The sequence below is a fragment of the Streptomyces sp. NPDC055749 genome, assembly GCF_053617235.1.
In genome coordinates this window covers 57,330-115,000 of the sequence record NZ_JBSHFH010000017.1, presented here as the reverse complement: position 1 = coordinate 115,000, position 57,671 = coordinate 57,330, and the positions used below count along the sequence as shown (strand labels likewise).

50 protein-coding genes and 6 pseudogenes (2 of these 56 cut by a window edge) are annotated in these 57,671 nt (G+C 66.0%); 30 read left to right on the top strand and 26 right to left on the bottom strand.

What is annotated here, in order from left to right:
- The 6 genes from ACWGO0_RS15780 to ACWGO0_RS15755 form a co-directional block, all read right to left on the bottom strand.
- Positions 1-273, bottom strand: the 5' portion of a protein-coding gene (locus ACWGO0_RS15780; RefSeq protein ID WP_453534019.1) for a DUF6238 family protein. It extends 180 nt beyond the left edge of the window; the window shows 273 of its 453 coding nt (coding positions 1-273); the start codon lies at positions 271-273; its stop codon lies beyond the left edge, outside the window.
- A 25-nt stretch (positions 274-298) separates the two neighbouring features.
- A complete protein-coding gene (locus tag ACWGO0_RS15775) occupies positions 299-1,765 on the bottom strand; it encodes an SCO6880 family protein (RefSeq protein ID WP_453534016.1) in 1,467 nt (488 codons plus the stop codon).
- Between the two features lie 132 nt (positions 1,766-1,897).
- Positions 1,898-3,307, bottom strand: a complete 1,410-nt coding sequence (locus ACWGO0_RS15770) for an SCO6881 family protein (RefSeq protein ID WP_453534013.1) — start codon at positions 3,305-3,307, stop codon at positions 1,898-1,900.
- Positions 3,308-3,335: 28 nt separating this feature from the next.
- Entirely contained in the window at positions 3,336-4,016 is a 681-nt protein-coding gene (locus tag ACWGO0_RS15765; protein ID WP_453534010.1) for a hypothetical protein, read from the bottom strand.
- Complete coding sequence (locus tag ACWGO0_RS15760) at positions 4,016-4,324, bottom strand: DUF6112 family protein (RefSeq protein WP_023421641.1); 309 nt, start codon at positions 4,322-4,324, stop codon at positions 4,016-4,018. Before ACWGO0_RS15760 ends, ACWGO0_RS15765 begins: the two co-directional genes overlap by 1 nt.
- An 89-nt stretch (positions 4,325-4,413) precedes the next feature.
- Complete coding sequence (locus ACWGO0_RS15755; RefSeq protein WP_453534006.1) at positions 4,414-5,559, bottom strand: C40 family peptidase; 1,146 nt, start codon at positions 5,557-5,559, stop codon at positions 4,414-4,416.
- A gap of 576 nt (positions 5,560-6,135) precedes the next feature.
- On the opposite strand from ACWGO0_RS15755, the gene ACWGO0_RS15750 reads away from it, so the two are divergent.
- The 7 genes from ACWGO0_RS15750 (at position 6,136) to ACWGO0_RS15720 (ending at position 11,754) form a co-directional block, all read left to right on the top strand.
- The gene (locus ACWGO0_RS15750) at positions 6,136-6,897 is read left to right on the top strand and encodes a DNA-methyltransferase (RefSeq protein WP_453534003.1); all 762 of its coding nucleotides are present in this window, start codon (positions 6,136-6,138) and stop codon (positions 6,895-6,897) included.
- A 101-nt stretch (positions 6,898-6,998) separates the two neighbouring features.
- Positions 6,999-7,364: a hypothetical protein gene (locus ACWGO0_RS15745; RefSeq protein ID WP_453534000.1), complete on the top strand. Its 366-nt coding sequence runs from the start codon at positions 6,999-7,001 to the stop codon at positions 7,362-7,364.
- 794 nt (positions 7,365-8,158) lie between these two features.
- Entirely contained in the window at positions 8,159-8,749 is a 591-nt protein-coding gene (locus ACWGO0_RS15740; protein ID WP_453533997.1) for a TetR/AcrR family transcriptional regulator, read from the top strand.
- The gene (locus ACWGO0_RS15735; RefSeq protein ID WP_453533994.1) at positions 8,746-9,582 is read left to right on the top strand and encodes an oxidoreductase; all 837 of its coding nucleotides are present in this window, start codon (positions 8,746-8,748) and stop codon (positions 9,580-9,582) included. The genes ACWGO0_RS15740 and ACWGO0_RS15735 overlap by 4 nt, the downstream gene beginning before the upstream one ends.
- A gap of 411 nt (positions 9,583-9,993) precedes the next feature.
- Positions 9,994-10,386, top strand: a complete 393-nt coding sequence (locus ACWGO0_RS15730) for an IS110 family transposase (protein WP_453534111.1) — start codon at positions 9,994-9,996, stop codon at positions 10,384-10,386.
- 309 nt (positions 10,387-10,695) lie between these two features.
- Positions 10,696-11,274: a transposase gene (locus ACWGO0_RS15725; protein WP_453533991.1), complete on the top strand. Its 579-nt coding sequence runs from the start codon at positions 10,696-10,698 to the stop codon at positions 11,272-11,274.
- Positions 11,275-11,625: 351 nt separating this feature from the next.
- Positions 11,626-11,754 carry a hypothetical protein gene (locus ACWGO0_RS15720; protein WP_453533988.1) on the top strand — a complete coding sequence of 43 codons (129 nt, stop codon included), beginning with the start codon at positions 11,626-11,628 and terminating at the stop codon, positions 11,752-11,754.
- Between the two features lie 57 nt (positions 11,755-11,811).
- Here the strand turns inward: ACWGO0_RS15720 and ACWGO0_RS15715 are convergent, their stop codons facing one another.
- The 4 genes from ACWGO0_RS15715 to ACWGO0_RS15700 all read right to left on the bottom strand — a co-directional run bounded on the left by ACWGO0_RS15715 (position 11,812) and on the right by ACWGO0_RS15700 (position 16,663).
- Positions 11,812-12,729: a carbohydrate ABC transporter permease gene (locus ACWGO0_RS15715; protein WP_453533985.1), complete on the bottom strand. Its 918-nt coding sequence runs from the start codon at positions 12,727-12,729 to the stop codon at positions 11,812-11,814.
- A 25-nt stretch (positions 12,730-12,754) separates the two neighbouring features.
- A complete protein-coding gene (locus ACWGO0_RS15710; protein WP_453533982.1) occupies positions 12,755-13,699 on the bottom strand; it encodes a carbohydrate ABC transporter permease in 945 nt (314 codons plus the stop codon).
- Positions 13,700-13,905: 206 nt separating this feature from the next.
- A complete protein-coding gene (ngcE, locus tag ACWGO0_RS15705) occupies positions 13,906-15,336 on the bottom strand; it encodes an N-acetylglucosamine/diacetylchitobiose ABC transporter substrate-binding protein (protein ID WP_453533979.1) in 1,431 nt (476 codons plus the stop codon).
- A gap of 58 nt (positions 15,337-15,394) precedes the next feature.
- Entirely contained in the window at positions 15,395-16,663 is a 1,269-nt protein-coding gene (locus tag ACWGO0_RS15700) for a Gfo/Idh/MocA family protein (RefSeq protein ID WP_453533976.1), read from the bottom strand.
- A gap of 267 nt (positions 16,664-16,930) precedes the next feature.
- On the opposite strand from ACWGO0_RS15700, the gene ACWGO0_RS15695 reads away from it, so the two are divergent.
- Both ACWGO0_RS15695 and ACWGO0_RS15690 read left to right on the top strand, forming a co-directional pair.
- Positions 16,931-17,992 carry an ROK family protein gene (locus tag ACWGO0_RS15695; protein ID WP_453533973.1) on the top strand — a complete coding sequence of 354 codons (1,062 nt, stop codon included), beginning with the start codon at positions 16,931-16,933 and terminating at the stop codon, positions 17,990-17,992.
- Between the two features lie 239 nt (positions 17,993-18,231).
- On the top strand, positions 18,232-20,454 hold the full coding sequence (locus ACWGO0_RS15690; protein ID WP_453533970.1) for a galactose-binding domain-containing protein: 2,223 nt from the start codon (positions 18,232-18,234) through the stop codon (positions 20,452-20,454).
- Between the two features lie 286 nt (positions 20,455-20,740).
- On the opposite strand, the gene ACWGO0_RS15685 is transcribed toward ACWGO0_RS15690, so the two are convergent.
- Positions 20,741-21,298 (bottom strand): GNAT family N-acetyltransferase, encoded by a 558-nt coding sequence (locus tag ACWGO0_RS15685; RefSeq protein WP_453533967.1) that lies wholly within the window; start codon positions 21,296-21,298, stop codon positions 20,741-20,743.
- Between the two features lie 525 nt (positions 21,299-21,823).
- Entirely contained in the window at positions 21,824-22,957 is a 1,134-nt protein-coding gene (locus ACWGO0_RS15680; protein WP_453533964.1) for a PP2C family protein-serine/threonine phosphatase, read from the bottom strand.
- Positions 22,958-23,127: 170 nt separating this feature from the next.
- Here ACWGO0_RS15680 and ACWGO0_RS15675 point away from each other — a divergent pair.
- Positions 23,128-23,540, top strand: a pseudogene (locus ACWGO0_RS15675) (DNA-binding protein); the annotation flags it as partial.
- On the opposite strand, the pseudogene ACWGO0_RS15670 reads toward ACWGO0_RS15675, so the two are convergent.
- The 5 genes and pseudogenes from ACWGO0_RS15670 to ACWGO0_RS15650 all read right to left on the bottom strand — a co-directional run.
- Positions 23,539-23,754 (bottom strand): annotated as a pseudogene (locus ACWGO0_RS15670) (transposase); the annotation flags it as partial. The pseudogenes ACWGO0_RS15675 and ACWGO0_RS15670 sit on opposite strands and share 2 nt — an antisense overlap.
- 210 nt (positions 23,755-23,964) lie before the next feature.
- Positions 23,965-24,781: pseudogene (locus ACWGO0_RS15665) on the bottom strand (IS5 family transposase).
- A 7-nt stretch (positions 24,782-24,788) separates the two neighbouring features.
- Positions 24,789-24,971, bottom strand: a complete 183-nt coding sequence (locus tag ACWGO0_RS15660) for a transposase (protein WP_453534108.1) — start codon at positions 24,969-24,971, stop codon at positions 24,789-24,791.
- Between the two features lie 66 nt (positions 24,972-25,037).
- A complete protein-coding gene (locus ACWGO0_RS15655; RefSeq protein ID WP_453533961.1) occupies positions 25,038-25,412 on the bottom strand; it encodes a hypothetical protein in 375 nt (124 codons plus the stop codon).
- Entirely contained in the window at positions 25,387-25,926 is a 540-nt protein-coding gene (locus ACWGO0_RS15650) for a transposase (RefSeq protein WP_453534105.1), read from the bottom strand. Before ACWGO0_RS15650 ends, ACWGO0_RS15655 begins: the two co-directional genes overlap by 26 nt.
- A 770-nt stretch (positions 25,927-26,696) precedes the next feature.
- On the opposite strand from ACWGO0_RS15650, the gene ACWGO0_RS15645 reads away from it, so the two are divergent.
- Both ACWGO0_RS15645 and ACWGO0_RS15640 read left to right on the top strand, forming a co-directional pair.
- Positions 26,697-29,999, top strand: a complete 3,303-nt coding sequence (locus ACWGO0_RS15645; RefSeq protein WP_453533958.1) for a discoidin domain-containing protein — start codon at positions 26,697-26,699, stop codon at positions 29,997-29,999.
- 381 nt (positions 30,000-30,380) lie between these two features.
- A pseudogene (locus ACWGO0_RS15640) lies at positions 30,381-30,529 on the top strand (alkene reductase); the annotation flags it as partial.
- 163 nt (positions 30,530-30,692) lie between these two features.
- On the opposite strand, the pseudogene ACWGO0_RS15635 reads toward ACWGO0_RS15640, so the two are convergent.
- A pseudogene (locus ACWGO0_RS15635) lies at positions 30,693-30,917 on the bottom strand (GNAT family N-acetyltransferase); the annotation flags it as partial.
- A 441-nt stretch (positions 30,918-31,358) separates the two neighbouring features.
- On the opposite strand from ACWGO0_RS15635, the gene ACWGO0_RS15630 reads away from it, so the two are divergent.
- On the top strand, positions 31,359-31,499 hold the full coding sequence (locus tag ACWGO0_RS15630) for a hypothetical protein (RefSeq protein WP_453533955.1): 141 nt from the start codon (positions 31,359-31,361) through the stop codon (positions 31,497-31,499).
- A gap of 1,467 nt (positions 31,500-32,966) precedes the next feature.
- Here the strand turns inward: ACWGO0_RS15630 and ACWGO0_RS15625 are convergent.
- Positions 32,967-34,916, bottom strand: a complete 1,950-nt coding sequence (locus ACWGO0_RS15625) for a hypothetical protein (protein WP_453533952.1) — start codon at positions 34,914-34,916, stop codon at positions 32,967-32,969.
- An 854-nt stretch (positions 34,917-35,770) separates the two neighbouring features.
- On the opposite strand from ACWGO0_RS15625, the gene ACWGO0_RS15620 reads away from it, so the two are divergent.
- From ACWGO0_RS15620 to ACWGO0_RS15605, 4 genes are all read left to right on the top strand, one after another.
- Complete coding sequence (locus ACWGO0_RS15620; protein ID WP_453533949.1) at positions 35,771-37,213, top strand: Gfo/Idh/MocA family protein; 1,443 nt, start codon at positions 35,771-35,773, stop codon at positions 37,211-37,213.
- 84 nt (positions 37,214-37,297) lie between these two features.
- Positions 37,298-38,239, top strand: a complete 942-nt coding sequence (locus ACWGO0_RS15615) for an NEW3 domain-containing protein (RefSeq protein WP_453533946.1) — start codon at positions 37,298-37,300, stop codon at positions 38,237-38,239.
- Positions 38,240-38,493: 254 nt separating this feature from the next.
- Complete coding sequence (locus tag ACWGO0_RS15610; RefSeq protein ID WP_453533943.1) at positions 38,494-39,819, top strand: tetratricopeptide repeat protein; 1,326 nt, start codon at positions 38,494-38,496, stop codon at positions 39,817-39,819.
- 50 nt (positions 39,820-39,869) lie between these two features.
- Entirely contained in the window at positions 39,870-41,009 is a 1,140-nt protein-coding gene (locus tag ACWGO0_RS15605; protein ID WP_453533940.1) for an IS630 family transposase, read from the top strand.
- Between the two features lie 104 nt (positions 41,010-41,113).
- On the opposite strand, the gene ACWGO0_RS15600 is transcribed toward ACWGO0_RS15605, so the two are convergent.
- On the bottom strand, positions 41,114-41,914 hold the full coding sequence (locus ACWGO0_RS15600) for a DeoR/GlpR family DNA-binding transcription regulator (RefSeq protein ID WP_453533937.1): 801 nt from the start codon (positions 41,912-41,914) through the stop codon (positions 41,114-41,116).
- Between the two features lie 554 nt (positions 41,915-42,468).
- Positions 42,469-43,253, bottom strand: a pseudogene (locus tag ACWGO0_RS15595) (transposase); the annotation flags it as partial.
- Positions 43,254-43,536: 283 nt separating this feature from the next.
- On the opposite strand from ACWGO0_RS15595, the gene ACWGO0_RS15590 reads away from it, so the two are divergent.
- The 7 genes from ACWGO0_RS15590 to ACWGO0_RS15560 all read left to right on the top strand — a co-directional run bounded on the left by ACWGO0_RS15590 (position 43,537) and on the right by ACWGO0_RS15560 (position 46,732).
- Positions 43,537-44,376: an arylamine N-acetyltransferase family protein gene (locus ACWGO0_RS15590; RefSeq protein ID WP_453533934.1), complete on the top strand. Its 840-nt coding sequence runs from the start codon at positions 43,537-43,539 to the stop codon at positions 44,374-44,376.
- 24 nt (positions 44,377-44,400) lie between these two features.
- Positions 44,401-44,628, top strand: coding sequence for a helix-turn-helix domain-containing protein (locus ACWGO0_RS15585; protein WP_453533931.1), 228 nt, complete (start codon positions 44,401-44,403; stop codon positions 44,626-44,628).
- On the top strand, positions 44,573-44,881 hold the full coding sequence (locus ACWGO0_RS15580; protein WP_453533928.1) for a helix-turn-helix domain-containing protein: 309 nt from the start codon (positions 44,573-44,575) through the stop codon (positions 44,879-44,881). The genes ACWGO0_RS15585 and ACWGO0_RS15580 overlap by 56 nt, the downstream gene beginning before the upstream one ends.
- An 80-nt stretch (positions 44,882-44,961) precedes the next feature.
- Positions 44,962-45,102 carry an AAA family ATPase gene (locus ACWGO0_RS15575; RefSeq protein ID WP_453533925.1) on the top strand — a complete coding sequence of 47 codons (141 nt, stop codon included), beginning with the start codon at positions 44,962-44,964 and terminating at the stop codon, positions 45,100-45,102.
- Complete coding sequence (locus ACWGO0_RS15570; RefSeq protein WP_453533922.1) at positions 45,068-45,211, top strand: hypothetical protein; 144 nt, start codon at positions 45,068-45,070, stop codon at positions 45,209-45,211. The genes ACWGO0_RS15575 and ACWGO0_RS15570 overlap by 35 nt, the downstream gene beginning before the upstream one ends.
- A gap of 16 nt (positions 45,212-45,227) precedes the next feature.
- Positions 45,228-45,509, top strand: a complete 282-nt coding sequence (locus tag ACWGO0_RS15565) for a hypothetical protein (RefSeq protein WP_453533919.1) — start codon at positions 45,228-45,230, stop codon at positions 45,507-45,509.
- A gap of 356 nt (positions 45,510-45,865) precedes the next feature.
- Positions 45,866-46,732: an IS5 family transposase gene (locus ACWGO0_RS15560; RefSeq protein ID WP_453533916.1), complete on the top strand. Its 867-nt coding sequence runs from the start codon at positions 45,866-45,868 to the stop codon at positions 46,730-46,732.
- A gap of 102 nt (positions 46,733-46,834) precedes the next feature.
- Here the strand turns inward: ACWGO0_RS15560 and ACWGO0_RS15555 are convergent, their stop codons facing one another.
- Both ACWGO0_RS15555 and ACWGO0_RS15550 read right to left on the bottom strand, forming a co-directional pair.
- Positions 46,835-47,284, bottom strand: a complete 450-nt coding sequence (locus ACWGO0_RS15555) for a hypothetical protein (RefSeq protein ID WP_453533913.1) — start codon at positions 47,282-47,284, stop codon at positions 46,835-46,837.
- 157 nt (positions 47,285-47,441) lie between these two features.
- Positions 47,442-47,681, bottom strand: a complete 240-nt coding sequence (locus ACWGO0_RS15550) for a hypothetical protein (protein WP_453533910.1) — start codon at positions 47,679-47,681, stop codon at positions 47,442-47,444.
- A gap of 81 nt (positions 47,682-47,762) precedes the next feature.
- On the opposite strand from ACWGO0_RS15550, the gene ACWGO0_RS15545 reads away from it, so the two are divergent.
- Together ACWGO0_RS15545 and ACWGO0_RS15540 are read left to right on the top strand one after the other, a co-directional pair.
- The gene (locus ACWGO0_RS15545) at positions 47,763-48,167 is read left to right on the top strand and encodes a hypothetical protein (RefSeq protein ID WP_453533907.1); all 405 of its coding nucleotides are present in this window, start codon (positions 47,763-47,765) and stop codon (positions 48,165-48,167) included.
- A gap of 167 nt (positions 48,168-48,334) precedes the next feature.
- Complete coding sequence (locus ACWGO0_RS15540) at positions 48,335-49,510, top strand: ROK family protein (RefSeq protein ID WP_453533904.1); 1,176 nt, start codon at positions 48,335-48,337, stop codon at positions 49,508-49,510.
- 216 nt (positions 49,511-49,726) lie between these two features.
- On the opposite strand, the gene ACWGO0_RS15535 is transcribed toward ACWGO0_RS15540, so the two are convergent.
- The 3 genes from ACWGO0_RS15535 to ACWGO0_RS15525 form a co-directional block, all read right to left on the bottom strand.
- Positions 49,727-52,354, bottom strand: coding sequence for an alpha-N-acetylglucosaminidase (locus ACWGO0_RS15535; RefSeq protein ID WP_453533901.1), 2,628 nt, complete (start codon positions 52,352-52,354; stop codon positions 49,727-49,729).
- A gap of 789 nt (positions 52,355-53,143) precedes the next feature.
- Complete coding sequence (locus tag ACWGO0_RS15530; RefSeq protein ID WP_453533899.1) at positions 53,144-53,353, bottom strand: hypothetical protein; 210 nt, start codon at positions 53,351-53,353, stop codon at positions 53,144-53,146.
- 52 nt (positions 53,354-53,405) lie between these two features.
- Complete coding sequence (locus ACWGO0_RS15525) at positions 53,406-53,534, bottom strand: DeoR family transcriptional regulator (RefSeq protein ID WP_453533896.1); 129 nt, start codon at positions 53,532-53,534, stop codon at positions 53,406-53,408.
- Positions 53,535-53,671: 137 nt separating this feature from the next.
- Here ACWGO0_RS15525 and ACWGO0_RS15520 point away from each other — a divergent pair, with 137 nt between their 5' ends.
- The 4 genes from ACWGO0_RS15520 to ACWGO0_RS15505 all read left to right on the top strand — a co-directional run.
- The gene (locus ACWGO0_RS15520; RefSeq protein ID WP_453533893.1) at positions 53,672-54,937 is read left to right on the top strand and encodes an extracellular solute-binding protein; all 1,266 of its coding nucleotides are present in this window, start codon (positions 53,672-53,674) and stop codon (positions 54,935-54,937) included.
- A gap of 76 nt (positions 54,938-55,013) precedes the next feature.
- The gene (locus ACWGO0_RS15515; protein ID WP_453533890.1) at positions 55,014-55,901 is read left to right on the top strand and encodes a carbohydrate ABC transporter permease; all 888 of its coding nucleotides are present in this window, start codon (positions 55,014-55,016) and stop codon (positions 55,899-55,901) included.
- Complete coding sequence (locus ACWGO0_RS15510) at positions 55,901-56,803, top strand: carbohydrate ABC transporter permease (protein ID WP_453533887.1); 903 nt, start codon at positions 55,901-55,903, stop codon at positions 56,801-56,803. The genes ACWGO0_RS15515 and ACWGO0_RS15510 overlap by 1 nt, the downstream gene beginning before the upstream one ends.
- Before the next feature lie 52 nt (positions 56,804-56,855).
- Positions 56,856-57,671, top strand: the 5' portion of a protein-coding gene (locus ACWGO0_RS15505) for an SIS domain-containing protein (protein WP_453533884.1). The gene runs 135 nt beyond the window's last position; only the first 816 of its 951 coding nucleotides appear in the window; its start codon is at positions 56,856-56,858; the stop codon falls past the right edge of the window.

Genomic DNA, 57,671 nt, shown 5'->3' with positions numbered 1-57,671 from the left:
GTGGTAGGCGGCGTGGAGGTGCTCGGCGGCCTGCCAGATGCGGGTGCGGGCGGTACGGAGCTGGTCGCCCTCGACCGCGACGAGCTGCCCGGTGCGACCGGCGTGGGCGTCGAGCAGCCCGTACAGCGAGACGAGGTGGGCGTGCAGGGCGTCCAGCTCGGCCCGGGTGGTGACCAGCGGGCCGCCCGGGATGTTGAGTGCCCGGTGGAAGTCGAGCGCGGCGGTGGCGAAGGGCACGAAGTCCTGCGCGGTCGGGCTGGCGGTGCGGGACATGAGGGTGCTCTTTCGAAGGGAAGGGTCAGGCAGCAAGCGCGAGGGGCAGGGCGGCGGCGGTGAACGCCTCGGCCTGCTGCCAGGTCAGCGGCCGGAGGTCGAGCTGGGCGCCGACAGCGGCGGTCTCCACGACGGCGCAGGCGGTGCGCAGCTCGTCCTCGGTGTCCGCCGAGACGGTCAGCAGACCGGTCAGGGCGACGTCGGCGTGCCCGGCGATGAGCTGGCGTTCGCGGGACTTGATGTCCTGGTACTCGATCGAGTCGGCCTCGGAGTCGACCTGGCCGCGCCGGGCCCGCTCGGCGGCGTCGGCGATCACGCTGGACTTCTTGCGCTGCACGTCGCGCAGGGCGGCGTCGAGGTTCTTCGCCTCGTAGGAGAGCGACAGCGTGCGCCGGACGCCGCCGGTGAACAGGAGCTGGTGCAGGAAGCCGGCGCTGGTCTCGGTGCGCGGCCAGTTCTCCACCCAGTAGGTGGCGTGCACGGCGGAGTCGGTGGCGATGTGGTCCGCCTTCTCGACGACCACGACGGGGCCGGCGGCGGCGGGCTCGGCCTCGGGGCGACCGACAGCGGACCAGCGGTCGAGTGTCGCCAGCGCCTTCGGGTCGTAGGAGGTGCGCACCACGGCGGCGATCTCGCGTGCGGTGAGCCAGCCCGTCGGGGTGAGACCGGCTGTCCGCGCCGCCTGGTCGAACGTGGAGGTGAGCTGGGCGAGGACGCTGAAGGCACCGGTAAGGCCGCCGCCAGCCTGGTTGATCAGCCGACGGGCCGCCTTGGTGTCCAAGGACACCGCAACGTACGCCTCGTGAGGGGCTGCTGCGGGACCGGCGCTCTGGATCAGCTCGTTGTAGATCGCGCCGGCCATCGGGGTGTCGGGGCGGCCGTGCTCTTCCCAGTAGCGGCGCAGCGCGTCGCCGGAGTCGGGGATGGTGCGCTCGATCACCTGGATGCGGGCGATCTGTCCGGTACGGGCGAGGGCCGCCAGCGCGCGTCCCCAGCCGCCGACGTTGGCCTGCTGCGTGCCCGGGTCGAGCAGGGCATAGGCGCGGGAGGAGACCTTGACCACAGCGGTCAGCGTCCCGTTGCGCGGGTTGTGGACGGCGCCGTACTTGCCATCGGGAGCAGTGGTCACGCGCAGGCTGGCAGCGGTGCCGGGAAGGTGGAGCAGTCCCTCGCGGGTCGGCCGGCGGGAGGGCCGGGTGAGCCAGACGAGCTGGCCTCGCATCCGGCGCCGCGCGTATCGGACGACGATCGGGGCCCAGTCCGCCAGAGCACGGCCTCGGTGGCGGACGAAGACGAGTAGCGCGATGACCGCCCACAGCGGTATGAGCTGGAGGGCGCCGACCACACCGCGGGCGAGGATCACGGCGAGAAGGAGAAGGCCGGTGAGTCCGGCGACGGCCAACTGCGGGAGGCTCAGGCCGAGCAGGACGCCGCGCCTGCTGCGGTGGGGAAACTTCACGGTGGGCGTGGAGGACTGGTGCTTGCCGGACATGGTGGTTCCAGACGGTGGGAGCGGGCGGAGGACGGGGCGCGCGGCGCTCTTCTGGACGTCATGGCGAAACCTTCCTGCTGGTGGGGAGGCGGGGGCGGGCCGTGGAGTGCGGCCCGCCCCCGGGGATGTGGGTCAGGAACCCGACGGCGGCTGGGTGGGATACACCCAGTTCGTCGGCGTCGCGGAGCCGGTGGCCGACGGACCGGACGCGGACGCCGGAGTGCCCGAGGCCGAAGGTCCGGGGTCGGCTGGCGGCATGGAGGTCATGTCGCCGCCCGGAGCCGATGCGCCTGTGAGGTGACCGGAGCCGCCCGCAACGCCTTGGGCAGCCGCTTCGGGCCCTTCCGGTTCATCCTCGCCAGGACGTGTGATCAGCGGCGGGATCCCGGGGCGCTGGATCAGAGACCGGCCCTTGTCGCCGCTCGCGTTCGGGTCTTCGCCGTACCGGAAGCGCGTCTGCTGCTTGGGCGGACCAGCGTCGATGCCCTCCTTGCTGAGGTTGCCGCCGGAGGGAATGATGCCGGAGGCGACACCATCGGTCCCCGCGCCCGGGACCTGGTTCGGACCCTGCGGAGCGGGAGCGCCGGTACCGGCCCGCAGCGCGAGGCTGCCTGCGGTCTTCGCTGCTCCGGCTGCCACAGCCATGCCGGCGACACCGGTGCGGTGCATGTCGTCGTGGCCGCCGCCGTCACTGGCCCAGTGGACGAACTTGTACGTCGCGTACGGGCAGAGCAGCACCAACACCATCACGACGATGCCGGCCATCGCGTCGGACAGGGCTGACATACCGTCGCTGGCATCGCTCTTGCCCATGGCGGAGACGCCGATGAGGAAGACGACGGTCATCAGCAGCTTGGAGACGATCAGGGTGCCGGTGGCTTCGATCCAGCCGCGCCGCCACCGCTTGGCGACCTCCCAGCCACCGCCGGCCCCGGCGAACACCGCGAGCGCGACCATGATCAGGACGCCAACCTTGCGGGCGACCATCACGCCCCAGTAGAGGAAGGCGCCGATCGCGCACCCGAAGGCGACCAGGGAAGGGACGCCCCAGCCGAGGCCGTACATGGCCCCCATCTGATCAACCTTGATCACACGACGGATCGCGTCGTCGATCGAGGTGTTGGCGGCCTTGAAGAGGCCGTCGGACAACGCGTCGACCACGGTGATGGCGACGGTGGTGAAGGCGATGGCGGAGAAACTGAACAGGACTCCGGTCATGGTGCCGAACGTCGCCTTGGCGAGGGCACGTTCGTCGCGGCGCCAGGCCGCGGTCATGAGCTGGATACAGAAGATGCCGACGGTCAGGGCGAGGCCGATGGGCAGCAGCAACTCGTAGTTGTCCCGGAACCACCCGGCGTTGAGATCGATGGCCGTCGTCTTGTTGACGGCCTTGGCGGCCAGGTCGGCCGCGCTGGACGCCAGCTCGCCCGCCGACTTCGCGATCCACGCGCCGAGACCGTCGGTGACGGTGCCGGCGGGGTTGGTGGCGAAGTCGACGGCGCCGCACACCTTGTCCATCAGCGGGAAGTCGCAGACTCCCATGGGTCATACCTCCGTTCTGAGGCGAGGGTCAGGGCGCGACGGACGGCATGACACCGACCAAGGCGCAGGGGTGGTCGGGTCGGCATTGGACCGCGAGGGTGGTGGAACGGCTCTCCGCGCCGCCAGCGGATGAGCCCTGCCAGCGAATCGACTGCTTGCCGGAGACCGTGACGGCGTAGACGTACGCCTGGGTGATCGCCCCGGGGTCGTCCTGGAGGGCCTGGGTGAAGGCGTGGGGGAAGTGCCCCTCGTTGATCTTGGCGGTGGCGACCTGCTTGTTGGCGGCCATCTCCCTCCACAGGGTGGCCGAGGGGACCACCTGGTCGACGGAGGCCGGATCGGCGTACTTCGACTCCGTGGTCAGCCAGCCGCGCAGCGCCTTGCGCAGTTCGGGCTGCGAGTACGCGCGGGTGTCGTACGACCACAGCGCTGCTGCGGCGGCCTTCCCGTACGTGATCGGGTCGTGGGTTTTCGGCGGAACGGGGAGAGCGCGGGGCCGGGTGTGCGACCCGGACGGTGCCGCCGTCGACGAGGACGCCGTGGGCGAACTCGGCGGTGGGGCCGCAGTATCGGAGGGGCTTCGGCCCTCGCGGGTGAGGTATGCGGCCAGGCCAGCGAGGGCGACGAGCACCGCCAGGATGGCAGTGCCGAGCAGCGCCCGGCGGCGCACGCGAGATGCGCCGCCGGGGTGGGTGGAGTGCTGAGCCATCAGTGGACCTGCGTCCCGAGCGTCGAGAAGAACGCCACCACACCGTTGGCCGCACCGAGAAGAAGGGCCGCGCCCGCGCTTACCAGCACGCCCTTCTTCCCGTTCGCCTCGGCCTGGTGACCACCGGAGTGGTGACCCCAGGCCCACACGCCCGCACTGACGGCGAGGGCTCCGACCACGGCAATGAGTCCGAACAAGTTGATCGAGCCCATTACCTGCTTGAGGACGTTGAGGCCAGGGAGCCCGCCCTCGTTCGGCTTGATTCCGGGGTCATAGGCGAGCTGTATGACCTGGTCAGCGAGATACATGGGAACTCCAGTTCGAATGAGCGCACGCCAAAGCCCGGCGGGGCGAACCAGCGGTGCGAGGGGGAGGGGGGGAGGGGGAGGAGCGCCGGTCAGACGACTCGGCGGGCCGCGAGGATCCGCGATTTCCAGGACGCGACGGTTGTGATCCGTACGGCGTCACCGGTGTGCGGGGCGTGGACGATCAGGCCCTGCCCGATCGCCATCCCGACGTGTTCCGGTACGGCGGCCGTCCCCTCGGTGAAGAGGAGGTCGCCCGGTTTGAGGGCATCGACCGAGACGGCCTTGCCGTCCTTGACCTGCGTGTACGTGGTCCGCGTCAGGGTGACCCCGGCGGCCTTATACGCGCCCTGCATCAGGGAGGAGCAGTCGCAGCGGCCCATCGGGTTCTTGCCGTGGGAGTCGGTGCAAGTGCCGCCCCACTGATACGGGGTGCCGAGCTGGCCGAGCGCCCACCGGATCGCCGTCTGCACCTTCGGCGGCGCGGAGGCGGGAATCTTGTACTCGTCCGGCAGCGCGCCCGCCGGGATGGTGCCGAAGTCCGTCCCGTCGCCGTCCGCCGAACAACCCCCCGCGGAATCGGGAGAGGGGCTGCCGGTGTCGGTGGCGCCGGACGGCGACGGGCTCGGCGATCCACCGCCGGCCTTCTGCATCAGGGGCTCGATGGCCTTCTGCAGGGCGGTGGCCAGCGGCTCCCACTTGGCGTACGCCTCCGGGAAGCCCGACTTCTGCACCGCCTGGGCGGCCTGGGTGACAGATAGGGACTGCCAGCCGGAGACCTTCTTGAGCCCCTCGTAGAACTTGGTGCTGGCGTGCACCGGGTCGAGGATCTGGCTGGCCGTGCCCCAGCCCATCGACGGCCGCTGCTGGAAGAGACCCAGCGAATCGCGGTCGCCGTAGGTCACGTTCCGCAGGCCGCTCTCCTGTAGAGCGGTCGCCAGGGCGACGACCTGTCCTCGGGCGGGGATGTTCATCGCGACGCCCGTGGCCTGGATCGTCTTGGCGTTGGGCACCTGATCGGCAGGCGCGTCCAGGCCCGGCACGGAGACTGAGCCCTCGTCGCCGCCGTCCAGGATGGCCTTCACCTGCTTGGCGACGGCGGAGGCGTCCGCACCCTGTGCACCGTCGGTCGAGCACGAGGCCGAGGCGGTCCCGGCACCGATGCCAAGGATCGGCAGTGCCAGCAGGAGCGTTCCGGTGGCGCACAGACCGACGAGTGCTCCGGTCGTCTTCTTCACGGCCGCCGTTCAGCACGACGGCGGCGCAGGCCAGGTGACGGAGGTGGGTCGGGGCGTGGGTGGGTCAGGGCATGCTGCATCGCAGCGGCTCCTCGGTGTTCGTAGGAGGCGCGGTGTCGACTTCTCGTGCAAAGCCGTCGGCACCGCGCCGATGTGCATCCGCCTCTCGGCGGGCCCGGGTCAGAGGAGTTGGTAACTCCCGGACGCCGGTTTCAGGTCACGCGCGGCAGCCAGCCGCGCTCGTAATCTCAGGCAGTGCACAGGGCCTCCTCACGGCGCTCGCGGGCAGATGGGCAACATGCCTCCGACGCTGCTCGATTGGACGAGACGGCACGGATAAGCACAAGCCAACGGGGGTGGAGCAGTGCTCCTTCCAGGTGGCACGGCGAGACAGTAGACCGGGATTCCGGCCGTACCAAACGACTGCCGTACCAGGGCCCGAAGCGGGGAGCCGCCTCGTTAGGCGCGGCCGGAATTCGCCGTTAACCTCCGCTGCAACCCCGCGCCGGATGCACGCCGTTGAGCGCTGTCCGGAGTAGGTCCAGATCCGCTGTGCCCGAAGAGAGGCCCTTCCCCATGAGCTACACGCTGCACCGAGGCGACGCGCTGACCGTCCTGAAGTCCCTCCCCGACGAGAGCGTCCAGGCGGTGATCACCGACCCGCCGTACAACTCCGGGGGCCGTACCAGCTCGGATCGCACCGGCCGCACCGCGCGTGCCAAGTACGTCACCAGCAACTCGGCGCACGACCTCGCCAACTTCCCCGGCGAGAACCGCGACCAGCGCTCCTACCGTTCCTGGCTGACCGAACTGCTCACCGAGGCGTACCGGGCCTCGACCGAGCACGCGGTCGCCATGGTCTTCACCGACTGGCGCCAGGAGCCGACGACCTCCGACGCCCTGCAGATGGCGGGGTGGACGTGGAGCGGCACCATCCCGTGGATCAAACCCTCCAGCCGACCCCGCAAGGGGGGACCGAAGCAGGACTCGGAGTTCATCATCTGGGGCGTCAAGGGTTCCCTCGACAACACCCGCGACCTCTACCTGCCGGGGCACTACATCGCCTCCCAGCCCCGCAAGGGCCGAGTCCACATCACCCAGAAGCCGGTCGAGGTCATGCAGCAGCTCGTCCGGGTCTGCCCCGAGGGCGGCACCGTCCTCGACCCGTTTACCGGCAGCGGCTCCACGGGGGTCGCAGCCCTGCGCGAGGGCCGCCGCTTCGTGGGCGTCGAGCTGTCCGCGCACTACGCCGCCGTCGCCAATGAGCGGCTACTGCAGACGATGCAACAAATGGGCAGCCAGGAAGACTTCGTTCTCGCAGGTCCGGGAGCCGAGTAGCGATACGCAGACCGCGGTCCTGGAGCTCACGATCAGGGGATTCCCCGACGTCCACGTTCGGCGCAACGATGATGCATCGACTGCAACGCTGGAGGTGGACGGTGACGGGCTTCGAGTCTCCGGGGCAAGCGGTCTTCAAACTGGCCGCGAATGTACGGCCGTTGGACCCGGAGTCCACGGTCTTCCGGGGCATGCTGGAAGGCTGGGTCCAGCAGCAACGATCGCGGTTCCCGCAGGAGAGCGGCACGATCGCGCCACGGCTGGCCTTGATCCGGCGGATGGCGGACTTCACCGGCCAGTACCCATTGCAGTGGACGCCGGCGGAAGCCGAGGCGTTCATCGCGCATCTGCGGTCCGGCTCCAAGCCGATCATGGTGTCGACGGCGCGTGGTTACGAGATCTCGATCAAGATGTTCTGCGCCTACATCAGCGACCCGCGCTACAGCTGGGCGGGCAAGTGCGAGTAGCGCTTCGGGTTGGTGCCCCAGCAGGTCTTCCACGAGTGGAACACCTTGCTGCACGTGGCGGAGTACGAGGGTGACCCGCGTCGTCCGTCGGCGAAGAAGTCGCCGGAACCGCCGGAACGCTGTCGACCACCGTTGCCCGCTCCCGGTCCCGGCGGGACGAGGCAGCGCTCGGGAAGCCGGTCACGGAATCAACGAGCAGCAGCTCCAGCAGGCCACCGTCGAAGATCCGGTAGCGCACCAGGTCGATCGGCTCGGGCAGCCTCTGTACGGCCACCCGGTAGTGCGGATCGTGCCGTCCGCCGGGCCAGCCGAGGCCCGCGCAAGGACAAACCCGGACAGCACGTCGGTCTCGAACCGCTGCAGTTCCTCGGCCGACACGGGTGCCCAGTGCTCACGCAGGTCCCGTACGACCGCCAGCGCCGTCAGCCCGAGCCTCTTCACCTTCGGCCCGACTGCGGATCGGTTGGACGAGGTGAGAACGCTTCAAGAATCTCGAGGTTACGTCGCGAGGCCACAGGCTACCCGAAGGAGGAAGAACGCTCTGGCCACATGATCAGGGACTCAGCGAGGCTCAGAAGAACTCGCGGGATCCGCACATAAGCGCTGCGACGGAACCGCTCACGAGCCACAGGCGGGCGACTGAAGGGGCCCGGCTGCGGCCTCGCGGGCGAACTCGATCGAGGCACGCTCCGGCGCCTGCCCCACGGAGATGTTCTCTGCTGTTGATCACGCACTCAGAGTGTGAAGTCCATGATCACCTTGACGTTTCGACGTTTCGTGTAATGGTTGTCAACATGTTGGACGACGAGAAGGTGACGGCGATCCTCGCCGCCGCCTACACCTGCTTCACCCGCCACGGCGTACGCCGTACGACCATGGACGACATCGCTCGCGAGGCGGGCATGTCCCGCCCGGCGGTGTACCACTACGTGCATAACAAGGAAGACGCCTTCCGACGGCTGGTCGAGCGGCTCCTCGCCGACACGCTCGAAACGGCCCGCACCGCCGCCCGGCACGCCACCCCCCTGGGCGGGCGGCTCTCGGCGGCCCTGGGCTGCAAGCTCGGCCTCGTGTCGAAGGTCTGGGCCGACAGCCCCGCCCACGCGCCGGAGCTCCTGGGCCCGGACACCCGCCTGTCGGCCGACATGATCCGCACTTTCGACGGCGGCATGCTCGATCTGCTGGCGGGCGAGATCGCGGCCGAGCACCCGGGCGTCGACGCCCGCGAGGTGGCGGAGATCCTCCTCGCCCTCACCCGCGGGCTCGAGGCGGACCTCGCCGACACCGCCGTGTCGGCCGGCCGCCTCGACCGTGCCATCCAGCTCGTCGTCGCCGGCCTGAACGCGGCCGGAACCTCCCCCGAGACCCCTAGGACACGCACATGACCACGCCTGTTCTCATCACTGGCACCTCTTCCGGGATCGGCCGCGCGGCCGCCGTACGCCTCGCCCGGCGCCCCGACTTCACCGTCTACGCGACCGCGCGCCGCCTCGACTCCATCGCCGACCTGGAGAAGGCCGGCGCCCGCCTCCTCGTGCTCGACGTGAACGACGAGCAGTCCATGGCCGACGCCGTCGATACCATCCAGGCCGAACACGGCTCCGTCGGCGTGCTCGTCAACAACGCCGGCTTCGGCCAGTACGGCACCATCGAGGAGACCGACCTCGCCGGCGTGCGCCGCCAGTTCGAGACGAACGTCTTCGGCATGGCGCGCCTCACCCAGCTCGTCCTGCCCGCCATGCGCGCAGCCGGACAGGGCCGCGTCATCAACGTCGGATCCATGGGCGGCCGCCTCGTCTTCCCCGGCGGTGGCTACTACCACGCCAGCAAGTACGCCGTCGAAGCCCTCACCGACGCGCTGCGCTTCGAGACTTTGCCCTTCGGGATCAAGGTCAGCCTTATCGAACCGGGGCTCATCCGCACGGCCTTCGGCGACACCGCCGCCCACACCCTCTCCGACGCCGCCCACGCCGCCGGCCCCTACGACCGGCTCAACGCCGCCGTCGACCAGCAGATGGCCACCTCCTACAACTCCAAGCTGCTGTCCGCCCCGCCGGAAGCCGTGGCCGCCACCATCGAACGCGCCGCCACCGCTGCCCGGCCCCGCACCCGCTACGTCGTCACCACCGCGGCCAAGGCCCTCGTCCATACCCGCCGCCTGCTCGGAGCCAAGCCCTTCGACGCCTACCTGCGCCTGCAGTTCCGCGCGGATCACTGACCACGGCCGCACGGAAGTCAGCCACGGCCCGACCGAGGGCGTCAACACCAAGACCAAGCGGATTGCCCACCAGATGCACGGACGAGAGGCTTCACCCTTCTTTGCCACCGCATCCTCCTCGGATGGCGGCACGCGCCGTTACCACCGAATGCGAGACAGGGCCGTTCCTTTTACAGGTGGGCCAGATTGGCTGCGCTGATCACCTCGGGTACGGGAAAATGGGGTCGGACGTCCCGGTCAGCCGATGGGCCTGCGATGCTGGCAAGCTCGTTTTACAGGGTGGCGATGGGGGCTGCCCAGGGGACCACGGATTGTTGCCAGGCCAGTATTTGTCTGCTGCCTGGAGTACGCGTGTCAGACTCCGCTACTCCCTTGGCCCCTCCGGGACGCCCGCCGCGCACGGGGGTGTTCGTGCGGGAGGGAGAACAGGATGGCCCGGCTCAGGATTCCAAGGAGGAGGTAATCCATCTACGGTCCGCCGGCGTGTACCTTGGCAAACGGTTCCTGCTCGCATGCGTACGGACGCCGAGTACGAAACGGGCCGGCAGCTGGTCGCTGGAGACGGAACGGTTCGGTACCACGACGGCTGAAGTCCGGCGTTTGCTGGCCCGGCTGCTGGAGCGGCAGGTCGAGGTGGTGGTGATGGAGACGACCTCGGACTGCTGGCGGCCGGTCTACTGCCTTCTGCAGCCGCACGTGAATCTGATGCTGGTCAACCCAGCCCACCTCAAAGGGATTCGGGGCCGCAAGACCGATCCCAGTGACGCGGCTTGCTGGCGCGGGCCGGGGCGTCGGGAATGGTGACGGCCTCGTTCGTGCCCGGGCGTGATATCTGCGAGTTGCGGGATCTCACGCGTCGGTGGACAGAGCTGGCACGGGACGCGGGCTGGGAAGCGCAGCGGCTCGAGAAGGAGCTCGAGGACACGGGGATGAAGCTCTCCTCCCCTTCTCAGCGACGTTGCCGGCGCGACGGGCCGGGCCATCCTGGAAGCTCTGATCGCTGGGGAACGGGATCCGACCCGGCTCGCCGGCCTCGCGATTGGCCGAGCCCGGAACAAGATCCCGCAGCTCGTCGAAGCTCTGGACGGAAAGTTCACCGGCCATCACGCCTTCATGGTCCGGCACTATCTGGACGAGATCGACCGCTGGAAGAGCATCATCACGGCCTTCGACACGCGCAGCGCCGCCCTGCTGGCGGAACGGGAGAGCGACCTGGTGAATCTGGTCACCATTCCTGTCCTCGGGCGCCTTGCCGCGGAGATCGTTATCGCCGAGACCGGCGGTGGTATGGCCCAGTTCGCCTCAGCCCACTGCCTCGCGTCCTGGATCGGGGTCTGCCCCGGACAGAACGAGTCGGCCGGAGTGAACCGCTCCGGCCGCACCCGCCCCGGGAACAAGAACCTCAAACGTCTGCTCGGGATTGCCGCGATGGTCGCCATCAGGAAGAGGGACTCCTACCTCGGTGTCTTCTTCCGAAGGATCGCGGCCAGACGAGGAGGCAAACGCGCCTTGGTCGCCGTGATGCACAAACTCGCCATCGCTATTTGGCACGTCCTGCATGACCACGTGCCCTACCGAGAACTCGGCGCCGACCACTCACCCGCCCGAGATCCCGAACGCGCCACGCGCCGCATGATCAAGGAGGCCAACAGCCTCGGACTGACCATCCGCTTCGAACCGATCACCGCCTGAACCACCCCGATCAAGTGGTCAACTTCGTGTCAGACCCTGTCGACGTCAAGGTTCTGAAAGTGCCCGGAGTGATGCCGTAGGTGCGCTTGAATCAGCGGTTGAAGTGCGCCTGGCCCGAGAAGCCGGCGGACGCGCAGCGTCCGCCGGTGCCGGGCCGCCGGTGAGCAGGTCGCGAGCGTGGCGCAGGCGCTGACGGGGCTGGGCGGCATGCTACGTGTCGTTCCTGGCCACCTTCGTCGCGATGATGCTCACCGCGGACGACGGCGCGCAACTGCGTGCTCGAAGAAGTGCGCCTTTATCAGTCGCCGTGGTGGCGTGGCGTAGGCAAACTCCAGCGCGCGGCAGCCCTTGGTGGACGGCGTCGCCGTGCACGTCGTGGGCGGGGCCTCCGGCGTGGGGGCGATGACCGGCTTCGGGCGGGCCGCCGTCCTCCCGTCGGTCGCCGTCATCGTCTCCGAGATCACCATCGTCTTGGACTGAGTGAGGCCGATCCGACGGGTGCGTCGTGGCACCACAGTGGAGTACGAGGGATGCGTGCTACTTCAGGCTTCCTGAGGTCAGGCCGGCTTGGACCTGACGCTGGAAGGACAGATAGACGACCAGGACTGGCAGCATGGCGATCGTCATGCCGGCGAAAAGAGCCGGGAAGTCCGCGGCGTACCCCTGTGCTGAGAGCAGATTCACCAGTCCCTGGGTCACCACCTGATGTGCTTCGGCATCACCGCGTTGGCGCTGCATGAGTACTACGGGCAGGAGGTACTGGTTCCACTGGCCAAGGACGTTGAAAATGCCGACTGAGACCAGTCCAGGTCGAGCCATGGGAAGCATGACCTGGAAGAACGCCCTGGTGTGCGAACATCCATCGACGAACGCCGCCTCCTGGACGGCTGTCGGCAGTGTTCGGAAGAAGGAGTGCAGAAAGAAGATGGTGAAGGGAAGCGAGAAAGAGGTATAGACCATCGCCAATCCGAATCGCGTGTTCAGCAGGTTCAGGTTGTTCACCTGGAAGAACAGGGGAACGAGTGCCAGGTAGACCGGGAACATCGCTCCGGCCACGAAGCTGTAGTAGATGACCCGGTTTCCTCGGAACTTATAACGGGCCAGTACGTAGGCGGCCATCGAGCCGAAGAGCATGGTGGCTGTGATCGACATAGCCAGGACTGCCAAGGTGTTCGCGAAGTAGCCGCCGATTCCCTTGGACCAGGCCCGCGCGAAGGAGTCGAAGGACCACACCGTGGGCCAGGCCCAGGCGCTGGATCCGAGCTGAGCGTTGGTCTTGAACGAGCCGAGCACAACCCACATGATCGGGAGGACGATCATGACAGCCCATAGGGAGAGGAAGCCGTGGGAGAAGACGTTCAGGGTGCGTCCCCGCGCACCGAATTCCATACTGCGGTCAGCGGTGTGTCGCCCCCGAACACCGGCCTGTCGCGCGCTGTCAGTTCTGGTGGTCATAGCGTTCCCTGCCTGTGCTCGACGATCAGTACTCGACGCTGTCGCGCCGGGTCAGGCGAAGGACGGCCAGCGACAGCACGAGCGTGATCGCGAAGATGACCACTCCCATGGCGCAGGCATAGCCGGCCTTGCCGAATGTCAGGAAGTTGCGGATCAAGTAGGTCGCGAGGACCTCGCTGCGGTGATCGGGCCCCCCGCCGTAATTCGACCCCGGCGTGAGACTTGCCACCAGGGCAAAGGCGTCCATCGCGGCGATCGCCAGGTACACCCACGCTGTTTGCACGGAGTCCCACAACAGGGGGAGGGTGATCCGGAGGAAGACCTGCCCCCGACTCGCACCATCGAGAAGCGCGGCTTCAAAGATCTCTTTGGGTATCGACTGCATCGCGGCGGAGAAGAGCACCAGGTAGAAGCCGACTCCTTGCCATACCAGGATCGCGAGGATGCACCACAGCACCGCGTCGGGGGAGGCCAGCCATGGGAGCGGGTCGTCGGGATCGGTCAGGCCCAAGGCTCCCGTGATGCCGTTGAGCAGCCCTGCCGAGTCCGAGCGGTAGGTCGCTTGGAACATGATGACGAGGATGGCAACGGAGAGTACCTGCGGCAGGAAGAAGACAATGCGGTAAAGGGCGGAGCCGGCAACGCCTCGGACTCCTGCGGATCGCCGTCGCCCGCCGACGTTGAGCATGAAGGCAAAGAACAGGGCAAGCACGATGGTGACGACGGGCAGGACCACCAGCAGCTGTGCGTTGTGCCAGAGAGCGGCCAGGAAGACCTCGTCCTGGAACAGCGTGCTGTAGTTCTCCAAGCCGACGAACCGGCTCGGCGGCGCCACCCCGGACCAGTCTGTGAACGAGTAGCCGAAGGTCTCAAGATACGGCCACAGGACGAATGCTGCGTAGAGGCCCATAGGGCAGATAAGGAAGGCTGTGACGAACAGATCCTTCCGAAGGGCCTTTCTCAGCCTCATGCGGGTTGGCTCCTGACCGGGTACATGGGTGGGACGGGTTTCTGGTTGGTGGCAGTAAGGCTGTGCAGCTAAAGGGGCTGCAGGAACGGCTTCCCTGAGACGGGAGGGCGTGTGGTGTGAACCCTTGTGCCGGGCCTGGCAGGGACATCCTGGTGAGGCCCCGCTGGTGAGGCCCGGCCGGGGTGTTGGCGACTTGCGGGGAGAGGTCAGGCGCGGGTGAACTTCTGGACCGAGGAGTCAGCCTGGGTGTGGTCCGCAGCGCGCTGTGCCCGCTCGACGAACTCCTTGGGCTTGATACGGTCGCTCATCAACTCGCCCATGGCCGTTTCCAGTTCGGTCTGCATCTTGGAGTACCAGACGGGGTGCTTCCATGAAATGACGTCGTCGCCCGCGGCGCTGACCAGAGCACTTCCGGACCTTATGCCCGGCGCCATGGCGGCTGCGATTTCCGGAGTGATTGCACCCTTGACCACGGGCAGCGCCCCGGCATTCTTGGCGAAGGTGCTGCCTCCGTCCTTGGAGCACATGATGCGCAGCATCTCCAGGCCCCCGGCCTTGTTGACGGCTCTGGTCGGCACGACGAAGGCTTCTGCCGCGACGGCTCGGACGGCCGCGGCAGGCATCTTGTCGCCCGCTGCCGCAGGCATCGGCATGACCGCCATGTCGAAGCCGGTCGGTGCGGTGCCCTTCATTTCCTGCTCGAGCCAGGACCCGCAGGGGAGGAAAGCCGCTTTGCCCTGCGTCCAGGCGGTCTGCGCCTCCGTATGCGTCAGGCCCTCGGTTCCGGGAAGCATGAATCCTTCGGCCACCAGGGAGTGGATCCGCTCCACGGACTGCGTGACCGCGTCCTCCCGCCACGCGTTAGGGCGCAGGTTGTCGATCTTTTTCATGATGTCCTTGCCACCGGCTCGGGCGACCATGTCCATGAGGGCGACCATCATGTAGAACGGGAACTTGCCCTGATGCGCCCAAGGCGCTACGCCCGCCGCCTTGATCGTGGCGCACAGAGCTGTGAAGTCCTCCCACGTACGGGGCACGTTCCAGTTGTTCTTCCTGAACAGGCTGGGGGAGTACCAGATGCCGTACACGGTCAGCGCGTAGTTGAGGGAGAAGACTCCGTCGCCTATGCGTCCGGCCTCCGCCGTGCCGGGCAACAGAGTGTCTCGAACCTTCTTCGAGGGATCGTCGATGGAAGGCGCGTCCAACAGGGAGGAAAGGTCGGCGAGCTGACCATTGGCGTGAAGAACGTCCAGCTTCAACTTCTTGTCGCCCTCGTTGAAGATCAGGTCCGGGGGTGAGCCCGCGTTGAACCGGGGCTGCAGGTCGCCGGTGACGTCCTGGCCGCTACTGTGCGAGATCTCGGAACTGGGGAACCGCTCCTGGTACAGATTCTCGAACGCCTTGGCGAAATCGTCACCCAGGCCGCCCTTGAATACGTACACGTCGAGCGGGTCGTTCTTTCCGACCCCGAACGGATTGGTGGCGCTGGTTGCTCCGCCAGTTGCCGGGGCTGCAGCGCCGTTGCCGCCGGCGCAGGCGGCCAGCATGCTTGCTCCGGGGACGGCCAATGCGGTCATGGCCGAGGCGCGGAGCAGTGTCTGTCTGCGGGTCAGAGCCGAGTGAGCCGGGGAAGTCATGAGTCTCTCCTGTCTGGTGGGGGCATTGCGTCGACTGCCTTCGTGAGTCGACGAGGGATTACGCGTGTGGGACGGCGCCCGCTGTCTCGGCGGGTGTGTCCAGAGAGACGACGGTCCCTGAGGTACGGGCCTTCTCGGCGGCCCAGACCACCCGGTGACCTGCCAGACTGGTCCGGGCATCCGAGGTCAGTGCGCTGGTGTCACCGGTGGCGACCGCGTGCAGAAAAGCAGCCACGAGTGCGTCGTCGCCGCCTCCGTGCCCCTCGGCGGCAGAAGCGCCGGGGTGCGAGTCGGCGATGCGGTACTCCTCGGTCTCATCGGTGACGAAGTCGTGCAGGCTCACGACGGTGCCGTCCCCTTCCAGACAGCCACGCGTTCCGAAGATCCGGGTCTTTCGGTGGACGAGCGGAGTGAAAGCCGTCATCGTGAACGAGGCGGTGGCTCCACTGGGGAACTCCAGGCCAACCACTTGATGGTCGACCACATCGTTGTCGCACGCGTACACGCAACGGCCGTACGGGCTTTCGGCGAGTGCTGCCAGCACTCCCTCCCGCGTGGTGTCGCGGGTCACCATGGACAAAGGCCAGTACTCCCGAACCGGGTCACCGAGGCAACTCAGATAGATCTTCTTTGCGGAGTACGCGCAGGACTGCTCCACAGGGCACGTGACGCACAGATCCGTGGCCGATGCGGGCTTGCTGTCCGGGGTGAAGTGCCTCAGAGAGCCGAAGGAGGATACCTTTGCCGGCACCTCGTCCATCACCCACATCAGCCAGTCGAGGTCATGACAGGACTTGGTGAGCAGCATCGGCCCCGACTCGTCCTCGCGACGCCAGTTTCCGCGTACATACGAGTGAGCCTGGTGCCACCAGCCGACCGGCTCCAGGTGCTGGACGCTGACGATGGTGCCGATCCGTTCGGTGGCCAGCAGCTCTTTCAGTACCCGCGTGTAGGGCGTGTATCGAAGTACGTGCGCCACAGCGAACACGACTCCTGCGCGCTCCACGGCTTCGATGATTCGCTCGCAGTCGTCTTCGTCGAGCGCCATCGGCTTCTCCAGCAGTACCGCGTACCCCTGACGAGCCGCGAGAACAGCCTGCTCGGCGTGGCATGCGTCCGGAGAGGAGATGACCACCGCGTCCGCGAGACGACCAGCTCTCAACAGAGTGGCCGCATCGTCGAAGGACTGTTCCGCGAGCAGGCCGAACTCGGCTGCGAAGCTCGCCCGCGCTTCGGGGTTGGGATCGGCGACCGCCGTGATGCGTGCCCCCTGATCCGCGGCCCGCCTGGCGTAGCCGAGCCCGCGCACTCCTGCCCCGATTACCACCAGACTGATGGAGTGAGGACTGTTGGCCGGTTTCATCGTTGATGCTTCTCCCGCCTGTTTGATAATTTATTACCGCACATAAGTAACTGGGGGAAGTAAATGACCAAGTCGCCCCCGCGTCAAGAGGAGCAGCTCGCCGTGACCGAATCGTTTCCAGCACCTGCGCGCGACCAGACGCTCCTGCGCCGGGCGAACGAGCTATCCGTACTGGCTGTACTCCGAGACGGGCCCCCACGCTCCTTGCGTGAGGTGTCACACGCCACAGGCTTGTCCTGGCGCACGACCCAAGTGGTGGCCGAGGGCCTCAGCGCTCATGGCTGGCTTGCCGAAACTGAAGCGGCGGTCGAGTCCACCGGCAGGAAAGCCGTAGGGCGCCCGGCGCGCAGGTTCCGCTTCGCGGCCGAGGCCGGACACGTTGTCGGGCTCGACGTGGGCGTTCATCGCGTTCAGGCATTCATTGCCGACCTCACCGCCGAGATCGTGAGTACAAGCAGCGTCGTGGTCTCGCCGGACGATCCGGCACCCACCCGGCTTGACGCGGCTCAGAACGCGCTTGACGCCGCGCTTGCGGACGCTGCACTCACTCCGTGCGACGTATGGGCTGCGGCCATCGGCACCAGCGGAATCGTCGGTCCCAACGGCACGGTCACCGCTTCTGACCTCCTGCCCGGCTGGACCGGCCTCGATCCCGGGAAGTGGCTCAGCAGCCAGTTGAACTGCGGGGTGGAGGTGGCCAACGATGCCAACTTGGCGGCGCTAGGAGAACGCTGGCGAGGCCATCGAGCCGACACGATGATCCACGTCCTTGTCGGCACCCGGCTTGGCGCCGGACTAGTTGTCGACGGTCGGCTCCACCGCGGCGCGGCCGGAGCCGCCGGCGAGATCGGCGCTTTGCGTGGTGCGGGCTGGCCCGACGCGGCAGAACGCCTAGCCCTCACGGACATCGGGGAAGGCGCGGGAGAAGACAGCGACGTTCAGGCGCGCCGCGTGTTCGCGGCGGCGCGGGCCGGGCACGGCGCCGCACTCGCCGCGATCGACCGCTTCGCCGCCGACATCGCTCATGGGATCGCCGCCATGGTGCTCACTGTTGACCCTGAACTCGTAGTGGTGGGAGGAGGCTTCTCCCACGCCGCTGATCTGCTTCTGCCCCGGATCGAGGCTGAGCTGACCACTACGTGTCCGCACCCTCCCCAGCTCGAAGCCTCCGAGCTGGGTGACGATGTCGTCACCCTCGGGGCACTGCGGTTGGCTTTGGACACCGTCGATCGGCGCATGACGGAACTGGACAGTGCCGCGCCCCTCGTCCCCGCAGCCATCCGAGGGCGATGAGCCAAGCCGTCAAGCGCGCTGCCTCCATCGTGGCGAACTGGAGCGAGAAGGATTCACCTCGCCGCCCCTCTTGACGGTCCGCATACTCAGCCCTTTACTTCCCTCAGTTAGTTATCTGAGGTGAAAAATCATGCGGGCTGAGCGGGCGCTCACAGCCCTGCCTGGTCATCCCCGTCTGTTCTCCCTCAGCAGCCGGCCGGCAGATAGGCCGGACAGCCTGCCTTCACAGGAGGAACTCAGTGCCACGTTTCCACCGGATGGCGGCGACCCTAGCCGCCATCGTCCTTACAGCAGCGGGCGCAGCCATGCCCCGCCCCGCGGTGGCCGTCAACACCGCCTCTTCCCCCGAACCCAGCTACACCCTCACCGTGGGGTCCAAGGGCCCGAACGGCTTCGTCTCCGACTCGCCGTCCACTCCTTACATCGACAAGGACGGCACCTTCTACGCCCAGCAGGCCGCCGCCCACTACGGGCCGACAGCTCCCCGGCACTGGCGCTTCAACTCCGGAAGAGACTTCGACAACGCCCCGCCCTCGGCCACTCTCAACGCCGCCAACAACGACACCACCGCCCTGTGCAACAACAGCCCCACCGGGCGGATCTCCACGAGCGCCCCCTCCACCACGTACTACTCGCAGCCCAACTACTGCGATCTGATCGGCACGTGGGTCGACCCCGACACCGGCGACTGGATCGGTCTGGTCCACAACGAATTCACCCCCAAGCCCTTCGGCGACGGGATGCACTACGACTCCATCGACTACGCCACCTCGACCGACCAGGGCCTCACGTGGACCATCGTCGGCCACGCGCTCACCTCGCCCTACAGCACGAAGCGCGGCGACACCGCGGCATTCCCGCACGAAACCTACTACTACGGCGACGGTGACCAGCGCCTCTTCGTCGACACCGCCTCGGGCTACTTCTACGCCTTCTACGCCTCCAGCATCATCGACAAGCCCGGCTGCCAGGGAGCGATCCACCGCCTGGAGCACGTCGCCCGAGCCCCCATCTCCAAGAAGATGGCGACCGGCAGCTGGCAGAAGTGGCACAACGGTGCCTGGACACAGCCCGGCGTAGGCGGCCAGGAGAGCAACATCGTCGACGTCACAGCGGAGAACCCGAACGGCTACACCCCTGTCGCCGACGACTACAAGCCTTCCAACCCCGGCTGCGTGAGTCAGCAGCTGGCCGAAGGCACACTGCCGCCACAGTCCCCGCTGCTGTACATGAACGTCTCCTACAGCGCGCACCTCGGGCTGTACATCGCCGGCGCGAACCCCTTCAACCCCAACGGTTCCGCGCACGCGGAGCCATTCTTCGTGACGGACAACCTGGCCACCCAGAAGTGGCGGAAGGTCGCTGACACGGGCTCTGTCCTCTATAAGGACTACTGGTACCACTGGTTCGTCGACAGCGGGAACCGCAGCAGTAGCACCATCGTCGGCAGGACATTCCGAAACTACTGCGACTACGGGTGCCCCTCCGGAGGTGCTGAGTACCGCGACATCACACTCGACTCTTCCGCACCTGCCACGTCGCCGGTCGATACGTCGCGAACCTACCGGATCGCGAACGTGTCGGGCCGTACCCTGAGTCAGGTCACCGGCACCTCGGCAACCACCTCATCGGCGTCGCCCACCGGTTCCGATCTGGAGGCGTGGGCCTTCCGGCCCAACGGCGACGGCTCGTACCTCATCACCAACGCCGCCACCGGCAAGGCCCTTGGTGTCCCTTCCACCACCAATGCGACCCGAGCCTGGGGGACCAAGCCACAAGGTCTCGAAGCGGACCCGTCCGACGTCGGCCAGCAGTGGTTCTTCCTCAAGAACACCGACCGCAACAACAACCCACTGGGGTCCTACCGCCTCGTCAACCGCTACAGCCACCTGGTGCTGGGGCTGTCTGCCCAACCAACGCGCCTGGCTGAGACCACTCCGCCGCGCAACTGGCCCAACCTCAACACCAGTGCAGTCGGAGGAACACGCACCGAGCTTGAGCAAGCTCTCAAATTCACTGCCGTCGGCACAGCCACGCCCTTCAACCCGACGCCGTACAACACCGCTCTGAACAAGCCAGCCACCGCCCAAAGCACCGAGGGCTCCAACATCCCGGGCCGAGCCGTCGACAGCGACCCCACCAACAACAGCTATTGGGGCGCCACCCCCAAGCCTCAGTGGTGGCAGGTCGACCTCCAGGGCACGTACGACCTTGAGAGCATCGTCGTCACCAACTACGTCGACGGCACCCGCTCCTACCAGTACGACGTCCAGGCCAGCACGGACGCTGTCAACTGGACGACCATCGCCTCCAAGACCAGCACTGCCAAGGCAGACAGTGCTGGTGACACCCACCCAGTCGACACCACCGCGCGCTACCTGCGCGTCAACATGACCGGAAACTCCGCAAACCCCGGCGTACACATCACCGACTTCAAGGCCATCGGAACGTCCGCGCAGTAGAGACCCCGATCCACCCGAGGACCTCACAAGCCCCTTCCGGTCAAGCGGCCTGGCCGCCGCCTGGCTCATCCAATCGCCTCGGCGGGCGGGTCGTGCATAGCACGACCCGCCTCATCGTATGGTCCAGGCCGCACCCTTGTGCGCCCGACGCGTCGGTCTAGTCAGCGTCAGGTGCACTTTCTGGGTGGGCCGGCCGGGAGAGCAGATCTCTGCATTCGCTGACGCGCTACGATCAACTTCGCGCATCCACCGGACGTACGGCCCCGTGCACCTCGGGCCTTCGAGGTCAGGTGGACGGAGGGTCTGCTGCACCGTCTGACCTGCCAAGAGCAGCGCTCTTGCGTGATCGGCTGAGGTGGAGTGGGGGTGCCGTAGTCGCATTTCTACCGATCGTATGTACCCACAGGTTGATCGAGGCTTCCGTCTCGAAGCCGTTGCGTTGCATGAGCGCGGACGAAGCCTTGTTGCGCGCTTCGACGTCGGTAATGACGGCCGTCGCTCCCAGCTCTGCGAGCTGGTCGCGGCAGGTCGTTACGAGGCGGTCGGCTACTCCTTGGCCTCGGGTGGTGGTACTGACGGCGATCCATTCCAGGTAGCCCCAGTCGGTCCGCTGCTCGAAGGTCATGGAGCCAAGAACGAAGCCGCAGACCTCATTGCCCCTCAGAGCGACGAAGCATGCAGGATGGAGCGCCTCGACGTGTGTGGCCACCGCGGACAGGGACCATCCCGTGTATGGCTTGACGGCGGTGTCGAACGCGCGATGCCCCAGGCCGAGCACATCAGGGAGGTGCTGGATGGTCATCGGCGTAATGGCGACGTCTAGCGCGCCGGATGGGTTCGTCACACTGTTGCTCCTCGCCTTACGAGATGTACGCACGAGCGCACGTCGTGCCAACGACGGGATCATCCGGCATCGCAACATGGCAGTACAGAAGCCGCGCCCGGCCGTATGGGCGACTCACGCTTGCGCCGAGACGCGTGAAGAATCTTCAACTACAAGAGACAAAGCACCCGTGCGGGCCAGCGTGGACTGGCGGAGCCTGCCGGCATGCCCGTCACACGTCGAACGGCTGGCCAGCCGTGGCTTGACAGAGTGCCGGCCGCGTTGTGGGTACCGTCCACAGGTCGCACCCCGCGTTGAGCCCCGCGGAGTCACCAGAACTGCACCTGCTGGCCAGTGGCCAGAGTGCCGAGGACAACCAATGGACTGCATGCACTGAGCGGTGTCGATAGGCAGGGGTGCCCGACAGGTAGCCTCGCCGCGGTTCTGCGGGAAAGTCCCGGCAGTCGGCAGCCCGATGACCTGAAGGTCTCGTTGCGTCATCGTCGGTCATGTCTGTCCGATCATCAAGTCCATAGCGAACCCCGATTACGCATTCGACGGGAGCCGCTCCACTGCAACGAGTGCAGCGTCGTCGCCGAGACGGCCTCCCACGTACGCTTGCAGGTCGGCATGCAGATGGCTGAGCAGCGTCGGCGGATCGTCCCTGGCCCAGGCCGTAAGCCGCTCCATCAGAGGGTAGAAGGCGCGCGAGCGGTCGCGGGCTTCAACAACACCATCCGTATAGAGCAGGAGCACGTCGCCGACGTTGAAGGGAAAGGTCTCCACCGTCACGTTGGGGGAGAAGACGTCCGCAAGTCCCAATGGGGGGCTTGCGTCGGCCGTGTCGAGGGGGATCACGCGACCATTGCTCAGGAGCAGTGGTGGCGGATGCCCGCAGTTCGCAAACCGTACTACCGGCGAATGGTCGGGGATGTCGAGTACCAACGCAGTGACGAAAACTTCCTCGGCTTCCCCTTCTGTCTCAGTTTTCTCCTCCGCTGCGGTGGCGCTCGCCTCGGCCGAGTGGACTCCGGCTTCTAGTTGTCGGATCAGTTCTGGCAATTCCGGCGCGTGGGGCGCCGTGACTCGGAAAGCACCAAGGACGAGCGACGCCTCGCTGATCGCGTCGAGTCCCTTGCCTCTCGCGTCGCCGATCAGCAATCGGGTCCCGGACGCCGTTCGGGCTGCCGCGTAAAGGTCGCCTCCCATCTGCGCCTCCTCCTGGGCCGCGAGGTAGATGGATGCGATGTGCAGTGGGCCCGCCCGCTGGGGAAGCGGGCGCAGGACGACGCTCTGGGCGGCGTGGGCGATGGAGCGCAGCCGCGCCACCCTGTTCTCGTCGCGCTCGCGCAGATAGGCGAAGAAAGTCACGATGATCGAGATCAGGATCAGCGCGATGATCTGGTATGTGTGATTCAGGTCTGTGAGGCTCGTCCGTACCAACGCCACTACTGCCTGGGCCAGCACAGCGACCGCACCCACGAATGCTGTAATGCGCGGCCCCGCGAATGATGCCGTCACGGCGGGCGCGGCGATCAGGAAAGGTCCTAGGTGAACCTCGGGCGGCGACAGGATGTCCACTACAGTCACCGTCACGATCAGGGCGAAGGGAGCGGTGAGCAGCAGCCGTCCACCGCGCCGCATAAGGCAGGGAACGACTGCTCGCTGACGGGGATCCATGTGAAAGGAATACCTCAGGTGATCGGGCATGTCCTGTTGCCAGGCTTGCCCAGGCTCTCATTGACGTGACCGAGCTCCTCTACGGCGGGAGCATCGATCGAGACACCTGAACCAACCTGATATCCTTTTGGTTCCGTGATGCCTTCAGCTTCGTGCCGGAGAACACCGACGCCGACGACGCGTGCCGCCTCGCCGGACGCGGAGCTCCCTGCGACAGCCACACCCAGCGCATCGGCATCGCGCAGCTGGCGCGGCGGTCTTTCGGCGGCAACGACAACGTCGGCCTCCACTACATTAAGGCAGCCACCGTTCTGGTGCGGATACTCGCTGCGAACACGGCATTCAACGGCTTCCCGCCGTTGCCCTCGATTCTTATCCAGCATCGCTATCTGCCGCGCCAGCTGCACAACCGCGGATATCGGCTCGCCTTCTCCAACGGCCTGGTGTCGCTGGCCTACTGCTGTGGAGTTACAAGGCGAACGTCTCGAGCCTGATCCACTCCTATATCCCGGGCGTCTTCATTTCGTTCACGCTCTCCCGGAGCGGGATGGTCCGGCACTGGAACCGCGAACTGCGTACCGACCGGCCCGTGTGGTCACCGTCTTGTCCCGGTGCCCGTTGCGGTAGACGGTGCGAGTGGAGGCCCGCTCGTTCCTTTCCGCTCCGATCTGCGCGGTGGCCTCGGCCTCGATCAGCTCCTACAACAACCGCTCGGCGACTTCGCCTACGAGTTCAAGAACATCTGCCGAACGCAGTGACTCCAGCAGGCGAGTAAGGTCAGGCTGGGACAAGGTCACGGTGTACCCCTTTGGGTCGAACTGGCCGTTCACCAGCGACAGTTACACGGTGGCCGCCCTCGTTTGTCGGAGGGCAGTTTGAGATGTCTCTGATCAACTTTTCGGGATGACCGTGCGTGATTCGGTTCACGGTGTGAGCAGGATGCGGCGCCGCAGGAGATTGAAGTTGGCCCGTCCATCCCTTGTCGTTTGAGGTATTTAGACCGTGTCCTATGTGGTGAGTCGGGCGAGTCGTTTGTAGCAGCAGAGGGCGGCGGCGAGGCCGAGAAGGCCAGGTAGTTGCGGGGGTGGCGTTCGTATCGGTGGTTGAGTCTGCGGTATCCGGTCAGCCAGGACATCGTGCGTTCGATGACCCATCTGCGGTGTCCTAACCGTTCGCTGGACTCGACTCCCTTGCGGGCGATGCGCACGCCGATGTGCTTGCCCCAGAGCCATTTTCGCAGGTGGTGGACGTCATATGCCTTGTCCGCGTGGAGGCGCTGGGGCTTGAAGTACCGGCCACGGTGGGGGTCGTGTCTCGTTTGGTGACCCTCGATCATGGGCTTCAGCGCGAGGCCGTCATGGGTGTTCGCCGCGGAGAGGCCGACGAGGAGGGGCAGTCCGTTCGCGTCCGACAGGACGTGCATCTTGGAACCCGGCTTGCCCCGGTCCACGGGGCTCGGACCTGTGAGTTCGCCCCCTTTTTAGCCCTGACGTGGGCGGAGTCGAGGACGGCCCGGGAGACATCCAGCAGGCCGGCGTCGTCCAGGCGGTGCAGGATCTCCTCGTGGAGCCGGCCCCAGACACCAGCTCTGGACCAGATCAGGAACCTGCGGTGGGCCGTCGACTTCGATATCCCGAAGCACGGCGGCAGTGCCCGCCAGGCGCATCCGCTGACCAGCACGTAGATGATCGCCGCAAACAGCGTCTCATCAGGCGTGTCCTGCGTCCCGCCACCCTGCGGCCGCACCTTCGACGGAGGGATCAGCGGCTCCGCGATCTCCCACAGCCCGTCCGGAACAATCCAACTCCACGTACCCCGCCCCATACGCAACTCAACGAGCCAACCCCACATAGGACACGGTCTTAACCCGGCTCACGTGACCCTCGACCATGCCGCTGGAGTAAGGCAGAGTGAGGCGAGCAATGATGGCGTCGAAGTCCCTGCGGAAGTTGCGGGCGAAGCCGCGCAAGGGTGGCAGGTCACTGCCCTCGGCCGCCTTGACCCAGCGTGGCAGGAGGTGTCCGTGAAGTTCGCCATCATCTGAGCGGAGTCCTGGATGTGCCTACGCAGATCGCCGAGTTCAGCGGGTCAGGATCCGCTTGGGGCGGAGCTGTTGACCGGAACTGAGGTTGTCGGGGTGGCGGGTGAGCCACCCAGTGACCTGACGGACGGTGGGTGTCTTGGACCCTTTCGGCGTTGGGGCTTCTGCTGAGCGAAGCGGTTCGAGCCAGCGCCGGATACTGCGGTTGCTGCCACGGAAGCCGCGTTCCTGGATCTCGCGGAAGAGCCTGCTGCTGTCGGTGCACCCTTCCTGCCCGCGCATATTGAGGCACTCGGCCCATGCCTGCAGTGGCGAGTGGCGCCGCGGCGGCGGAGAGAGGACCTCCTCGACGGTGGCCGCGTGCGCGTCCTTGCTGACCGTCTTGCGGTCAATGTGTAGCGTCTCGGCGATCACCTGGATCGCGGCGCCCTTGTCGTAAGATGCGGAAGCGGTCTGCGGGCCGGACCGCATGCGAAGCGGCCGTGCGGATCGCCTCCGCGTACGCGCTCGCGCGGTTCCTGCACACGATCTCAGCCCCGGGATGCAGCTCGATCCAGGCGGTGAAAGTCTCGGCAGTGCGATCCGCCAGAACATCGACGACGCGGCTGGTCTCGATGTCGATAAGCACAGTGCAGTAGATGTGACCGCGCTGGAGAGCGAAGTCGTCAACACTCAGCACGCGCGGGCTCCGCTCCGGCGGCTCGGCGGGCAGTCTCCGCACACGGTTGAGCAGGGCGTTCGGGCTGACTGCGCAGTGCAGCATGGCTGCGATTTTAGCGCCGGCTCGTCCGGTCAGGAAGCGCCCGATCGCTATCAGCATCGCCTGCTTCAGCTGGCTGCGTCGGCCGTGCCGGAAGGTGAGCCCATCGACCTGCTCGACGAAGGTCTTGCGTGGACACGCTGTGAGTCCGTGCCGCAGCCTGAACACTGTCTGCAACTGGCGGCAGCCGAGGCGGTGATTCGGATACTCGTTCCCTCGGCTCGTATGTCCTCTATCGCGACACCCGCCAGATGCGGCAGTAGGGCTTCGGCGATGCGATCTCCCAACATGCATGATCAACATGGGAGTTGGGGGTTGGTTACGCACGGTCATCCCGAAAGATTGACCAGAGCCGAATGAACTGGCCGCTGTCAATCGTTTTCAGGGAGCACTCACTCGCAGCCGACGCACATGACAGCTCAAAGCAGGCGCACACCCCGCCAAGATCAGCTACACCACTCCACGGGACGCCATCACACAGGACTCCTTGGCGACTTCCGGCATCGGCCTGCCCGTCTCGATCACGACGCGTACTGCACCCTCACGAAATCAGGTGTGTGTTCGCTGCTGGGATTCGACCCGGGACGGTTCGGCCGGGGACCGAGAGGTCACGGTGCTGCGCAGCCCGCCGCTCCCGGCTGGCAAGAGTGAACGACCTTGAGTTCTGGAAACAAACGCATGCGCAACCGTAGACGTCCGCTGCGTTCACTGTTTGGATGCACGTTAATGCTCAAAGGAGTCAGTAATGAGCAACTTCACGCAAGGGTCTGGGAGGTGTCATGGGGTACAGAAGTAGGAAGTACGGTGCGTTGTGCCTGGCTGCGGCCGCGCTGGCGATGACGTTCGGTTTGCCGGGCACAGCATCCGGCGACGACGGGGTGGCACAGGCGGCATTTGGTCAACGGGCGGGCGAGGGCTCGGCATCGAGCCCCTGGCGAATGGCCGCCGATGAGCCCAGCAACGACTACGACGCACATGCCTACGTGGGCAATGGCTACCTCTCACAGCGGATCCCGGCCAAGGGTATGGGCTACTACGCCAGCGGTGGTCCGACCGGGCATCCGTTGTGGACGCCCCGATACGACGGAGCACACGCGGCCGGGCTGTTCGCCAAGCAGGGCAGGAATGAGTTCCTGGCTGCGCTGCCGACCTGGTCAACTCTGGACTTCGCCACCACCGCAGAAGGCGATGACAGTTACGCGGCCGCACCCAACAGCACACTCGAGTCCTACCGGCAGGAACTCGATGTACGGCGCGGTCTGGTCACCACCACCGCATCCTGGCGCTCGGCCTCAGGCCGTACGACAGACCTCACCTATGAGGTGCTCGCGGACCGCGAGCGCGCACATGTGGGGGCTGTGCGGCTGACCCTCACCCCGCGCTGGTCGGGCACGGCCTCGGTGACGGACCTGCTGGACGGTGCCGGCGCACGGCGGCTGACCGGGACCGGTACCGGATTCGATGCCGGCACTTCCACCTCGCGGGTGTCCTTCGCGACAGTGGGCAACGGAATCGACGGCACGATCGCCTCCACTCTGACCCACTCCGGGTCGGTCGAACCCGCCGCGTCAAAGGCGGTCGAGGCAAGCGGACTAACTGCCGGCCAGCGGCTGTCCTTCCCGGTGAAGGCAGGGGAGACCTACGAGTTCACCAAGTTCGTCGGCCTCGACACGGAGCAGACCAGCGAGGACCCCGAGGCGGCCGCGCTGGCCGCCGCGACCGGCGCAGCCGGGGACGGCTGGACGAAGATACTCGACGAGCACACCGACGCCTGGGCCGAGCTGTGGCGCACGGAGATCAAGGTGCCGGGCCAGGACCGTATGCAGAGTTGGATCAACGGCAGCTTCTACTCGTTGCTGTCCAGCGTGCGAGAGGGCCAGTCGTGGTCACTGGGGCCGGCGGGACTGAGCAGCGACACGTATGCGGGTCAGGTCTACTGGGACGCTGACACCTGGATGTTCCCGGCGCTGCTTGCTACTCATCCCGAACTCGCCAAGTCGGTCGTCGACTACCGCTACCGCACCCTGGAGCAGGCGAAGAGGAACGCGACGGGCGGTAACTTCAAGGGCGCGCTGTATCCGTGGACCTCGGCGCTCACGGGCGACTGCACCGGCGTTGGGCCCTGTTACAACACTCAGGCTCACCTGCAGAGTGACATCGCGCTGTCCCAGTGGCAGTACTTCCAGGCCACTGGTGACAAGGAGTGGCTGAAGTCCACCGGCTGGCCGGTCATCGAGGCACTGGCCCAGTTCTGGGCGTCGCGGGTCACCGCGAACGCCGACGGCTCGTACAGCGTGAGGAAGGTGGCGGGCGCCGACGAGTACTCGCACGGCGACGACAATGTCTCGACCAACGCGGGGGCGGCCACCACCCTGCGACTCGCGACCGAGGCCGCCGCGATCGTTGGCTCCGCAGCCCCCGGCCAGTGGGCGGCCATCGCCGACAAGCTGAGGATTCCGTTCGACGCCGCGACGGGCACGCACCCCGAGTACGACGGGTACGCCGGTCAGAAGGTCAAGCAAGCGGACACCGTCCTGATGCAGCACCCGTACAACTGGCCGATGCCCAAGGACGTTGCACGCAACGACCTGAACTACTACGCGGCACGCACCGACCCCGAGGGTCCGGCGATGACGGACTCCGTCCATATGATCGCCGCTGCGGCAATCGGCGACCCTGGTTGCGTGGACTACACCTACCTGCTCCGATCGGTCCAGCCGTTCATCCGCGAGCCTTTCGCACAGTTCTCCGAGTCGCGCGGTGACAAGGCTGGAGACAACGCGGGCGCTCCGGCGTTCACCTTCCTCACCGGGGCAGGTGGCTTCCTCCAGACGTTCCCGTACGGACTGGCCGGACTCCGCTGGAAGACTGACGGCTTGGAGTTGAACCCGACCCTGCCCCCGCAACTTTCCGACGGCGTCACGCTCGAGCGCCTGAAGTGGCAGGGGCGCGAACTGTCCATTTTCGTCGGGCCGAAGACCACCACCGTGAGGCTTCTCAGCGGACCGTCGGGGACGATTGAAACGCCGTCCGGGAAGGTGCGGCTGACCGACAGCGCTCCTGTGCGGATCGACACCGGGCGCCCCGATCTGGAGCCGACCGGCAATGCGGCGCGATGCGCGCCGGCGACGGCCGACTCCTCCGAAAGCAGCTACTACCCGGCGGCCGCCGTGGACGGGAACAGCAGCACCGCTTGGGCCTCAGAGAAGCCGGATGCCGAGCTGAGCGTCGACCTGCGTCGTTCCCAGAGGGTCGCGGGTGCATCGGTGTCCCGGTCGGGCAACGGTTCCTTCGGCTACGAGGTGCAGACGTCCAAGGACGCGAAGACGTGGACGACCAGGGAGACCGTCGCCCCGAGGGCCGGTGGCACCGACCACATACGCTTCCCCGCTGTCCAGGCCCGCTACGTACGGCTGCACTTCACCGCGGGCGACGACGCAGGGGACAAGCCCCGCATCGCCGAGTTCGCGGTCGCCGGTGGCCGGTACGCGGCCGTCGTGGAGGCGGCGACGACGGCGGAGTTCGCCGAAGCCGGTGAGCCCACCACGGTCGTCACTAAGTACACCAACCTTGGTTCGTCCCCGGCCAGGGACGTCGCGCTCGCGCTGAAGGCCCCGGAGGCGTGGAAGCCCACCCCGCAGAGCGACCGCACCTTTGGGCAGGTCGCACCGGGCCAGACGGTCGAGGTCGCATGGCAGGTCACCACACCGGCCGGCACTCCCTCGGGCGAGGTGAACTTCACCGCCACCGCCACCCGTGAGACGGGCACGGAGACCATTACCGACCGGGCGGGCGTAGTTCTGGCCGTCGTCGACCCATGCACTTCGGGCGAGACGTGCGAGGCGGAGAAGACGAGGCTCGTCGGCAAGGCTGGAGTGAACACCAACCATAAGGGCTACACGGGCACCGGATTCGTCGACCGGCTCAACAGCACCGGCGCCGGGATCACCGCTCACCTGAAGGCGCCCACCGCGGGCACCTACACGCTCGAGGTCCGGTACGCGAATTCCGTCGGCGGTTCCAAGCCGCCTTACGAGGCGAAGACCCGCACCATGACCTTGGACCTGACAGAGGGCTCCCCGGCCCGGGTGTCGTTCCCGGTGACAGCGAACTGGGACACCTGGGGAGCCGTCAGGGTCACCGTCGAGCTGAAGAAGGGCATCACCCCGATGACCCTGATATGCACGGCACAGGACGACTGCGCCGTCAACGTCGACTCGCTGGCACTGAGCGGCTCGTAAGGGTAGCCAAGGGACGCTGCGTCCCCCGTCTTCCGCCCAGGAGGGGGGATACACCGGGCAGGTGTGTGCCAGCCGTTGGATCCTGGCACCGTCCGAGAGGTACTGGCCGCCGGGAACGGAAACAGGGAGGGCCCAGAACTCCGCGAGTGAGTTTTGGGCCCTCCCTGAGCACTCCGGCACCGATGCGTGAACTCCACGGACTTCGCGGCGACCGCACGGTCGTCAATCGCGACGTCCGCCAGCTCAAGCAGGGCATCGAGACCCCCCTCCACCACCGGCACTGGCCAAACCGCAACAGGCACTGCGCTGGGTCATGACGCACCCAGCCGGCTCCGGCCACACGAGGTCCTCGGTCTCAAAGCGGTCCGGGCCGACGGGCGAGCCGACCTGATCTCCCTCGGTCGCTCCTTCCTGACCAACCCCGACCTGGTCGTCCGACTGCGCATCGGCACACCGCTCAATCCGGTGCGGGCCAGGGCCTGATGTACACCGGCGGCGCGACCGGCTACACCGACTACCCTGTGCTGGCCGAGATGCCGGAACCGGCGTCCGTCTGGCATGGAGGCTGCGCAGACACGCAGATCACAGAGTCCACAATCAAATACTTTGTACTTTGCGCGGTTTGTCAGCCCTACTGTGTCAGCGTGAGAGTCATCGAAAAACTGTGCAGGACCCGTGACACTGTCCGCCTGCCCCAACGGGTTCGCCTCCTTCAAGCTCCACCACGGACAATGCGACGCTGCCTTGCGCCGTGTCGTCCACCACGAGCCGCGGGTCCTTCGAACCGGGTGAGATCGGCCGCCGCTGCCCGGCCTTGACCCGCGCGGAGTTGACCACAGTGTCGTAGAGCTCGGTCCGCAGATTGGGGATGTCGTCCTCGTCCCGGGCCCTCAGCCCGATCTTGCTGCCCTTTTGCATGCGAGCTTCCTACCCGGCTTGGCTCGCTTACGGCGGAGTTGACGCACGGTGGCGGCGTCAGCAGTCGTTGGGCGAGACGTTCGAAAACCGGTGGCGCGCCCCGTTGTGCGTCATTATCCGGCTCGTCGGGCCCGTCGGCCGCACCGTTGCTACCGAGCCGTTCCCGTCGTCCACCAGGGGCTGACGGCAATTCTCGCGGCCAACGGGCGCGGCGACGGCCGGGCTTCTACCAGGTCACCCCGTCCCTCCCGGGCACTTCGGCGGCACCCGCGCCCGCCGTACCCCAGCGCCCAGTCCGAAAGTGTTGCCCGCCCCGCGCGGGCGTAGGACTGCACCCATCACCGGGGCGCGCTGGGCTTCACCGACCTGACGGGCGACGGGCCTGCCCAAGATGACGCGACCGCGGAGGACGGCGGCACCGCTGAGGATGACGAAGAAGACATGGAGTCGGTGCTGGCAGACATCAAGGCCCAACCGGGCAACGTCAGCTTTAACTCACTGCTGGACGAGATCTCCAAGCTCAAGCAAGGCCGCGCCGTCGGCTTCCCGGAAAGGCGTTCACCGGGATCGGCGTACCGTTGATCAACGCCTGGCTGGACGAGAGCGTCGGCGCCCTCGCCCAGCCACCTTTGGTGCTTCGCCCCAGAGGCGCGGCACGTCCTGCTCGCCGCCCTGCTGTTCCAGCGACAGCGCGATTTGCGTGCCTGGCCTTGTAGTCCTCATGGCCGAAGGCCGGTGACCGCCCGCCAGACGGCCCCCGCGGTTGCAGTTGCCGGCCTGATCGGCAGGTTGGGGAATCGTGCAGCGGATTCCCTGCCGACGCAGATCCGCACGGTTCGCGCGCGATGAATATGCATCGTCGCAACGAACCCGCAACGGGCGAACCCGTGGCCTGCCCAGACCGAGGCGAGGAACCCGTGGCTTCCCATACGGCTGTTACGGCTGTGAACTGCGGGCTGTCTCCCTGCTGCCCCGCTGTGACCAGCAGCGATAACGGCTTCTGCCCTTGTCCGCAGGCCAGGTGAATCTTCGTGGTCCAACCGCCGCGGGAACGACCCCGGCTGTGATCATTAGTTTCCGCCTGGCGGCCGCCCGGCGGTTCCTTCTGATTCTGGCCGTCGCGCCGGGCATCGGCAGCGTGCTGATGGGCCCGACAGATCGTGGAGCCGACGTTCACGTCCCAAGTGATCAACCCGGCGCGTCCGGTGTGGGTGAGCTGGCCGGAATCCCGACTCGCGCCGGGCGGCAGCGGCACGCACTCTGGACCAGGAGTCGAACCACAGCCTCGGGAGTCCCACGATGCCAATCGTGCCCTGGACCGCGACACCGGCCGCGAGCGACGATATGGATTCGTCGATTTCCCCGCAGGTACTGGTCCTCGCCGCCCGACTGCAACTGCACCGAGTCCGGGACACGCCCCGCTTCATCAGTGCGGCACAAGCGGTCCGCCGCCAGGTACTGGCATCTGAAGGAGCACTTGGCGTCTCCCTGCGCGCAGCCCCGCTCGCGAAGACCTTCTGGACTCTGTCCGCGTGGCGTGACCGTACGAGCCTGGACGCTTTCGTCGAAACCCAGCCACACGAAAACCACCATGCGGCGCTATCACTCTCTGATGCACCACCCGGTCTTCGTCACCTGGGCGGTGCCATTCGACGCACTGCCGTCCCCCTGGCCGGAGGCGTTGCGTAGTACCGCGGCGCCTGACGGCTGAGGGGCAGAGCCAGCCGTTGCGGCGGAGGCCCTGGTGGATGACGGCGCAGGCCAGCGTATCCGCCTACCGCAGGGAGCGATTTCTGGGCCGCCCACTGCTCTACCGGCCGATGGGCCGACGAATCCGGTTTGATCCTCTCCCGCCTCGGCGACGGTTACTACCCGCACCTGATCGCCGGGGTCGTGAGATGATCCTGTACGTCGCCGTCCTCAACCGGTCGGTCTGGCGCCGACGTTGGCCAAGTCCATGTCAGGCAAGTGACGGTCTTGAAGTTGGTGGCGTCCACGAAACGATCTGTGCGGCGTACCCCACGTGGAGCGGGGTACGCCGCCGCTAGCTCAGTGTGCCGAGGGTGGCACGGGGAGACCCTTGCCACCGTCGAGCTGGAGCAGGGTCATGATGACGATGGAGTCCGTCCAGCCGAGCGGGACTACGGAGGAAGGGTCGCCGGCGCCGTTCACCATTTCCGGCAGTTCGCCGAGGACGTTTCGCTTGGAGAACACCCAGTCGAGCACGGAGCGTGCTTTATCGTCCTCCCCGAGACCCGCCCATGCGAGGGCAAAGAACGAGGTGCTAGGTGTCCAGGTTGACGCACCCCAGTTGTGCTTCGGGTCGTTGCCGGGGACAACACCTCCGTTCGGGCGCAGCAGAGCCGCGTAGGTGGAGTCGAGAGCGGAAGGCAGATCAGCGGGTGCGATGTTGAAGGGCGGCGCCATGAAGGCCGCTGCGCTGTCCCTGCCGTGGAGACCATCCACGGTGCGCTGATAGCCCAGCGGTGCGAAATGCTTGCCGATCGCCGCAGAAAGCTTCTGTGCGGCCTGCGACCAGCGTGCGGCGTCATCATCGTGGCCAAGGCGTCGGGCGATATCCGAGGCGGCGTTGAGACCGCTGAGCAGCGGGGCAGCTGTTCCGATGTTCGCGGTGTCTGTTCCGAGCTCCCAGTAGTCCGGCGCGGCAGGCGGCAGTCCCTCTGCCGTAAGCGAAGCGGCGGCGTAGTCTGCCGCCTTCTCGACCATTGGGTACAGCTTTGCGGCGTCCTCGTCGCGGGTCTTGCGTGGCGCAGTCTGGTACCACTGCCAGGCTGACCAGGGAACCCAGCCGTTCCCGTCAAGTTGCCACGCACGCTTGTCCGGCGGCCCAGATCCGTCCAGCTTGGTGCGTGCCTCCCAGGTGCCGTCGGGGCGTTGGGTGGATGCGTTGTAGGTCAGGATGCGGTACGCCTCGTCGGCGTGTCCGGTGTGCGCGAAAGTGGCAGCCACGAAACTTGAGTCGCGCGGCCAGGAGTACTTCCAGATGGAGTACCACGCGGCGGCTGAAGCGCCGTTGGGCTGTACGAGCGCTCTCATGGACAGCAGGGCTCGGGTGGCAACATCGCGCTCGGTTCCCTTCTTCCCGGGCACCTTGCCCTTGTCGAGCCAGGCGCGCGACTCCTTGATTTGTTCAAGGGCGCCAGGGTCATTTGCGGGGACCGTCACCGGCTCGGTGGCTCCGGCAGGAAGGTATCTCCAGCGCCCGCTGGGAAGTTGCAACACGTTGCTGCCGTCGATGTAGGACGCACCATACGCTTGCACGGGGGTGATGGCGGCGGTGGTCGTCCCGTTGTAGTACAGACCGGCGGTGGAGGCGGCCAGCACGGAGGCGGGTACACCGCGGTAGCACATGTCCGGGTCGCCACAACCCTCGGTGTCAGTCGGGTCGATGAAGAAGGCGGGCCGGAGCGCTGACGCGCGCCAGCCACCCAAGGCTGCGAGGTCGTAGTTCCAGCTCGTGAGCGAGCCCTCGACCGGTGACGTTGTTCCGTACCAGGCGATCGGCTTGGTCTCCGTCGTGCTCGCCTGAGCGAAGAGGTAGTAGGTCGTGCCGGGGACGACATCGACGCCGAGCGGGAAGTCGAGCCATCCCGCACCGCCGCCGCCAAGCTTCGCGATGTCCAGTGTGCTCGTAGCGATTGCGGTGGCGGAATCCTGGCGCACGGTTCGTATCTGCACCGTTACTGTGCCGGTGACGGCGCCACTCGACAGGTAGAGCGACGCCTTCTCCACCCTGCCGTCGCTGGTGACGAACGCCTGTGCCGCACCATTGTTCGGGCCCTTGATACCGAACAGCGCCGTTTCGTGGCGAGGCTGACCGTCGTAGGCGGTCGGCTCGTTCTCGGTCGCGGCACTGCTGACCAGAGTCGTCGACGAGACGAGGCCCAACACCACAGATAGGAGCAGCATCCAACGGATCAGCTGCCAGCCAGGACGAGCTCTCGCCGAGGCGAGAACAGAAGCGCTTTGCACGATCAACCTCCGAAATTCTTCCCGACGCGCGCCGGCGTCGCGGGGACGCGGCAGCTCGAGAGATGGGGAACGACGGGCTGGCGTGGGCTCAGCCCCTTGTCGTCCGTGCGACTCGCAACGGGCCGCTCCGGTTCGTTCCATGTGGCGCCCAGGTCACGACGGCCCCATCGTCACAACCTGCATTAGAGCCTTGGTGCGTAAGGAGCGGCTGAGAGTGGCGGTGCGCGAAGACCTGCGGTAGTCCGCGCTGCCGCTGGGGCGGGTTTTCGGGCGCGGAAATGTGGCGCATGTCGTCGCGAGCCCGTTCGCCGTGCCTGCCGTTACAAGCAGGGGAGGCCCACCGTGAGCACGCCTGGGATTGCCAGGAACACGACGGAGAATTGGACTACACCACTGGCTTGAGGATGGATGTATCCCAGTGGGGGCGTCAAGACTCAGGACGGATTGATAGCCGAATCTTCGGCCTTTTCGATGGTTCACGGCGCCGGTAACTGGCGGGCCACGGTCTGGAGCCACCCCACTCGTTGCGAGGTCAGGATCCTCTCTGTCGGCGACGGCACCCCCTGACTCGGCCCGGCTGCGAACTGCCTCTGCCGGATGGCCGCAGCCTTCCGGATTGATGCGGCGCACCTCGGGGCGGCGGTGCGAAGTTCGGAGCAGAGTCCGGCGGTGCGCCCGATGAGCAAGCAGGAGGCTGCCTCATGTCACACAGTCTGGCTGGCGCACTCCACCCTTCAACCTCGTTGTTTGTTTTTGTTCATAGATCCGACATAGAGAGCATCTATTGACATGGTCGCGTTCACCCCGCCAGAGTCTTCACCGCCAGGCTGACCGACCCACGGACCCAGGAGCGTTCTCTCATGCCTGAAATCCCCGCAGTATCACGGCGTTTGGTTCTGGGAGGAGCAGCGGCTGCAGGCGCTATCGCCACTGTCGGCTTCGGTGCCGCCGCATCTGCTACACCCCACGCCGCCGCAGAGGTCCCTGCCTCCGATCCGCGCCGTCGCGCCGGCCAGACCTCCATGGTCAACACGCCGTACGACGAGTACAGAACTGTCCGGGTCGCCACCATCGGCCTCGGCAACCGCGGCTTCGGCATGACCAAGGGCTGGTCCATCGTGCCCGGAGCGCAGGTCACCGCTGTCTGTGACATCCGTGCCGACCGTGCGAAGCGCCTCGCGGACGAGCTGGTCAAGGCGGGCAAGCCCCGTCCGGCCGAGTACGGCGGCTCCGACGATTCGTTCGCCCAGATGCTGCTGCGCGATGACATCGACCTCGTCTACATCGCCACGCCGTGGGAGTTCCACTACGAGCAGGGCAAGGCTGCGCTGCTGGCCGGCAAGCACGTCATCGTCGAACTGCCCATCGCCACCGGGCTCGACGAACTGTGGGACTTGGTTGACACCTCAGAGGTGACCCGGCGTCATCTGATGCTCGCGGAGAACTGCAGCTACGGCCGCAATGAGCTGGCGATGCTGAAAATGGCGCACGAGGGCCTGTTCGGCGACATTACCAACGGGCACGGCGGCTATCTGCACGACCTGCGCTCCCTGCTGTTCTCCAACACGTACTACACCGACTCCTGGCGCCGCCTCTGGCACACACGCAGCACCGCTTCCTTCTACGCCATGCACGGTTTGGCACCGATCGCGGCGGCCATGGACATCAACCGCGGCGACCGCATGACGACGCTGAGAGCCACCGCGACCGAGCCGAAGGGGCTGGCGGACTACCGCGAGCGCTTCATTCCGAAGTCGCACCCTGCGTGGCAGGAGACGTACGTCAACGGCGACCTGGTCACCTGCCTCATCGACACAGACAAGGGGCGGGTCATCCGGGCCGAGCACGACGTGAGCTCACCGCGCCCGTACAGCCGGATAAACACCCTCGCAGGCAGCCGCGGCATCTTCGAGGACTACGCGGGAGTCATGGCAACCGGCGGCGGCCGCATCTACGTCGAGCCCGATCACAGCGGCCACTCCTGGCGAGCGTTCGACACCTACCGCAAGGAGTTCGACCACTGGCTGTGGAAGAAGATCGGTGACGACGCAGCGAACAACGGCGGCCACGGAGGCATGGACTACGTCCTGCAGTGGCGCACCATCCAGCTGATGCGGGCCGGCCTGGTACCCGACATCGACGTGTACGACTCCGCCACCTGGTGCGCGCCCGTACCCCTGAGCGTCAAGTCCCTTGCCGCGGGCGGCCGTCCGGTCAAGGTCCCGGACTTCACCCGCGGCTCCTGGGTCAATCTGCGCACAGGCTTGGACTCTCGTTCGTCCGAGATGCCACCGGTCGCCTGATTAACCGCACTCTAGAGAAAGAGACAAGCAGTGAGACTAGCCCGACTGAACACCGCTCTCAGAGCCATCGCTACGGCAGGGGTGATGCTGCTTGTCCCCACGCAAGCGTCAGCCGCCGAACCCGAGCCGGCGCCCGCCGCCGCGCAAACGGAAGTGACCATAGCCCCGGTCGACCTCCAGGGGCCGGCCATCTCGGCGGTGAAGGTGACTGTCAGGAACGTCGGTCCCGACCGGATGCGGTCGCTGAAGGTGTCGTTCGCCGGACCGGTGGGCTGGGCTGTACAGCCCGCCGAACGCAGTGTGGATGGCACCTTGGCTCCTGAGGAGGCCGTAGACACGGATTTCATGATCCAGGTGCCTGAACAGCGGTCGGGGTTCACCGTCCGGACGTTCGCCGCGACCGCGTCGTACAAGGGGGGTGACGGAGCAGGCTTTGCCACCGCTACCCGTTCCCAGCGCTCGGGCGACCCCGTGGCCAATCTCAAAGCCGCCTACAACGGTGTCGCGATCACCGACGAGACCAATACCGCGCCGGGTAACTACGATGGCTCGGGCAACAGCTTCTCTGCCCAGAAGCTTGCGGTCGTCGGGCTGACCCGCGGTGCGTCGGTGACCGCCCTTGGCGCGAAACTGGCCTGGCCCGACGTGCCCAGCGGCACCAAAAACAACGTGTCGAGTGCAGGACAGGCCGTAGCCCTGAGCGGCCAGGGAAGCAAGCTCGTCTTCCTGGGGTCCGGTGTTGGAAGCAGCGCAACCGGAAGTGCCACCGTGTACTACAAGGACGGCACCTCCACCAAGGGTTCGTTCGGCTTCCCCAACTGGGGGTTCGACCCCGCGAATGCCCACGGCGCAACGCTGGTCGCGTCCTCCGACGGCCGCAACCGCCCAAGTGGATACGGAAACGCGGGCATCGCCTACCGCGTGTTTGCTCATTCGATTCCGCTCGACGCGACCAAGGACGTCGAGTTCGTGGTCCTGCCGAGCAACGGCAACATCCACCTCTTCGACATGGCCATCGCTCCCTGATGCCGATCGCATCATGACCTCGTAGGAGAGAGCTGCCCCTGGACTTCGTCGGCGGGGCAGCTTCGCCTGCATCTAGTGCCGTATCAAGCAACGTTTGCCTTGTCGTGAGGGACGACTCGCTGCGCACCAGTCAAAGCGGTGCAGCTGAGGAGCGTCGAAACGGCTAGAGGGAGACACGTTGTCGACGGTCGGCTAGCTGAGCGACCGGATTATGGTGCCGCTGGTTTGTCAGTGGGCGGCCGTACGCTCAGCCCGTGAATATTGATGATCTTAAGTGGCAGTCACGGGGTCTCGGTGGCTACCCGCCCGTGTTGGTGGACCTGTTGGTAGAGCAGGGGCACGTGGAGCTGCTGGTCCGGGCAGCTTCAAGGGGAGCGTGGTCCTGCGCGAGGGCGGCAGGGCGCGAGCTGTGCAGGATAGCGGAGTTCGAGCGGGCTCTGGGCGTACTGGAGCCGTTTGTCGAGCTTGGCTGGGAGCCAGCACGCTGGGCGGTTGCCGACATCATGGTGCAAGCGGGACGGGTACAGCAGGCGCTGGACTGGGGCCGCCCGGACGATACGGGGCTGGCGTCGGAGCACGTGTGCCGCGACTTCGCGGAGCTGCTGGTCAAGGCGGGGCAGGTGGATGAAGCGATCGCCGTTCTCACCCCGCATCTGGACCGGGGATGGCTGCTGTCCGTCCTGGTCGAGCTGACCGAGGGACGCAACCGGGACGAGCGGGTTATTGAACTGCTCGCACCGAAGGCCGAGCGGGCCCGTAGCGCCCGCGGTGAGGAACGATGGAACCTCGAGGTCAGTAATGCGCAGGACCTTCAGGCCCAGGTCCTGGAACGCGCGGGCCGCGTCGACGAGGCCGTCCGGGTACTCGGGGCAGACATAGCCGCTGGCCGCTTCCTGGTCGGGAACACGCTTACCGCCTATGCCGAGCTCCTCCAGCGCAACGGTCGCATAGATGAACTGCGCGAACTGGGCATGGGGGAGCACGCGCATGTCGGCTTGCCGTACTACGCCAGGGCCCTCGAAGACCGCGGCCTGGCCGACGAGGCGGAGACCGTCCTGCGACGCTTCATTGCGGCCGACGAGTGGGACCGCTTCCGCTGGCCATTGATCGAACTGCTGGGGCGCCAGGGCCGGATCGAGGAAGCCGTCGAGGTGGGACGACCCACGTTCGACCAGCACGACGCCTGCCTTCTCGAAAGCGTCATCCACCTTCTTGCCGAGGCCGGGCGTTTCGATGACGCCCTAGCCATCCTGGACGAGCGCGATGCCGAGTACATCGACGAGCACTCATCCTGGTTCCACACGAACCGGATAGGGCTGCTGGGCGAGGCAGGCCGGTACGAGGAAGCTCTCGCCTACGCCAAGACCCTGCCGACGGACCTGTACGGACTGACATCCAGCACCGCGTGGATCCTGGAGCAGTCAGGACGCGTCGAAGAGGCTCTCGGCCTGCTCCGGGCAGATGCCGATGTGGCGGCGTGGGAGGTGGCCGCGCTCCTCATCAAACACGGACGTGCAGAGGAAGCGATGGACAGCATGCCCTCTATCGCCGATCTCCGCGCAGCCAGTCGGTGGGGGTAGACGAAACCGTTCTGCTCTTGGACCTGGCACAGCGGCGAGATCCTATGTGGATGTCAGAGCGTGTAAAAGTTCGCGAAATCGATGACGATGAGGGCACGCGGTTACTGCGGATAACCCGCAGGGGCATCGGGTCGGTGGTGACCTGGCGGCGGGCCCAGATGGTGCTGCTGTCCGCGCAGGGGGTGCCGGTAGCGAGGATCGCCGCGGTGTCGTTTACCAGTGACGACCGGGTTCGGGACGTGATCCACAACTTCAATACCGACGGTTTCGACTCGCTCTACCCCAAATACAGGGGCGGCCCGCCCAGGACGTTCACGCTGGCCGAACGGCGCGAGATCAAGAAGATCGCCAAGTCCAAGCCGACCGAGCATGACCTGCCGTTCTCGACCTGGAGTCTGACCAAGCTGGCGGACTTCCTGGTCGCCGAGGGGGTGGTCGGCGGCATCAGCCACGAGGGCCTGCGCATCATGCTCCGCGAGGAAGGCGTCTCTTTCCAACGCTTGAAGACCTGGAAGACGTCCAGCGACCCCGACTACTCGGCCAAGAAGGCCCTCGTTGAGCACCTCTACGCGATCGCCGACGGAGATGTCATGCCGGAGGGCGGTGAGCCCGACGTCGTCTTTTGCCTGGACGAGTTCGGCCCGCTCAACCTGATGCCGCACCCGGGCCGGCAATGGGCTGAACGCGGCGGCAATCACAAGGACCCCGACCGCGAACCGCGCCGACGGCGGCGGGCAACCTACAACCGCTACGGCGGAGTGCGGCACCTGTTCGCCGCCCTGGACCTGGCCAAGAACAAGCTCTACGGCCACATCAAGCCGATCAAGCGTCGCACCCAGTTCCTGGAGTTCTGCCGCTACCTCCGCGCGCTCTATCCCTCGACGGTTCGGATCGCGATCGTCTGCGACAACTTCTCCTTCTCCCCGCACCTGACTACCAAGAGATGCCAACGCGTTGCAATCTGGGCCGCGGCGAACAACGTCGAGATCGCCTACACCCCTACCGACAGCTCCTGGCTGAACCGCATCGAAGCCCAGTTCACCGCCCTGCGCTACTTCACCCTCGACGGCACCGACCACGCGGACCACAAGGAACAGGGCAGCATGATCCGCCGCTACATCATCTGGCGAAACGGCCACGCCAGCGACCGGCGCCTACGCGCCATCGTCAGCAGGGCAAACGTTGCTTGATACGGCACTAGCGGAGGTGAGCATCACCGGCAAGATCACCGGGAATACGGGATGGATCAGCAGGGCGCTGCGGCCGTCGCGCGGTTCCGTGGGCCAACCACAGCTCAGACGGCCAAGACCTTGATGCCCACCTCTGTCAGGCTGGCCGCCATGTCGTGGGGGAGCGCCGAATCGGTCACCAACACATCGACGCGGTCAAGTCCGCAGATCCTTGCGAAGGCGCGCTTGCCCATCTTGGACGAGTCGGTGACCACGACAACGCTGCGTGCCCGCTCGGCGAATAGCCGACTGATGTTTGCCTCGTCCTCTTGGTGGGCCATCAGGCCCAACTGCCTGTCGACGCCGTCGACACCGAGGACGGCGATGTCGAGCACGACCTCGTTCAGCACGCCCACGGTCAGCGGGCCGACCAGCTCGTACGTCTGGGGTCGGGCTACGCCGCCGGTCACCACGATCTTGATCTGAGGGCGTACGGCGAGTTCACCGGCGATGTTGAGGGCGTTGGTGACAACGGTAAGCGCGGGGACACAGGTCTGCGGGGAGTCCCGCTGGCCACTATTGCCTGTGCGTAGCGCCAGCGCCCTTGCTACCTCGGTCGTGGTCGTGCCCCCGTTGAGACCCACGACCTCACCCGCGCCGACCAACTCGGCTACGGCCGCAGCGATGCGCTGTTTCTCAGGCGCATGCTGCGAGGACTTATAGCGAAGCGGCAGTTCGTAGGAGACGCCGTGGGCGACGGCTCCGCCCCGTGTGCGTACGAGCATCTGCTGATCGGCGAGCTCGTCGAGATCCCGACGGATGGTCGCGGGCGAGACCTCGAGCGTTGTTGCGGCCTCCTCGACCTCCAGTCTGCCCTCGGCGGCCAGCAACTCCAGTAGTTTGCTCCACCGCTCGTGCTTGGACATGTGTCGGGCTCCTTGGGTCGTTCTGAGCTTTCGATGAGCATGCGCGCATCTGATCGTAGTCCTGCCTCTTGACTTAGTTGTCTGCACTGCTGTTGCTCCACACGTAGCAAACATTCGTAAAGCGGGCGGATCGTAAGTTGATGTCCGATCCGGACTTGGTTACTGCTTCTTACTGAAGGTGCCGGGCTCAGCCTCGGTGAGGATTCCTAGTGTGACCAGGCGTTTCATCTTGGCTCGGATGTGTTCGAAGTGTTTCGGCAGGAGCTCGAAGTCGAGGGCCTGGCAGATGTGGCGGGCCCTCTGGGGCCGGTGGCGCCGTTGAAGACGGCGCGGATGCGCGGGTAGTCCGGGTGCTCGGGCAGCTCCAGACTTCCTGACAGGTCGGGGCGCTGGACCGGGATTCGATCGGCGAGGCCGGTGATGGGCGTGCGGGTGATGGCGAGGTGTTCCAGACGCAGTTCGGCCTCGCGGAGTTGGGTCTGAAGGGTGTCGATCTGGGTGCGGAGATCGTCGGTCAGCGCCCGGGCTGCCTCTTCCTGAAGGAGGGTGGAGGTTCACGCGCTGACCACCTGCGGATCGCGCCAGGTGAGCGTGGTCGTGTCGTGAGCCGACGGGCCATGACGTGGGTTATGGCTCAGTAGACGCGTGAGGTGGAGGAGGCCGGGTGGTGTTCGTAGTCGCGGACCGGGCGCCGGTGCAGTATCAGGGTCCCGAACGTCTGCTCCACCCGCCACCGTTTCGGCTGCGGAACGAATCCTCGCTCCTCGGGGTTGCGCCGGAGGATCTCGACGTCGATGCCGAGGGCGTCCCCGTGCGTGACGACCTGGTTCTTGAAGCCCTGTCGCCCAAGGCCTTGCTGACCGAGCCGCCGGCTGCGACGGCAACCTGGTCGAGCAGAGCGATGCCGGCGGTGTTGTCTTGGACACTCGCGGCCACCACGGTGACAGCGATGACCAGGCCAAGGACGTCCTCGGCCAGTCCTCGCTTGCGGCCGGGCACCCGTTTCGCGGCGTCTTTGCCCGTCGTGACCGCGGGGACCTCAGTGGCCGCTCGGACACTCTGAGTGTCCAGGATCACCAGGGTCGGGTCCTCTAACCGCCGGCTCCTCTCCCGCACCTGGCAGTGCAGGAGTTCATGGATCTGCTGGTCGGGCCATCCTCCCGCCAGGCAGCGAAGTAGTAGAAGTAGTACGTCGCGCTCTTCGGCGGCAGGTCGTTCGGCAACAGGGTCCACTGGCAGCCGGTCCGGGACTGGTAGAGGATCGAATTCACGATCTCCCTCGTCGGATAGCGGCCTGGTCGCCGCTCACGGAACGGTGCCGGTTCTTCCAAGCCTCCAGACCTGCCGCGCTTGCGGACGCCGGAAGCGTGGCTGACCGTCCCCGTCCTGGTGCCAGGCCGCTTGATCCTGCTCCGGGAAACACGGAATAAGTGCCGTAAAGCATGCTGCATAAGGCAGCGATCGGGGAGTCCTTTGTTTCAAGCGCGGCCGAGACGAAAGGTCGGCGGCGAGGCACCTTGCGCAATGCAAAGTCACTGGCGTTGGCCCTAGGCCAAAAGAACCAGGACCACACCGCCTGCAGGCCGAGGTCCTGCCGCTCCTGGCTGCGTAGAGTCGGGAGAATGGCAATGAACGACGAAAGCCCGCAGGACTCCAAAGCTCAGCTGGACCTGGACGCCTATCTCGCCCGGATCGGCTGGACCGGGGAGCGACGGGCGGACGCCGTGACGCTCCAGTCGCTGCACCGTGCCCATCTATACGGCATCCCCTTCGAAAACCTGGAATCGATCGGTGGTTCGGCCCCTTCACTCGCGCTGCCAGACCTTGAGGCGAAGCTAGTCCGTGGCGGCCGGGGCGGCTACTGCTACGAGCACAACACGCTGCTGGCCGCCGTCCTCGACGTCTTCGGCTTCCGCATCACGCTCCTGAACGCGCGGGTCCTGCTAGGCGCCCGCGGCGCTAGCAGGCCCCGAACACACATGCTGCTGCTCGTCGACGTGCCTGGCGAGCCGGTCCCGTACCTGGCAGATGTCGGCTTCGGCTCCGACGGAGCCCTGCTCGAAGCGATCCCCCTGGTCGCGAACACCGAGTTCCAGGCCGCGAACCGCCGTCACCGCCTGGTCCACCGGCCGCACCGCGGGCCGCTGGAGCTGTGGGTACTCCAGGCGCGCGAGGACGACGAGTGGACCGATCAGTACGCGTTCACCCTGGAGCCGTTCGAGGCGCCGGACTTCGAGGTCATCAACTGGCACATCGCGACCAACCCTCGTTCCCCGTTCTCCCACCTCCTGTATGTCCAGCGCGCGACACCGGACGGCCATCTCGCGCTCAGCGGCCGCCAGCTCGTCGAGACCTGCGCGGACGGCTCCCGCAAGGAGCGGGAGCTCTCCGGCAGCGAAGAGCTCACCCGCGTGCTGACCGTCGAGTTCGGCATCTCGGTACCGGATGGCATGCCTCTCTAGTGTTCTGAGTCAGGAATTTCTTCCATGGCGCGGACGGGGCGGCCAAAGGCCGAGTTGTCACTGTCGGACGGGGAACAGGTTGCACTCGATGAGTGGGTGCGGCAACGTCCCGGCGGCTCTGCGGTCCGGATCATCTTGGCCTGCGCGAAGGGTGCCTCGAACAAGGATGTAGCTGCTCGACTCGGTTCCACACTTCATGCGGTGGGGCGCTGGCGGGCCCGGTTCGTGCAGCCGGATTACCGGTCTGGGTGAAATGCCACGTCCGGGCGGCCCCAGGACTGTGACGGACGAGCAGGTCGCCGACGTGGTCGCCCGGACGCTGCAATCCACACCGAAGAACGCAACGCATTGGTCGACGCGGTCGATGGCTAAAGAGTTGGGCCTCTCGCAGTCGTCGGGGTCACGGATCTGGCGGGCATTCGGCCTCCAGCCGCACCGGTCGGAGACCTTCAAACTGTCCACTAATCCGCACATCGTAGGGTTGAGAACTGTGACCGAACGCTGAGCGCGCAGCACCGTACGAATACAATGAGGTTCTGTTGCATCTCGTAATTCCCCAGTTCTAGCACCTTGCCCACACTGGTCGTGGTGAGCGGGCCACCGGGGACCGGCAAGACGGCCCTGGCCCGGGAGGTCGCAAAGCGACTGGGATGTCCCGCACTCATCCGGGACGAGATCAAGCAGGGCATGGTTGCTGGCCACGCCCGGCCACCACATCGGCGGTGACGATCCCCTCGACTACCGGATGCTGGACGTCTTCTTCAAGGTATTGACCGCGTTGCTGACGGCAGGGACGACTACGGTCGCCGAGGCCGCGTTCCAGGACCAGCTGTGAAAGCGCGGACTGCTCCTTGACCGCACTGTCGCAGATCCGGGTTGTGCGCTGCATCACACCGTCGGTCGTCGCCCGCGACCGTATCGTCCGGCGTGCCGAGGACCCGGCCTATCGGGCCGCCCACGCCGACCAGGAGCTTCTCGACGCGATCGCCTCCGGACGATTCTCCTACACGAAGTTCAAGCCCATCTCGCTCGACATGCCGACGCTGACGGTGAACACGTCGAACGGGTACCGGCCTAGCCTGGACGACATCAAGGCGTTCCTCAGAGGCACTGCGCAACTGACCGCCGACTGACGCCGATCAGCGCCTACGAAAATCTTGGAATACCCGTTCGCTGTACAGACCAGTCACTTGAGTCGGGTGGCGGGCTTCCAGAGGGGGTGATTCCGGACGTGGTGCTGATCCCCGCGCTGGCCACGATGTTGCGAGTGACCGCGGTCACGATCACCTTGCGCATGTGAGCCGAACGGCGCGAACTCGCAAACGGACCGCACGGCGACGGGGCTCCTCCGCACCTCCCTTCCAATGAACCTCCGACGTCTTCACACCGTTCCTGGACGGTGCTGATGCGGTGCTCTTGTTGGATCTGGTGGCTAGGTCGTGTCCGATGGGTCGCGTGACGCTCCCGTTGGGCACTCGTTTTGTGGGACATGGGGCGGGGAGGTCTGTCGGATGAAGAGTGGGTTCGGCTGGAGCCGCACTTGCCGACGAATCGCGGGCGGGGCGGACGCTGGCGATCCCACCGTCGTGTGATCAACGGGATTCTGTTCCTGCAGCGGACCGGTCTCCCCTGGAGGGACCTGCCTCCGTGCTTCGGTGGCTTGAAGACGGTCCACGACCGTCATCGCAGGTGGTCGGCGGACGGCACGTGGGAGAGGATCCTGCGGGCCGTCCAGGCCGACGCCGATGCCGAGGGCCGGATCGACTGGAGCATGGTCAGCGTCAATTCCACGACCTGCCGCGCTCATCAGCACGCGGCCGGCGCCTCCACCCGCGCCCCGAAAATCCCGGGTCGGCGCAGGAGCCCGGCGCGTCACCGGCCCGATGAGGCCCTGGGGCGCTCGCGAGGCGGGCTCACGAGCAAGATCCACCTTGCCGGGGAAGGTGGATGTCGCCCGCTCGGGTTTGTCATCACGCCCGGCCAGTTGGGGGACGCACCGCAGATGATTCCCGTCCTGGAAGAGATCCGTGTGCCCCGGCAGGCTGGTGGACGACCGCGCACTCGGCCCGACCATGTCGGGGGAGATAAGGCGTACTCATCACGCCGTAATCGGCGTCACCTGCGCAGACGCCAGATCAAACACACCATCCCCGAACCGAGAGGCCAGCGGGCCAACCGGCGGCGCCGCGGCAGCCAAGGAGGTCGGCCCACAGTCTTCGACAAGACGATCTACCGCCGCCGGACCATCAACCGGCTCAAGAACTTCCGAGCCGTCGCCACGCGCTTCGACAAACGGGCGTACGCCCACGGGACGGTCACCGTGGCCGCGATCCGGCTATGGCTCCGTCCGCAGTGAAACGCCCCGTTCAGGGCTTATCGGCAGCCGGGTAGTGGGCACAGTTCGCTGAGCGCGCGCGTCGACAGCCCTGACGTCCCAAGATGAGCTGTCGAACTCGGTCTACCAGGGTGAGCGGGTGTCGCGGCGTGCTTCCGGGGTCTGCTCGGGCAGAGCGCTGTCTTGATCGGTGCGCAGCAGCATGCCCGGGTCGGGTTCGAAGTCCTCATTGGGCGGTGCCGGCTGGTGGAAACGCTCGGTGCGCGGAATGGTGACTTCCACCAGCTGGCCCTCCTGGAACATCCATAGCCCGAAGCAGTCGTCGTCCTGGTCGCGAAGCAGAACTTGCACCGTATGCGGATGCGGCCACGGCAGCGACTCCAGGTGCCTGAGCAGGCCCTTGCGGGCACGCACTTTCTCGAACTCCAGGGCCCACCCGAACTCGTAGCCCCAGTGCCCCGCGATCGGGACGAAGCGGCCTCGCCACGTGCGTTCCGGGTCGTCCTGGGTCAGCGGTTCCATCACCTCGGCCGACCAGCGGGCGAGCACGATGACCTCGGCGTCTCTACTCATGCCGGAGTATCACCGCATCCGCCTATTCCACCGCAACCCAATTCCTCAACCGACCGACGCAGGCAAGGGCGGGCGGATTGGCGACGAGCTCTCAGTGCTGCGAGCCCGACGACGGCGCCTCCGGAGAAGCTCACCTGCGCCTACGCCACGGCCCTGATCAGCTCACACGACCCACCGGACAGCCCCTAGTGGCGTTCCGGGACAGAGCGAAGCCGAGGACGAAGATCCTTTGGCGTTCGACGCCGTAGGCGATCATGCGGCGGTTCCAGAGGTTGAGGTCGAACTCGCCGTGCACGGACTCGGACTCGCTGCGGCAGGAATAGACGAGCTGGTGGGAGCGTCTTCTGGGGGATCTGCTGGAGGTGTTCGGCGCGATGGAAGCCTCGTTCGTGGTCACTTGCGATCCTTCGGCCGGTTGAGGCGTCGCGCAGGGCGCGGCCCGCGGTGGCGGTAGTGATGCCGACAAGCACCGGTACTCGTGGTCGTCGTGCCGGCAGGGGATTTTGAGGACGTGGCACCAGCGGTTCTTGGTGACGCCGATGCTTGGTTCGAGTCGCATGATCGGTACGGGCTGGAGAACGCAGGTTTCGTCGTCGATGCGGACGCTCTCGGCGATGCGGCCCTGATCGCACCACAACTCGTGTCCGCTGCGGCAGGGGGTGATGCGTTCGTAGACGACCGGATTGATGGATCCGTGCTGTTTGTTGATCACGAGGAGTTCGTGCCGGGCGAGTGCGTCACGGTGGAAGCCTCGCAGGGGCGCCGTCGTAAACGACGCCCTGGAGTGGGGCAGGGCGGTCTTGAGGTGAGTGAACTGGCGGACTACGACAGCTGCCTCGACCTCGTACGCGCCGCCCGCCACATGCGAAAAAGGCAAGGATGACGCGGCTCCCGGCGCCCCGGATGACAGGACCGGCCCGATGCGGGATCAGCAAGGAGGAGGAAGGTCGGCAAGCTCGGTAGAGTTCTCAAGGTATACGGGAGGAGTTGAATCGGATGCCTACGGCGGCCAAGAGATCTGTAGCAAAGGGTCCGCACGTACTGCGTCAGATGAACGTCGCCGCTGTCCTCATGGCGCTGCGCGAGGCCGGTGAGGCTACTGCTGATGTCAGCGGCCTTGCCGGCGCAACCGGGCTCTCGCGACCTGCTGTGAGAAGGGCACTTGCCGATCTGCGGGATCGGGGCTTGGTTGAGTTCCGAGGCAAGGAGTCTGGTCAGGCGCAGCCAGGGCGGCCCGCGCAGCATGTCAGGTTTCGTGCCAAGTGTGGCCACGTCGCCGGAATCGACATCGGCCCTCACAAAGTGCTCGTGGCGATTGCTGACCTGCTGGGTACAGTCGTGACCGTGCGACGCTCTCTGGTAGCTGGTTCTGCGGACGGCTCGCAGATCTTCGCAATTCTCCGGGAGACGCTCAGCGCAGCGGCTGCTGATGCCGGCATTCCCCTCGGTGAGCTGTGGGCTGTGAGCGTCGGAACTCCGGGGATCGTGGACCGTCAGCGAAGCAAGGTGCTGCTAGCACCGAGTATTCCTGGATGGGCCGGGCTTCCTGCCATGAAGATGCTCGAAGACCTCCTTCCGTGCCCGGTGTTCATAGACAATGACGTCAACCTTGCGTCGATCGCTGAGCGCCAGCGCGGGGCCGCTGCGGCGACTGACAGTGACAGCATGGTGTTCGTGCAGTGGGGCAGACGGATCGGCTGCGGAATCTTTATCGATGGCACGGCCTACCGCGGCCATGCGGCGGCAGCCGGGGAGCTTGGCTTCATCGACCTGTCGTCCGATCCTGATTCTGTTCCAGGGCCACGGAGAGGTGATGGCGCTGGACCGTTCGAGCAGCTCGTAGGAGCCAAGGCTATCCATCACCTGGCCTTGACCGCGGGCGCTCCGACTGGCGATGAGGATGACGTAGCTCCGCTGTTCGAGGCTGCGGCGGCAGGCGAGGAAGTGGCCATCGAGGTAGTGGAGCGTGTAGCCGCCCGTTTCGCCCGGGGTGTTGCCGCTCTGGTGCTGCTGTTCGACCCTGGGTGTGTCGTGATAGGTGGAGGGGTGTCTCGAGCAGGAGAGGTTCTCATGGAGCCCGTTCGCCGATACCTGCGCCTCCATACTTTGGTCCCCGTGGCCGTGCACACTTCAGCACTGGGCGAGGAGGCGGTAATGCTCGGTGCGGTTTGCCATGCCCTCGGCGTTGCGGAGGAGCGCATGCTGGACCCGACCTCGTTGAGTTGAAATCACATGTGTTGCCCGTCAGGTACGAGTACCACCTGCAGAGCTGCTCGGCGCCTCCCAGCACGTGGCTTCCTCAGATCGTGAGCTGCTGGCGCTCGGACGTGACAGCGAGTTTTCGACAGCTGGTGAGGGCCAGCGTGCTGTGCGCCCGCTGGCCCTCACCGAAGACGTTCTGAGCCCTTTCGTCGATCCTTGCGGTGCCGGCAGAGAGTGCGATCAGCTGGGCAGGGTCCACCGCTGATGTGCGGCACCCGTACAGGTGCGGATCAGCAAGAGTGCACTCTCGGGGCTCAGACAAAGCCCTGACTTGACGTTGCGCAGAGTGCTGTCCGGCTGATGCGTCCATGCCTGTGCTGGTGTGCCGTTGCACTGGTAGAGCTGAACGACGGTGCCATCGGCCACGGACCCGTTACGAATGTCCATGCACTTCCCCAACGCCCGCAGGGTGGAATCGCCTGGGGCGGTCCATGTCTGGGCTGCTGTGCCGTTGCACGAGGACAGCTGGAGGGCTGTTCCGTTCGCCGAGCTGCCGCCTGTGACGTCGACACATGTGTCGCTGCTACTGGTCAGAGGGCCGGAGGGGGGCAATGCCGGGAGCGCATCGCGCACCTTGGTGGCGAAGGCGATCGGGTCGCCGGCGGGTTGCACCGGGTAGGTGTTGCGCTGCAGGTTCCAGGCGTTCTCGACGGTGAACCAGTCGATCGCAGTGGGTGCTTGCCCGGTGACCAGTGCGGTGTCCAGCGTGTCGAAGTACTTGGTCCATCTCATGGCGTAGAAGTCTGTTACCAGACCGGACCATTCGCGGTTGGCGTAGTCCCGCAGCCCGCCGGCGTCGCTTCCCGAACGGTGCCCCCAGGTGGTGAGGATGGAGCGGGCGTCGAACTCGGTAGCGGCTTTGTCGGCGTCGCTTTCCCCCCATGACTTTGCGGCCTCGAGCCATGGACCGAGCAGGAATCGGGTATCGCTGGCGAGGAGTGAGTCGAGAAGGGCCAGGTCATCCTTCCACTCGGCTGTCAGCGTGCGGAAGAGAGTGAGGTTCTTGGCGTCGTAGGCGGCCTTGATCTGGGGAAGCAGTATCCGGCTGCGATTGGTCAGGGCTTGGCGGGCGACGTCGACCAGGTCGAAGCGGTAGGCGTCGCTGGTGGTCAATGCAGGTGACACCAGCAGCAGTTCAGTGAGCGCCTTTTGCACTGTGGCGTGGTTGTAGCGCATGGAGCTCGGGCTCCAGCTTGCAGCGGTGCCCGCGGTCAGCCGAGGCCGTGCGGTGAAGAGGCTGTCCTGGGACTCGCTCCAGCTTCCGGAAGGGGTGCTGTACGGTCCGCTGCGCAGCAGTTCCCATGCCTTCGCCGCATGTGGATCCGCACCCCCGTACCGTCGTTCCGCGTAGTCGGCGAACCAGGCTTTCTGGTCGATCGGGCCTTCTCGCCAGGCCAGTTCCATGAATAGCTCGTAGGCAACCGGGTTCCCGCCGGTGCCTTCCGGCATATAGGCGATGCCCTGGAGTGAGCTGTTCGGCTTGCTTCGCCACTGATCGAAACGGCTGGTCCATACGGCCGTGTTCGCCCCGATGGTGGTGTGTCCGCCGAAGTTGGGAATGGTGCCGAAGGCGTAGGGTGCCCCCTGCCACTTGGTCTCGCGGTCGAGGTTCTCGTAGCGATCGGAGAGGCCGTCGACGATGAGGAGTCGACTCTTGTCGACGGCTTCGATGATGGCCTTCGACGGGTTGCTCTGCCAGCCGAGCAGGACCCACGTGGCTCCGGGATGCGCTGTCTGAAGTGAGTTCATCACTTCTGTGGCCGCGTCCCCGACGGGTACGTCTCCTGGCCGGCCGCCTTCGTGCAGGAGATCCATCTTGTACATCGTGGAGTCGCCGAAGATGTCGCGTTGGTGCTGGTAGAAGGAGGAGGCGACGTCGGAGAAGGCCGGGGTGCGGGGATCGAGCCAGTCGGGGCGGTCGAAGCCGACCCAGCGGCCCTGGGGGATCACTCGTCCAGTCGGGTTCTTGGTGGTGAAGTCGGGGGGCACGGTGCCGAAGTAGCCGGGGAGAACGGGGGTGATGCCGAGGGCGCGTAGGCGCTTGACGATCTTGCGGCCCAGGTGGGCGCGCTTGGCGAGGAGGCGTTCGGTGACCGGACCGCCGAAGCCGGACATGTTCTGCATCAGCCACCATGGCTGGTGGGCGGGACCGGGGATCCAGTTGAGCAGTTCTTCCTCGGTGTAGCCGAATTCTTTGAACGTCTCGTAGTAGACGGCGTCCGCGCCCATCTGGACAAAGACTTCGTTGGCACCATGCAGGGCGAGCAGGTCGATCTGCTTCTCGAAATCCGCCCACGAGCGGTAGGCGCCGGAGTAGCCGTCATCCGTGTCGTTCAGAGCGAAGCGGTGCGGGACCGAGGCTTCCTTGTGGATCGCACTGATCGGCGCTGGGAGGGTTGGTGGCAGCTGGGAGGTGCTGTCTCCTGGCCAGCCGATGTCGACCTTCGCAGTGTGCTTGAGGTACCAGCTGACGCCGCTGAGGAGGACGGCCGGGCTGGTTCCCTCGATGCGCACGTTGCCCGCGAGGCCGGAGACTGTGAAGTGGTCCCCAGCGCCTTGCTGGCTGACGGGGACCAGGGTGAACTGCGCGGAGTGATGGGGCAGGAGCCGGTCGAGGGCGGCTCGGGCGGGGCCGGGGGCGAAGGCATTCCCGCCCTCCGGTGCTGCAGCAGCCGGCGTGGTGACGGCGGGGCCTCCCAGCACGGTTGCGACGACAGCCAGTGCCGTCGCCGCGCATGCAAGGGCCCAGGATCTGAAGCTTCTCACGAAGTCAACCATCCAGAGGGGAGTTTGAAACGGATCGTTCATAACTATGAGCGGAAGGAGGTTCGATCCGTCAAGAGGTTCGCCTCCAACTGAGCTGTTCGGCAGTTCCCGTCCCCGCGGAGCTGGCGGTGCGAGGCGTCACGATTCGCTGCAGGGGTCTTGACGTGCGCCACCGGATGCCTCCATGGTCCAGTGGTGTAGTCCAATCTTGTGCGTAACTCTGATGATCTCAGCTGTACTTGCGGTCGGCCGGCTTCGGTCTGACAGGGCACGCGACGGTCAGCGATCCCGAGCGGATGCAGCCCGGTCCCATGGGTTTGGCAACGCTGGGATCGGAGTCTGACAGCAGTGCCAACCGCGTGCTCTGGACTTATGCCGAGGGCGTCGCCCCACGGGGATCCACGTCGGCCTTGATACTTCGGAGGCTGATCGTGGATGCGCACAGCCCGTAAGTGGGCTTGATCCGATTTGGCGGACATTCAGCCCGAGTGCGAGACCGCACTCGAGGCCTGACCACCACACCTATGGGTGTCCGTCAAAGGGAGCGGAACAAGCCCAGCTTGGACGAGTCGCTGACGACCATGACACGGTGGCGCGTTCGGCGAACAATCTGCTCACGTGGGCCTCGTCTTCGTGATGAGCCATGATTCCCAGCGTTGAATCCATTCCGTCGACGCCCAGGACCGCCGCGTCGAATACGACTTCGCCGAAGGACGCCCGTCGTCAGAGGGCCAACCAGCTCGAACATCTGCGGGCGCGCCATTCCACACGTGGTCACGAGTTTGATCTGAGGGCGTATGGCGAGTTCTGCGTCAATGTTGAGCGCGTTGGTCACTGCGGTCGGGGAAGGGGCGGGGCGCCCAGAGCGGACGCGAGCTGATTGCCGCTGGTCCGCAGGGCAAGTGCGCGCGCAGCTTCCGTCGTGGTCGTGCCGCCGTTGAGCCACTCCGCTTCGTCGTCACCGAAGAGGTCTGAGGCTGCGGCGGCGATCCGCTGCTCCTCCGGTGCGTGGCGCGAGGACTTGTAGCGCAGGGGAAGCACGTAGAAGACCCGTGGGCGAGGGCGCTCCCGCGTGTACGGACGAGCAGTGCTTCTACGCCCGCTCGTCCAGATCTCTCCGGATCGTTGCCATGGAGACGTCCAGGGCGGTGGCGGTTTCCTCGCTTTCCAGCTGGCCGTCAGCAGCCAGCAGTTGAAGCAGTGCCCGGCCCACTAGTTGCACGTAGAGCGCAAGATAGTGCTCTTTGGAGCCACTAAGCGAACATCTCTTGACATCGTTGATGTTCCTGCGGGACTGTGCAGGCGCAAGAGCCCCCGCGCCGGGGGCTGACGAACATTTCACCGAAGGTGGTCTTCTCCATGAACAAGCGCATACTCGCGCTCAGCACGGCCTGTGTGGTCAGCATGCTTGCCCTCACCGCGTGCGGCGGTGGCGACAGCGGTTCGTCCGGCGGCAAGGTGACGCTCAAGCTCGTCGCCGCCGACTACGGCGACAAGGCAACGAACAGTTCCGCCGGCTACTGGGAGGACGTGGCGAAGAGATTCACCGCGGCCAATCCCCAGATCCAGGTGGATGTTCAGGTGGTCAACTGGAATGACATCGATGCTCAGGTCAAGACCATGATCCAGAGCGGAAACGTCCCCGACGTCCTGCAGACCGGCGGCTACGCCGAAAAGGTCGCCGACGATCTGCTCTACAAGGCCGAGGACGTACTGTCCGAGCGGACCAAAGCCAACCTCATCGACAGCTTCGCGCAGGCCGGCGAGGTCGACGGCACCCAGTACGGCATCCCCTTCGTCTCCTCGGCCCGGGCTTTCTTCTACAACAAGACCCTCCTGAAGAAGGCCGGCGTGACCGAAGCGCCCAAGAGCTGGGACGACATCACTGCAGCAGCCGAGAAGGTCAAGTCGAAGCTCCCCGGCGTCGTCCCGTACGCGCTGCCCCTCGGTCCCGAAGAGGCGCAGGGCGAGAGCCTGATCTGGGAGCTCGGCAACGGCGGTGGCTACACGGACGACAAGGGCGGGTACACCCTCGACAGCAAGGCCAACATCGAGACCTTCGACTGGCTGAAGACCAACCTCGTAGGCCCGGGACTGACCTACGCCAACCCCGCCACCACCGACCGCAAGACCGCCTTCGCTGACTTCGCCGCGGGGAAGGCGGCCATGCTCAACGGCCACCCGTCGCTGATCCAGATGGCCAAGGATGGCAAGGTCGACTACGGCGTGGCGCCCATCCCTGGCAAGTCCGGAGTCCTCACCTCCACCGTGGGAGTAGCCGACTGGACCATGGCGTTCAAGGACAACGGCCACAAGGAGGAGATCAAGAAGTTCCTCGACTTCGCGTACTCCAAGGAGAACACGCTGAAGTTCGACGAGATGTACAACCTGATGCCGGTTACCAAGGACACGCTGCAGGAGATGCAGACGAACGGCAAGCACAAGGATCTTGAGCCGTTCTTCGGTCTGCTGCCGGGCGCCGTCTTCTACCCGCTGGGCAACACCACCTGGGACGCCGTGTCGGCGGAGATCAAGAAGAAGGGCGGAACCGCGGTGAGCGGCGACGCTGGCCAGGTGCTCGGCGACTTGCAGAAGACGGCCCAGGAAGCGGTCGCGGACAAGTAGTCCACCGCCCCCTGAAGACCGGAAGGTCATCGTGTCTATCGACCATGCAACCTCCGAGGCCCCCTCGCACCGGAGCGTGACCAAAAGCAGGCACTCCGGGATTGCCCGGCTCGGAGCTCTCCCCTGGATCGGCCCTGCCGTCCTGCTCATCGTCCTCGTCGTCGTCTGGCCCGTCTACGAGATGATCCGCACGTCGTTCCTGCGCATCAGCAGCAGTGGATTCGTCCGCGGCTCGGCCGGAACCGACAAGTACCGTCAACTGTTCGACGAGCCGACGCTGCCCTCAGTCCTGCTGGCAACGACTGTGTGGACGCTCGTGGTTGTGTCTCTCACGATGGTGTTGTCGCTGGCTCTCGCCCAGCTGTTCAATCAGAAGTTCCCGGGGCGCCGCGTGACCCGCTGGGCTCTCATCGCCCCCTGGGCGGCGTCGGTGGTGATGACGGCCATCGGCTTCAAATGGATGCTGAACCAGACCGCCGGCGTCCTCAACACGCTGATGACAGACATCGGGCTGATCGACGGCCCCAAGGACTGGCTCGGCACACCCGCCACCGCCTGGCCCTGGATGATGTTCGTGGCCGTCTTCATCTCCCTCCCCTTCACCACATACACCTTGCTGGCCGGTCTGCAGACCGTGCCGGACGAGGTGTACGAGGCGGCCAGGGTCGACGGCAGCGGCCCATGGCAGACCTACTGGAAGATCACGCTGCCGCTGCTCAGGCCTGCATTCCTCGTCGGTGTCGTGATCAATCTGATCAACGTCTTCAACTCCTTCCCAATCATCTGGAGCATGACCCGAGGCGGTCCGGACAGTGACACCGCCACGACCACGGTGTTCATGTACCAGCTCAAAAGCTCCGACATCGGTGAGTCCGCAGCCATGTCCGTCCTCAACTTCGCCCTCGTCATGATCATGGTGGCCGTTTTCCTCAAGGCGAGCCGCTGGAAGGAGGAGGAGAACTGATGGCACAGCCGACCCTCACACGAGCCGCAAAGGTCTCCCCACGCGAGCGCCGTCGGACAACACCGGACGGCACCCGGCCCACGCGCGGACTGCGGCCACGCACTGTGATCATCACAGCCTCGGCCTGGATGCTCGCCGCCGTCTTCCTACTCCCGTATGCGGAGATGATCGTCACCGCGCTGCGGCCGGCCGACGAGCTGCGGGACGCCAACTACCTTCCCAATGATTTCGCCTGGTCGAACTTCGTGAACGTGTGGGGCGACTCGAACTTGGGAGCCAACCTGCGGGTCACCCTGCTCGTGGCAGCGGGATCCACACTTCTGGTGCTCCTCGTCGCTCTGCCTGCCGCCTACTACACGGCGCGCATGAAGTACCGCGGCCGCAGGATCTTTCTGCTGCTGGTACTGATCACCCAGATGTTCCAGCCGACATCCCTGCTGGTCGGCCTTTACCGGCAGTTCTACCAGTTGGACATGCTGAACTCGGTGTGGACCCTCATCCTGTGCAACGCAGCGTTCAACCTTGCGTTCGCCATCTGGATCCTCACCGCGTACATCGGTTCTATCCCGGTCGCCCTCGAGGAGTCCGCGATGATCGACGGCCTGAGCCGCTTCGGGGCGCTCAGGCGAGTCACCCTTCCACTGGCGCTGCCTGGTGTCGTCACGGCGATGATCTTCACCTTCATCGCTGCATGGAACGAGTTCGTCATGGGCCTGACCTTGTCGACGATGCCGCAGAACCAGCCCCTGACCGTAGGCATCAACAGTTTCATCGGCAACTACACCGTCCAGTGGAACTACCTTTTCGCAGGATCGGTCATCGCCATCGTGCCTGTCATCGCCCTCTTCGCTGTCATCGAGCGCAAGGTCGTGTCAGGACTGACGGCAGGCTCCGTCAAGTAGCCAACGCCGTCACTACACATACTGCAACCCTCCCATCAAGGAGTACGTCTCTATGTTCACCAAGGATGGCTCCCGCACATCGGCCGAGATTGCCTCTCAGCCCGACGCCTGGCGGCGCGCGACCGCGTCGGCTGCCTTACTCACGGACGTCTTGCCTCGCCGAGGGGAGCGCGTCGCGGTTGTCGGCTGCGGCACCTCATGGTTTATGGCACTGGCCTACGCGCAGCTCCGCGAGCGCGGCGGGCACGGTGAGACCGACGCCTTCGCCGCCTCGGAGTTTCCCACCGGCCGCGCCTACGATCGCATCCTCGCCATCACCAGGTCCGGAACCACCACCGAGGTCCTCGACCTGCTCGCAGCGGTAAAGGGAACCGTCCGCACCACGGCCGTCACCGCGGATGCCGCCACCCCTGTCAAGGACCTCGCGGACGCCGTCGCCGTACTGGACTACGCCGACGAGGAATCGGTGGTCCAGACCCGTTTCGCCACCACCGCACTCGCTCTTCTTCGCGCTCACCTGGAGAGTGAGGAAGCGCTGCCCCCTGGTGTGCGACCGATGGCAGAGGCAGTCAGCGACGCCGAGAGGGCCGTTGCCGAGCCACTGGACTCCAAGGTGTGCGAAGCAGATCAGGTCACGTTCCTGGGCAAGGGATGGACCTATGGGCTCGCGTTGGAAGCCGGACTGAAGATGCGCGAGGCCGCAGGCGCGTGGACGGAGTCCTACCCGGCCATGGAGTATCGGCACGGCCCGATCAGCATTACCGGACCGGGACGCGTGGCCTGGGTTTTCGGCCCGGCGCCCAAGGGCCTGTCCGACGATGTCGCACGAGTCGGTGGGACCTTCGTCGCCGATTCCGGGGACGTCGCC

Coding starts and splice junctions, on each gene's coding strand:
- ACWGO0_RS15630 (WP_453533955.1), top strand. CDS start 31,359: ATGGAGTCGGTGCTGGCAGACATCAAGGCCCAACCGGGCAACGTCAGC.
- ACWGO0_RS15760 (WP_023421641.1), bottom strand. CDS start 4,324: ATGTATCTCGCTGACCAGGTCATACAGCTCGCCTATGACCCCGGAATC.
- ACWGO0_RS15585 (WP_453533931.1), top strand. CDS start 44,401: ATGGCGCGGACGGGGCGGCCAAAGGCCGAGTTGTCACTGTCGGACGGG.
- ACWGO0_RS15540 (WP_453533904.1), top strand. CDS start 48,335: ATGAACGTCGCCGCTGTCCTCATGGCGCTGCGCGAGGCCGGTGAGGCT.
- ACWGO0_RS15725 (WP_453533991.1), top strand. CDS start 10,696: ATGGTCCGGCACTATCTGGACGAGATCGACCGCTGGAAGAGCATCATC.
- ACWGO0_RS15580 (WP_453533928.1), top strand. CDS start 44,573: ATGCGGTGGGGCGCTGGCGGGCCCGGTTCGTGCAGCCGGATTACCGGT.
- ACWGO0_RS15735 (WP_453533994.1), top strand. CDS start 8,746: ATGACCACGCCTGTTCTCATCACTGGCACCTCTTCCGGGATCGGCCGC.
- ACWGO0_RS15765 (WP_453534010.1), bottom strand. CDS start 4,016: ATGGCTCAGCACTCCACCCACCCCGGCGGCGCATCTCGCGTGCGCCGC.
- ACWGO0_RS15600 (WP_453533937.1), bottom strand. CDS start 41,914: ATGTCCAAGCACGAGCGGTGGAGCAAACTACTGGAGTTGCTGGCCGCC.
- ACWGO0_RS15615 (WP_453533946.1), top strand. CDS start 37,298: ATGCTGCTTGTCCCCACGCAAGCGTCAGCCGCCGAACCCGAGCCGGCG.
- ACWGO0_RS15555 (WP_453533913.1), bottom strand. CDS start 47,284: ATGAGTAGAGACGCCGAGGTCATCGTGCTCGCCCGCTGGTCGGCCGAG.
- ngcE (WP_453533979.1), bottom strand. CDS start 15,336: ATGACTTCCCCGGCTCACTCGGCTCTGACCCGCAGACAGACACTGCTC.
- ACWGO0_RS15605 (WP_453533940.1), top strand. CDS start 39,870: ATGTCAGAGCGTGTAAAAGTTCGCGAAATCGATGACGATGAGGGCACG.
- ACWGO0_RS15750 (WP_453534003.1), top strand. CDS start 6,136: ATGAGCTACACGCTGCACCGAGGCGACGCGCTGACCGTCCTGAAGTCC.
- ACWGO0_RS15535 (WP_453533901.1), bottom strand. CDS start 52,354: ATGAACGATCCGTTTCAAACTCCCCTCTGGATGGTTGACTTCGTGAGA.
- ACWGO0_RS15510 (WP_453533887.1), top strand. CDS start 55,901: ATGGCACAGCCGACCCTCACACGAGCCGCAAAGGTCTCCCCACGCGAG.
- ACWGO0_RS15620 (WP_453533949.1), top strand. CDS start 35,771: ATGCCTGAAATCCCCGCAGTATCACGGCGTTTGGTTCTGGGAGGAGCA.
- ACWGO0_RS15680 (WP_453533964.1), bottom strand. CDS start 22,957: ATGGATCCCCGTCAGCGAGCAGTCGTTCCCTGCCTTATGCGGCGCGGT.
- ACWGO0_RS15775 (WP_453534016.1), bottom strand. CDS start 1,765: ATGTCCGGCAAGCACCAGTCCTCCACGCCCACCGTGAAGTTTCCCCAC.
- ACWGO0_RS15560 (WP_453533916.1), top strand. CDS start 45,866: ATGGGGCGGGGAGGTCTGTCGGATGAAGAGTGGGTTCGGCTGGAGCCG.
- ACWGO0_RS15715 (WP_453533985.1), bottom strand. CDS start 12,729: ATGACCACCAGAACTGACAGCGCGCGACAGGCCGGTGTTCGGGGGCGA.
- ACWGO0_RS15770 (WP_453534013.1), bottom strand. CDS start 3,307: ATGGGAGTCTGCGACTTCCCGCTGATGGACAAGGTGTGCGGCGCCGTC.
- ACWGO0_RS15740 (WP_453533997.1), top strand. CDS start 8,159: ATGTTGGACGACGAGAAGGTGACGGCGATCCTCGCCGCCGCCTACACC.
- ACWGO0_RS15645 (WP_453533958.1), top strand. CDS start 26,697: ATGGCCGCCGATGAGCCCAGCAACGACTACGACGCACATGCCTACGTG.
- ACWGO0_RS15590 (WP_453533934.1), top strand. CDS start 43,537: ATGGCAATGAACGACGAAAGCCCGCAGGACTCCAAAGCTCAGCTGGAC.
- ACWGO0_RS15520 (WP_453533893.1), top strand. CDS start 53,672: ATGAACAAGCGCATACTCGCGCTCAGCACGGCCTGTGTGGTCAGCATG.
- ACWGO0_RS15710 (WP_453533982.1), bottom strand. CDS start 13,699: ATGAGGCTGAGAAAGGCCCTTCGGAAGGATCTGTTCGTCACAGCCTTC.